Source organism: Chryseobacterium sp. Marseille-Q8038 (assembly GCF_965111995.1).
Map to the genome: position 1 here is coordinate 113,003 of NZ_CBCOPN010000002.1, position 57,671 is coordinate 170,673.

General features: G+C 36.2%; 48 protein-coding genes (1 of these 48 cut by a window edge). 31 read left to right on the top strand and 17 right to left on the bottom strand.

Going from position 1 to position 57,671, the window contains the following annotated elements; all coding sequences use genetic code 11:
- Positions 1-71: 71 nt before the first annotated feature.
- Positions 72-1,700, bottom strand: a complete 1,629-nt coding sequence (locus ACWPWS_RS14445; protein WP_454046978.1) for a tetratricopeptide repeat protein — start codon at positions 1,698-1,700, stop codon at positions 72-74.
- A 300-nt stretch (positions 1,701-2,000) separates the two neighbouring features.
- Here ACWPWS_RS14445 and ACWPWS_RS14450 point away from each other — a divergent pair, with 300 nt between their 5' ends.
- Complete coding sequence (locus ACWPWS_RS14450; protein ID WP_454046979.1) at positions 2,001-3,161, top strand: thioredoxin family protein; 1,161 nt, start codon at positions 2,001-2,003, stop codon at positions 3,159-3,161.
- A 71-nt stretch (positions 3,162-3,232) separates the two neighbouring features.
- On the opposite strand, the gene ACWPWS_RS14455 is transcribed toward ACWPWS_RS14450, so the two are convergent.
- A complete protein-coding gene (locus tag ACWPWS_RS14455; RefSeq protein WP_454046980.1) occupies positions 3,233-3,928 on the bottom strand; it encodes a hypothetical protein in 696 nt (231 codons plus the stop codon).
- Between the two features lie 316 nt (positions 3,929-4,244).
- Positions 4,245-5,267 (bottom strand): 3-oxoacyl-ACP synthase III family protein, encoded by a 1,023-nt coding sequence (locus ACWPWS_RS14460; RefSeq protein ID WP_454046981.1) that lies wholly within the window; start codon positions 5,265-5,267, stop codon positions 4,245-4,247.
- 73 nt (positions 5,268-5,340) lie between these two features.
- Between ACWPWS_RS14460 and ACWPWS_RS14465 the strand changes: the two genes are divergently transcribed.
- The 4 genes from ACWPWS_RS14465 (at position 5,341) to ACWPWS_RS14480 (ending at position 8,988) form a co-directional block, all read left to right on the top strand.
- Positions 5,341-6,240: a magnesium transporter CorA family protein gene (locus tag ACWPWS_RS14465; protein WP_209788574.1), complete on the top strand. Its 900-nt coding sequence runs from the start codon at positions 5,341-5,343 to the stop codon at positions 6,238-6,240.
- A 106-nt stretch (positions 6,241-6,346) separates the two neighbouring features.
- The gene (locus ACWPWS_RS14470) at positions 6,347-7,933 is read left to right on the top strand and encodes a patatin-like phospholipase family protein (protein ID WP_454046982.1); all 1,587 of its coding nucleotides are present in this window, start codon (positions 6,347-6,349) and stop codon (positions 7,931-7,933) included.
- A gap of 37 nt (positions 7,934-7,970) precedes the next feature.
- The gene (locus tag ACWPWS_RS14475; protein WP_454046983.1) at positions 7,971-8,450 is read left to right on the top strand and encodes a hypothetical protein; all 480 of its coding nucleotides are present in this window, start codon (positions 7,971-7,973) and stop codon (positions 8,448-8,450) included.
- Between the two features lie 100 nt (positions 8,451-8,550).
- A complete protein-coding gene (locus tag ACWPWS_RS14480; protein ID WP_454046984.1) occupies positions 8,551-8,988 on the top strand; it encodes a hypothetical protein in 438 nt (145 codons plus the stop codon).
- A 9-nt stretch (positions 8,989-8,997) separates the two neighbouring features.
- Here the strand turns inward: ACWPWS_RS14480 and ACWPWS_RS14485 are convergent, their stop codons facing one another.
- A complete protein-coding gene (locus tag ACWPWS_RS14485; RefSeq protein ID WP_454046985.1) occupies positions 8,998-9,528 on the bottom strand; it encodes an NAD(P)H-dependent oxidoreductase in 531 nt (176 codons plus the stop codon).
- A 91-nt stretch (positions 9,529-9,619) separates the two neighbouring features.
- On the opposite strand from ACWPWS_RS14485, the gene ACWPWS_RS14490 reads away from it, so the two are divergent.
- Entirely contained in the window at positions 9,620-9,997 is a 378-nt protein-coding gene (locus ACWPWS_RS14490; RefSeq protein WP_454046986.1) for a winged helix-turn-helix transcriptional regulator, read from the top strand.
- Between the two features lie 75 nt (positions 9,998-10,072).
- On the opposite strand, the gene ACWPWS_RS14495 is transcribed toward ACWPWS_RS14490, so the two are convergent.
- Positions 10,073-10,633, bottom strand: coding sequence for a DNA-3-methyladenine glycosylase I (locus ACWPWS_RS14495; protein ID WP_454046987.1), 561 nt, complete (start codon positions 10,631-10,633; stop codon positions 10,073-10,075).
- 161 nt (positions 10,634-10,794) lie between these two features.
- Between ACWPWS_RS14495 and ACWPWS_RS14500 the strand changes: the two genes are divergently transcribed.
- The 3 genes from ACWPWS_RS14500 to ACWPWS_RS14510 are packed head-to-tail and all read left to right on the top strand — an operon-like array spanning position 10,795 to position 13,170.
- Entirely contained in the window at positions 10,795-11,709 is a 915-nt protein-coding gene (locus ACWPWS_RS14500; protein WP_454046988.1) for an alpha/beta hydrolase, read from the top strand.
- 38 nt (positions 11,710-11,747) lie between these two features.
- Positions 11,748-12,104 carry a hypothetical protein gene (locus ACWPWS_RS14505; protein ID WP_454046989.1) on the top strand — a complete coding sequence of 119 codons (357 nt, stop codon included), beginning with the start codon at positions 11,748-11,750 and terminating at the stop codon, positions 12,102-12,104.
- A gap of 52 nt (positions 12,105-12,156) precedes the next feature.
- Positions 12,157-13,170, top strand: a complete 1,014-nt coding sequence (locus ACWPWS_RS14510; protein ID WP_454046990.1) for a TQO small subunit DoxD — start codon at positions 12,157-12,159, stop codon at positions 13,168-13,170.
- Positions 13,171-13,495: 325 nt separating this feature from the next.
- Here ACWPWS_RS14510 and ACWPWS_RS14515 read toward each other — a convergent pair whose 3' ends face one another.
- The 6 genes from ACWPWS_RS14515 to ACWPWS_RS14540 form a co-directional block, all read right to left on the bottom strand.
- On the bottom strand, positions 13,496-14,092 hold the full coding sequence (locus ACWPWS_RS14515; protein WP_454046991.1) for a hypothetical protein: 597 nt from the start codon (positions 14,090-14,092) through the stop codon (positions 13,496-13,498).
- A 381-nt stretch (positions 14,093-14,473) separates the two neighbouring features.
- Positions 14,474-16,051, bottom strand: a complete 1,578-nt coding sequence (locus ACWPWS_RS14520; protein ID WP_209788530.1) for a DHA2 family efflux MFS transporter permease subunit — start codon at positions 16,049-16,051, stop codon at positions 14,474-14,476.
- A 142-nt stretch (positions 16,052-16,193) separates the two neighbouring features.
- Positions 16,194-17,297, bottom strand: a complete 1,104-nt coding sequence (locus ACWPWS_RS14525) for an HlyD family secretion protein (RefSeq protein ID WP_454046992.1) — start codon at positions 17,295-17,297, stop codon at positions 16,194-16,196.
- 16 nt (positions 17,298-17,313) lie between these two features.
- Positions 17,314-18,627, bottom strand: a complete 1,314-nt coding sequence (locus ACWPWS_RS14530) for a TolC family protein (protein ID WP_454046993.1) — start codon at positions 18,625-18,627, stop codon at positions 17,314-17,316.
- Positions 18,611-19,249, bottom strand: coding sequence for a TetR/AcrR family transcriptional regulator (locus ACWPWS_RS14535; RefSeq protein ID WP_454046994.1), 639 nt, complete (start codon positions 19,247-19,249; stop codon positions 18,611-18,613). Before ACWPWS_RS14535 ends, ACWPWS_RS14530 begins: the two co-directional genes overlap by 17 nt.
- A 286-nt stretch (positions 19,250-19,535) precedes the next feature.
- Entirely contained in the window at positions 19,536-20,654 is a 1,119-nt protein-coding gene (locus ACWPWS_RS14540) for a DNA polymerase III subunit (protein WP_454046995.1), read from the bottom strand.
- Between the two features lie 391 nt (positions 20,655-21,045).
- Between ACWPWS_RS14540 and mdlD the strand changes: the two genes are divergently transcribed.
- The 11 genes from mdlD to ACWPWS_RS14595 all read left to right on the top strand — a co-directional run bounded on the left by mdlD (position 21,046) and on the right by ACWPWS_RS14595 (position 35,740).
- The gene (mdlD, locus tag ACWPWS_RS14545; protein ID WP_454046996.1) at positions 21,046-22,365 is read left to right on the top strand and encodes an NAD(P)-dependent benzaldehyde dehydrogenase MdlD; all 1,320 of its coding nucleotides are present in this window, start codon (positions 21,046-21,048) and stop codon (positions 22,363-22,365) included.
- A 198-nt stretch (positions 22,366-22,563) separates the two neighbouring features.
- Entirely contained in the window at positions 22,564-23,877 is a 1,314-nt protein-coding gene (locus ACWPWS_RS14550; protein ID WP_209788516.1) for a hypothetical protein, read from the top strand.
- 1 nt (position 23,878) lies between these two features.
- Positions 23,879-24,469: an LPS export ABC transporter periplasmic protein LptC gene (gene lptC / locus ACWPWS_RS14555; protein ID WP_047421210.1), complete on the top strand. Its 591-nt coding sequence runs from the start codon at positions 23,879-23,881 to the stop codon at positions 24,467-24,469.
- A gap of 12 nt (positions 24,470-24,481) precedes the next feature.
- A complete protein-coding gene (locus tag ACWPWS_RS14560; protein WP_454046997.1) occupies positions 24,482-25,525 on the top strand; it encodes an anhydro-N-acetylmuramic acid kinase in 1,044 nt (347 codons plus the stop codon).
- Between the two features lie 442 nt (positions 25,526-25,967).
- Positions 25,968-27,602, top strand: a complete 1,635-nt coding sequence (locus tag ACWPWS_RS14565; RefSeq protein WP_454046998.1) for a T9SS type A sorting domain-containing protein — start codon at positions 25,968-25,970, stop codon at positions 27,600-27,602.
- 2 nt (positions 27,603-27,604) lie between these two features.
- Complete coding sequence (locus tag ACWPWS_RS14570; RefSeq protein ID WP_454046999.1) at positions 27,605-29,977, top strand: hypothetical protein; 2,373 nt, start codon at positions 27,605-27,607, stop codon at positions 29,975-29,977.
- 5 nt (positions 29,978-29,982) lie between these two features.
- Positions 29,983-33,408, top strand: a complete 3,426-nt coding sequence (locus ACWPWS_RS14575; protein WP_454047000.1) for an RHS repeat domain-containing protein — start codon at positions 29,983-29,985, stop codon at positions 33,406-33,408.
- An 18-nt stretch (positions 33,409-33,426) separates the two neighbouring features.
- Positions 33,427-33,831, top strand: coding sequence for a hypothetical protein (locus ACWPWS_RS14580; RefSeq protein WP_454047001.1), 405 nt, complete (start codon positions 33,427-33,429; stop codon positions 33,829-33,831).
- A 403-nt stretch (positions 33,832-34,234) separates the two neighbouring features.
- On the top strand, positions 34,235-34,507 hold the full coding sequence (locus ACWPWS_RS14585; protein WP_454047002.1) for a hypothetical protein: 273 nt from the start codon (positions 34,235-34,237) through the stop codon (positions 34,505-34,507).
- A gap of 119 nt (positions 34,508-34,626) precedes the next feature.
- Positions 34,627-34,989, top strand: coding sequence for a hypothetical protein (locus ACWPWS_RS14590; RefSeq protein WP_454047003.1), 363 nt, complete (start codon positions 34,627-34,629; stop codon positions 34,987-34,989).
- Positions 34,990-35,251: 262 nt separating this feature from the next.
- Positions 35,252-35,740, top strand: coding sequence for a hypothetical protein (locus ACWPWS_RS14595; RefSeq protein WP_454047004.1), 489 nt, complete (start codon positions 35,252-35,254; stop codon positions 35,738-35,740).
- Between the two features lie 103 nt (positions 35,741-35,843).
- Here ACWPWS_RS14595 and ACWPWS_RS14600 read toward each other — a convergent pair whose 3' ends face one another.
- Complete coding sequence (locus tag ACWPWS_RS14600; RefSeq protein WP_047387661.1) at positions 35,844-36,233, bottom strand: hypothetical protein; 390 nt, start codon at positions 36,231-36,233, stop codon at positions 35,844-35,846.
- Positions 36,234-36,269: 36 nt separating this feature from the next.
- On the opposite strand from ACWPWS_RS14600, the gene ACWPWS_RS14605 reads away from it, so the two are divergent.
- Positions 36,270-36,881, top strand: coding sequence for an NUDIX hydrolase (locus ACWPWS_RS14605; protein ID WP_454047005.1), 612 nt, complete (start codon positions 36,270-36,272; stop codon positions 36,879-36,881).
- 162 nt (positions 36,882-37,043) lie between these two features.
- Here the strand turns inward: ACWPWS_RS14605 and ACWPWS_RS14610 are convergent, their stop codons facing one another.
- Both ACWPWS_RS14610 and gldJ read right to left on the bottom strand, forming a co-directional pair.
- Positions 37,044-38,315 carry a UDP-N-acetylmuramoyl-tripeptide--D-alanyl-D-alanine ligase gene (locus ACWPWS_RS14610; protein WP_454047006.1) on the bottom strand — a complete coding sequence of 424 codons (1,272 nt, stop codon included), beginning with the start codon at positions 38,313-38,315 and terminating at the stop codon, positions 37,044-37,046.
- 153 nt (positions 38,316-38,468) lie between these two features.
- Complete coding sequence (gene gldJ, locus ACWPWS_RS14615) at positions 38,469-40,070, bottom strand: gliding motility lipoprotein GldJ (protein WP_105680983.1); 1,602 nt, start codon at positions 40,068-40,070, stop codon at positions 38,469-38,471.
- 164 nt (positions 40,071-40,234) lie between these two features.
- On the opposite strand from gldJ, the gene porU reads away from it, so the two are divergent.
- Together porU and porV are read left to right on the top strand one after the other, a co-directional pair.
- Positions 40,235-44,137, top strand: a complete 3,903-nt coding sequence (porU, locus tag ACWPWS_RS14620) for a type IX secretion system sortase PorU (RefSeq protein WP_454047007.1) — start codon at positions 40,235-40,237, stop codon at positions 44,135-44,137.
- A 59-nt stretch (positions 44,138-44,196) separates the two neighbouring features.
- A complete protein-coding gene (gene porV, locus ACWPWS_RS14625) occupies positions 44,197-45,360 on the top strand; it encodes a type IX secretion system outer membrane channel protein PorV (RefSeq protein WP_105680985.1) in 1,164 nt (387 codons plus the stop codon).
- 562 nt (positions 45,361-45,922) lie between these two features.
- On the opposite strand, the gene blaCHM is transcribed toward porV, so the two are convergent.
- Positions 45,923-46,681, bottom strand: coding sequence for a CHM family subclass B1 metallo-beta-lactamase (blaCHM, locus tag ACWPWS_RS14630; RefSeq protein ID WP_454047008.1), 759 nt, complete (start codon positions 46,679-46,681; stop codon positions 45,923-45,925).
- A 227-nt stretch (positions 46,682-46,908) separates the two neighbouring features.
- On the opposite strand from blaCHM, the gene ACWPWS_RS14635 reads away from it, so the two are divergent.
- Positions 46,909-49,173 carry an FUSC family membrane protein gene (locus ACWPWS_RS14635; RefSeq protein WP_454047009.1) on the top strand — a complete coding sequence of 755 codons (2,265 nt, stop codon included), beginning with the start codon at positions 46,909-46,911 and terminating at the stop codon, positions 49,171-49,173.
- Here ACWPWS_RS14635 and ACWPWS_RS14640 read toward each other — a convergent pair.
- Entirely contained in the window at positions 49,154-49,768 is a 615-nt protein-coding gene (locus tag ACWPWS_RS14640) for a 4'-phosphopantetheinyl transferase family protein (RefSeq protein WP_213280211.1), read from the bottom strand. The two genes, ACWPWS_RS14635 and ACWPWS_RS14640, sit on opposite strands and share 20 nt — an antisense overlap.
- Before the next feature lie 527 nt (positions 49,769-50,295).
- Here ACWPWS_RS14640 and ACWPWS_RS14645 point away from each other — a divergent pair.
- On the top strand, positions 50,296-50,478 hold the full coding sequence (locus tag ACWPWS_RS14645) for a hypothetical protein (RefSeq protein WP_454047010.1): 183 nt from the start codon (positions 50,296-50,298) through the stop codon (positions 50,476-50,478).
- On the opposite strand, the gene ACWPWS_RS14650 is transcribed toward ACWPWS_RS14645, so the two are convergent.
- Positions 50,479-50,997, bottom strand: coding sequence for a pyridoxamine 5'-phosphate oxidase family protein (locus ACWPWS_RS14650; RefSeq protein ID WP_454047011.1), 519 nt, complete (start codon positions 50,995-50,997; stop codon positions 50,479-50,481).
- A gap of 167 nt (positions 50,998-51,164) precedes the next feature.
- Here ACWPWS_RS14650 and ahcY point away from each other — a divergent pair, with 167 nt between their 5' ends.
- The 6 genes from ahcY to ACWPWS_RS14680 all read left to right on the top strand — a co-directional run.
- Positions 51,165-52,478: an adenosylhomocysteinase gene (gene ahcY, locus ACWPWS_RS14655; protein ID WP_047421190.1), complete on the top strand. Its 1,314-nt coding sequence runs from the start codon at positions 51,165-51,167 to the stop codon at positions 52,476-52,478.
- A 103-nt stretch (positions 52,479-52,581) separates the two neighbouring features.
- A complete protein-coding gene (locus tag ACWPWS_RS14660) occupies positions 52,582-53,385 on the top strand; it encodes a hypothetical protein (protein WP_454047012.1) in 804 nt (267 codons plus the stop codon).
- Positions 53,386-53,702: 317 nt separating this feature from the next.
- A complete protein-coding gene (gene yiaA / locus ACWPWS_RS14665; RefSeq protein ID WP_034699887.1) occupies positions 53,703-54,095 on the top strand; it encodes an inner membrane protein YiaA in 393 nt (130 codons plus the stop codon).
- Between the two features lie 139 nt (positions 54,096-54,234).
- Positions 54,235-56,049 carry a BspA family leucine-rich repeat surface protein gene (locus ACWPWS_RS14670; RefSeq protein WP_454047013.1) on the top strand — a complete coding sequence of 605 codons (1,815 nt, stop codon included), beginning with the start codon at positions 54,235-54,237 and terminating at the stop codon, positions 56,047-56,049.
- Positions 56,050-56,119: 70 nt separating this feature from the next.
- Entirely contained in the window at positions 56,120-57,403 is a 1,284-nt protein-coding gene (locus ACWPWS_RS14675) for a BspA family leucine-rich repeat surface protein (RefSeq protein WP_454047014.1), read from the top strand.
- A 25-nt stretch (positions 57,404-57,428) separates the two neighbouring features.
- Positions 57,429-57,671, top strand: the beginning of a protein-coding gene (locus ACWPWS_RS14680; protein ID WP_454047015.1) for a BspA family leucine-rich repeat surface protein. 1,311 nt of this gene lie beyond the right edge of the window; 243 of the gene's 1,554 nt are visible here — the first part of the coding sequence; the start codon lies at positions 57,429-57,431; the stop codon falls past the right edge of the window.

Sequence of the window (57,671 nt, forward strand, 5' to 3'; positions counted from 1 at the left end):
CTTTTCTTTAAAATAATAGGTTGTTCATTTTCATGAAAATGGTAAGGTAGAATTAAAAAAACAAGCTGTTTTTAATCATTTTCCGGAAAATGGATATTTTTGTCTGATTGCTTTTCAGTATCCAGATATTTGATATATGCTGATGGAGAATAGTCTGTAACCGCTTTAAAGACAGCAGCAAATTTACTGTGTGAAGAGAATCCGCATTCATCGGCAAGGATACTTATTTTATACTGCCGGTACTTTTCATCATTGATTAATTTGTCTACAATATAATTGATTCGTAGACGATTGACATACGTTTTAAAGTCTGCACTTTTATGCTGATTGATAACATAAGACAGATATTTTGTATTGGTATTCAATTCACCGGCAAGAAAAGAAAGGGACATTCCTTTGTTGTTATAAAGATCACCTTTTTCAAAATCTTCAAGAAGTTCAAGCAATTTTGATTCTGTTTCGGAAGTCATGAGGGAATCATTCCTTCTGCGGTCTGCTTCAGAGTCTTTTTCATCAATTTCTTCCACAGATATATTGGAAAATTCGGCACCATCGGGTTGTTGTAAAGAATACTGAGTTCTTTTACTGATCATATTTAACTGAGCTCTTATAATATTTCTGAACTTTGAACGCTGTTTTTTCTGCTTTGCCCTGAATAAAACAAGTAAAACAACCAGCGAAGTAAACAGAATGATAATGGCTGCATTTTTTACCAGATTCATCTGTGCTCCTTTTTTACTGTTCTTTCCTTTCAGAATTTCTCCACCCTTCGCAGCAAAACTTTGATTACGGGCTGCAATGCTGTCATAAGCACGTACATATTTCACAGCATATAATGAAGCTTTAAAATTGTCTCCAATTCCTTCATAATAATCGTTAATATTGGAATAAACGGCTTTTTTAAGTTTAAGACTTCGGGATGTGTCTGCAATTTTTTCTGCTTTTTTAAGATACACTTCAGCGTCCTTCCAGTTTTTCTGCTTCAGGCGTATACCTCCAAGCCCGTTATAAACCAGCCCCATTGTACAGCTTCCATTTTTAAGCAGTCCTTCCGCTTTTCGATAGTAATCTTCGGAAACAGAATAATCATTAAGTTTGAAATAGACCTCTCCCAACAGCTGATATGAAGCTGCTGCCGTTCTGCTTTCGTTATAGCTGTTTATTTTTTCAAAATATTTCAGAGAGGATTCAATATGCCGTATCGCATTGGGATAATTCCCAAGCTCCATCTCATAGAAGGCCATTTCCTGATTCAGGAGCCCTGCGGCTTCATTACTTTTTTGAAAATCGGTAATCCGTCCGGAAGCCTCCAGCCCTTTTACAATGTATTTTTTGGATCTTTCGTATAACCCTACCTGTCTATATTGCCTCGCAAGTAATCTGGTCACCACGGCCATCCATTCCGGATCATTCATCTGATTGATTACCGAATGGGCATTTTCACTGAAACAGATTGCTTTTTTAAGTTCTCCTGCATGATGATATAGCTCCGAAGAAAGAACAAGACATTTGATCTTCTCTGAAGATGTTTGTGCCCTCATATACAGAGAATCTGCGGTTTTGATGGCTTTGGGTAAATCCTTATAGGCTGTAACAGAAGAAGTCTTCTCACAGATAAGGTCAAAGTTATTTTTTTTCTGAGCGAATATGGGAACTGCTGTTGCCAGCAAAAACAAAAATTTCAGAAGACTTTTAGGCATAAGAAAACAAATTATTATTTTTATTCTATAATAATTCATCATTATTTTCACGGAGTGTCTTTTTGTTTTTTACAAAACTAGTGATATTTTATTTTTTATTAAAACATTCTATTGAAATTTAATCATTTACCTTAAAACAGTCATTTGCGTTAATTTTAATAATAAGACTAAAACAATAAATGATTATCTTTCATACGCCTTGATAGCTGTTTTAAAACTAAAGTTCCTTTATAATTATTTTCAATATGAACGACTCATATGTCATCATATTTATTACATTTGCAGGGAATAAAAGTTTTTATGAAAAAAATAGCCATACTTTCCTCAATCTTTATAGGAGCTCTTGCATGGGCGCAGGGAATTAAATTTGAAGACAGCAATTTTGCTTCTATCCTTGCCAAAGCAAAAAAAGAAAATAAACTGGTCTTTATTGATGCATATGCCTCATGGTGTGGACCTTGTAAACTGATGGTAAAAAATATTTTCCCGCTTCAGTCTGTAGGTGATTATTACAATTCTCACTTTATCAATGCTAAAATTGACATGGAAAAAGGAGAAGGAATTGAGCTTGCCAAAAAATATAACGTAAAAGCATTCCCTACCTATCTGTTTATTGACGGAAACGGTGAAGCAGTACACAGAACGTTAGGATATGTAGAAGAAAAAGACTTTATCCAGTTTGCCAAAGATGCTGAAGACCCGAATAAAAGACTTACTTCTCTGAAACAGCAATTTGAAAAGGGAGAGAAAAACCCTGAGTTTTTAAAGAATCTTGCCGGACTTACTATGTATAACGATGCTGAGTTTGCCGGAAAAGTACTTAACCGTTATTTCCAGCAGAAACCCAATTTAGATCAGGAAGATATCCAGATGCTTCTTTCAGGAGTTCAGACAACAGATAGTCCTTTGTACAAAATTTTCCAGGATAAAAAAGCAGAGATCATTAAATTCTTCCCTGAAGATAAATACGAAAAGTTTGATAAAAACATCAAGCTGAACACTGTTTCTAAAAAAGCTTATAACCCGGATACAAAAAAATGGGATGACAACTATTTCATGGCTGAAACCCAGAAATTCCTGAGCAAAGAAGAGGCCGACAAGATTTTAAAAAGAATGAAAGCCAACAGAGCTTTAAAGAACAAAGATATTCCTGAGTATGAAAAATTAATCCTTGACCTTTACAAAGATTATTCTGCAGCAGGTTCTGAAGAACTGAATTCTCTTGCATGGAACTTCTTTGAAAATGTAAGCAATAAGACATCTCTGGAAAAAGCCATTACATGGGCACAAGAATCTGTAAAGAAAGACCAGAACTTTGCCAATACAGATACGCTAGCCAATCTTTACAATAAGGTAGGAGATAAGAAAAATGCAAAAATGTGGGCTGAAAAATCTATTGAACTGGCAAAAAGTACCGGACAGGATTCTTCTGACACAGAAAAATTATTAAAAAGCCTTTAATAGAGTATACTATATAAATAAGAAACCGCAGAACTTTTGTTCCGCGGTTTTTTGTTTTTTGATTAAAATGTTCAGTTATTATATACCAAAACCTGCATCTTAGTAAGCATTGCTTCTGTATCACCATTATATCCTGCATAAGCAGAAGGAACAAAATTAACTGTAGCACTCCCAGACCACGAAGCATATTGAATTTTAAAAGTATAAGTTCCCGCTGCAAGGGTTACCGATTTCAAAAATGTCACCGGAATCGGCATATTTAGCAAAGTGATTCCCCCAGGAAAACTTCCTGCTTTAGTAGCGAAAGCTGAAGAAATTTTCACTCCATTCTGTAAAAGGGCAAAAACCCCTTGGCTCGAATTACCATCTAATAATGTAGCATATCCTAAAATAGTAAATAAAAAGGTCTGATTTCTTCCTGCAGGAACTGTTAAAGTAATAGTTACTCCCGGGACATCAATTGTTGCTCCAGGAGCAGCTGTAGCAGCTGTAGTTCCTTGTACATAATAAGCGTTGTTAATCGTTCCGCTTATTGTATTCACTGTTTGCCATGAGGGTGCAGCCGCAACACCGTTAGAAGTCAGAACCTGACCGGAAGTTCCTGCTGATCCAGCTGTTGTACTATCTCCACCTACATTTAATTCATTTACTACCTGTAATGAACCGTTGACATGTAAGGTCTTCTGAGGAGTTGAAGTCAGTATCCCGACCTGCCCCAAAAAAAACATGGGAACTAAAAAAGCTCCCAGTAATAAATAATTTTTCATGTTTTTTGTTTCTAGAAATTTCGCTTAATAAACTTAATAAAGTTACTATTATATATATTTTTCTTAAAAAAACTTTAATGAATATTTTCAATTAAAAAACAACAACTATACTATAAGTTCTATAACACAAAAAATTCACTTTAAAAACCAAAAAAACATATATAATATACTAATAAACAATAATTTAAATTAAATTATTAAAACAAATAAACAAAAAAATTAAAACCTCTATTAAAAACAAAAAAAACCGCAGAACGAGAGTTTTGCGGTTTTTTTTTAGCTATTTTGCAATGAAGCCTTTTCGCCTTTTTGTTTATTAATATTCAAACAAAACACTTCCCCAGGTAAATCCGCTTCCGAAAGCTGAAAGAAGAACCAAATCTCCTCTCTTGATTTTTCCTTGCTCAATCGCTTCACTTAAAGCGATGGGAATAGAAGCAGCCGTTGTATTTCCGTATTTCTGAATATTATTAAAAATCTTATCATCTGGCAGTCCAAATTTTTGCTGAACAAACTGAGCAATTCTCAGGTTAGCTTGGTGTGGAATGAACATATCAAGATCTTCGATGTTTTTTTCTGCTTTGTTCAGTGCTTCCATCATGGTTTCCGGAAATCTTGTTACGGCATGTTTGAATACAAAGTTTCCGTTCATAATAGGATAAACTTCTTTATTGGTAACATTCTCCGGTTCTTTTCTCATTCTGTCACTCCATCCGAATTTAGATCCCGGAAATTGTGTACATAATTCATCAGCATATTTTCCTTCAGAATGCATATTCATCGCTAAGATATCTCCTGCATTTTCATCTTCTGATGCAGAAAGAACAACAGCTCCTGCTCCATCTCCAAAGATTACAGAAACCCCTCTTCCTTCGTCAGAAAAATCCAATCCGAAAGAATGAACTTCTGCTCCTACAACAAGAATATTTTTATAAGTTCCTGATTTAATAAATGCATTCGCAACACTCATAGAATAGACAAATCCTGAACACTGATTTCTTACATCCAATGCTCCAATGGTATCACATCCCAACATATCCTGCAGCAATACTCCACATCCGGGAAAATAATAATCCGGAGAAAGTGTTGCAAAAACAATATAATCAATATCCTTAGCAGTAAGACCCGCTTTTTCAAGGGCCTTTTCAGAAGCTTTAAATCCTAGATAAGCGGCTGTTTCCTGAGAATCATTTCTATTTTTACGATGTCTTCTTTCCTTGATCCCCGTTCTTTCCGTAATCCACTCATCATTGGTCGTCATGAGTTTTGCTAAATCATCATTTGTAACAACGTTATCTGGAACATAAAATCCCACACCTTTTATTGTACTTTTAATCATATAGTTTTTTAATTTTGGCAAAGATAAAACTTATTTAACACATAGTTTTTCAAAATATTAGTATTTTTACTTTATGCCAATTGATACGATATACAGAACCTCCCAGTGCGAATGGGTAGATGTAGAGGCTCCTACTGTAGAAGACCTGAAATTTCTTCATGAAAGATATGAAATCAATAATCTTCTGCTGGAAGATACAATGGATCCTAATCACCTTCCGAAATATGAAGAAGACGGGAATATAAAATTCTTCTTACTCCGTGAAAGTACAGAGCTGGAAAGAAAGAATTTGAATACCATCAGCGATATCAGCACCAAGATTGGAATTTTTTTGGTTGAAAATACCATTATCACCATCCACAGGATGAAAACCAGAAGCATCACTGAAGTCAAGAAGAAAGTTTCTTTGATTCAGGAAGATCTTAATCCTCAGCAGATCACGCTGATGATTGCTATATTGATCATGAAAAGTTTTGATGATGAATCTTTAAGTCTGTTTGAAACGATGGACAATATAGAGAATGAGATTTTTCTTAAAAATACCAATCATACCAGCCAGATCCGCCGTCTATACAAACTGAAACGAAAATCAGGATTAAATTCCAGGGTACTGGTGATTTCCACGGATGCTATTGATAAATTTAAATTACTGAATTTACAGGACTCTGAAATTGTCGATTTAAAGGATAAGCATAAAGATGTAGTGGCAGATTTTGACCACTTGAATATTCAGATCACCAACCTTATTTCCATGTTCCTGGCACTTTCGGATCAAAAGGCCAATCAGGTGATGAAGGTTCTGGCTATTTATTCAGTTTACTTCTTACCAATTACTTTTATTGCCGGAGTTTACGGAATGAACTTCGATAATATGCCTGAGCTTCACCATAAATACGGATATTTTATAACGCTGGGAGCCATGGCAACGGTTGTGATCAGTACGTTTATTTATGTGAGACGAAGACAGTGGTGATTAATTTTATATCAACACAAAAGCGCAAAGATTTTATCTTCAGTAAAATAGACATCGGTTGATTGCATTTTTGCCTTTAACCAACACACCATCAAAACAAAATACCATGACCACTGAAAACCTCAACAAAATTCTGGGAGATTCTTCTCTTTCACAGGCATCTAAAGATAAACTGCTTGCCTTACACGAGAATATATCTGCCAAAGAATTCTCTGATCTTCTGGATCAGAATGGTAATCAGTATGTAGAATTTGTGCAGGAAGGTGGCGGTGTCTGGGGAAGCGCATTGGTAGGGTATCTTTACGGACTGGAAATATTCGGCATCCGTTTTCTGAAAGTAGCAGGAACAAGTGCCGGAGCAATAAACACTATGCTCATTGCTGCCTGTAAAACCAAAGAAGAATCTAAAAGCGCATTGATCAAAGATATTCTTTTCAGTTGGGATTTTTCAGATTTCATGGATGGGAAGACCTATGTAAAAACAACGCTCCATGCCATGCTGAACAACAAAGATTTTTTTAAGATCAATGCTGTTATTGCCGCTATCCTTTTTATTATTCTGATCAGTATTCCTTTTTTGGCTCCTTCAACAACAATTCTGAATGCCAAACTGATGTTTCTGATTCCTCTGATTCCGGCTGTCATTCTCTTTTTCTGTATTCAAAAGCTCTACAATAATTTCAGGAAAGAAAACAGCGGACTGAATCCCGGAAATGCTTTTCAGAATACCATGCAAAATGCACTGGAGCAATTTGGAATAAAAACGGTTGCCCATCTCAATGAAAAATTCATTCAGAAAGAACAGGATCTCAACCTCAATTACCGTTATGGAAACGGGCAGGAATATTATCTGATGGCGCTGCAAAGCATCGAAAAAATTAAAGTTAAAAACCAGGTACACATTGACCAAACCCGATACAGAATTTTCTATGAAAGCGCTGTCAACAATGATTACTATAAAAACAACCCGTTTTATCTTCTGAAGTCTGAATATGTAATCATTACCACCGATATCAATGCTAAAATTAAAGTGGAACTTCCTACGATGGCCAATCTCTACTGGTCTGAAGAGGAACTGAAACACATCAGTCCGGCTGAATTCGTAAGAGCCTCTATGGCGGTTCCCCTTTTCTTTGAACCTTTTCAGAAACAAATCAATAAAGACAACGATTCTGTAAAATATGCATGGAGATACTGGATGAATACCAAACCGGAAGATATAAACCCTGCCGGGGTTTTCATTGATGGTGGCAGTATTTCCAACTTTCCTATTGATCTTTTTCACGCTGATGAAGTTTTTTATCCGAGAATGCCCCTTTTCGGAGTACAGCTGACGAGCGATTCTGCTATTCTTTCTGAAAGAGGGAAAACCAGTGAGGAAATTCTCAAAACGCCCTTCAGTTATGCCGGAAATATCATCAGTACTCTAAAAGGATTTAACGACAAAACATTCCTTACCAAACATACTTTTTATCGTTTATACAGCATACAAAGCGTCAACTGCGGTACCAGCAGCTGGCTGAACTTCTTCATGAAAAAAGAAGAAAAGGAAGAACTTTTCAACAGAGGTTTTCAGGCTGCCCTTGATTTTCTTAACACCTTTGATTGGGAAAAGTACAAATATGAAAGAATGATGCTTACCATGAAGGAGAAAAAAATACTGAAAGAAGAAGATACACCTACGGTGGGATAAGGATTTTTAAGTATTTTAATTTTTAAATAGAGAATAAATGAACTGGATTATCAGAAGTACAAAAAAAGTAAAACTCCATACGAATCTTCATGAAGTTTTAAAGCCTATATGGGATGATCTGAGTATTTATCACTGGATCTTAACTGATCTGGATTTTATATCTGATCAGCCACTTCCCATTAATTTTGATGAAGATTTTTTTGTTTTAGATAATCCGGAATTTGAAAAACTCTATCACAGCAATACTCAAATAATTTGGGGAATAATATCGGCTATACCCTATAATATTGAACCAGATGCTTCATTAATCTCCAAATTATCTGCTGAAGATTCCATTGTTTGGGAGCCTAATCATTTTTTAATACAGGAAAGTATTATAGAAATTATTGCCTTTGATAGTGGGTATACTCTTATAAAATTTAAAGATAAAAATCTTTCAGATAAGTTTAAAGATTATTTTCATGAACAAGCAATAGATCTGCAAAAGTTCAATGAGAAATATATAAATAGAATATAAAAAAATTTATCTAATAAAAATTGTACTCAATACCATTTTATTGATAAATACAACCATGATCCTCTCATTTTTCACAACTAATTTGTTAAAGATTTGTAAAATGAACACGTTAGAATATTTAAAAGGAATACTGAACACTTTTGCCCGCCTAAATACACCAAATACTGAACTCATGTATCAATATAATATTATAGAATTTGAGACATCAACAGATGTTATTGAGGTCTTGAGAAAGAAGTGCGGCCTTCACAAGACTACAATTTCTTATATCAATACAATAGATGAACAAGGTCTAAAAAGATTTTTAGATGAATGGCTCTTCAAGAAAGGAGAATTAGTCAATATCCCATTAAATGACAGAAGAAAGAGTGACGAAGTATTTTTATTTTATAATACCTTAAAATCAGTATCACAATTACAATCGGCACATTTTATCGCTCTTAGCGATGATTATGGTTATATAGGGATTATGTATGACTTTTTTCTTATTAAAGGCAGTGAAAAAAATTATCTCTTATATTTTCTTTATTCTGATTAATATAACTCATTATAATTGATCCAGAAACTCCAGATACATCGGAACACTTCTGTTGATCCATTCATCGGAAGAATCTCTTTCAATTCCGTAATAAACGAAAGGTTCTTTGTAGTCTGCTTTTATATAATCAAAAGTCAGTTCATAAGGTCGGAAAAGCTCGTTCATAGTATATTTATATTCTCCGGATGCACTGTACCCTTCTTCATCTATTCCTGCGGTAACAGCCAGTGACATTTTCTTTCCGGCAAGCTTGAAACCGCTGTTGCTTCCATATGCCCAACCATACAAAACCACCTCATCCAGCCATTGTTTTAAAAGCGGCGGACTGCTGAACCAGTAAAACGGAAACTGAAATACAATCTTATCATAAGATTCCATCAGCTTTTGCTCCTCTGCTACATTGATTTTTCCGTCAGGATAAGCTTCGTATAATTGATGAACCGTATATTTTTCAGGGTATTTTTTTAATTCGTCAATCCATTTTTTATTGATCACAGATTTTTCAATATCGGGATGGGTAACAATTACTAAGGTCTTCATTATGTTTAAATTTCTATGACAAAATTACGACACGTAACTTACATTTCGTACATTAGCTACCCATTGTATGGTACTATAAAAAATGTAAGTAATGACTAAAATAAAGGAAAATTCAACCAATTTTGCCAATAAAAAAGCGCTTGCCGATGAATGTCCGGAAATCTATGCATCCAATATTATCGGGGGACAATGGGCATTGGCCATCTGCTGTTATCTGATTAATGGAAAAATGCGTTTTGGAGAATTGAGAAAAAAGCTTCAGAACATTACAGAACGTATGCCTACCCTTCAGCTCCGAAGACTGGAAGAAGATAAAATCATCACCAGAACAGTATATGCTGAAGTTCCGCCAAGGGTAGAATATGAACTTACAGAAATAGGCTACAAACTGAAACCCATCATCCTGGAGTTTGAAAAATGGGGCAATGAGCATAAAGAACTGATGAAGCAATCATCAAGGAATAATTGAGATTCCTACGGAATGACCAATAGAAGTATTTAGTCTTAAACACGCACCTTGTCATTCCGTAGGAATCCAGGCATATTATTTAGCCGTTTTCCCCCTCCACAAAGGCTTCTGAGCCAATACTTTCGAATGTATCGGACAGCTTTCGTGATGAGCTCCTTTGAGATATCCCGTACTCATGAGAAATTCATTGACAATCTCTCCGCCTGTAAATTTGAAGGTTTTCTTGAATAGCTTCATCCATTCCTGCAATGTCATTGGATGATAATGTTCCAGCCATTTCTCGAACGAACCAAATTCCTTCTGTAATTCTATAATCGTTTTTGCATTTTCAATGGCAGCATTCACCTTCAGTTTATTCCTGATAATCCCCGGATCGCTTAACAGTCTTTCACGGTCTTCCTCCGTATAAGCAGCTATTTGCTGAATATTAAAATTGTCATACGCTTTTCTGAAGCTGTCTTCTTTTTTCAGAACGGTTTCCCAGCTTAATCCCGCCTGATTGATTTCAAGAATCAGTCTTCCAAACAACTCATTATCATCATGAATAGGAAATCCATAATAGTTATCATGATAATTTTTGTGCAGTTCTTTTCGGCTTTCGGGCTGCATTCCTTCTATGGCTAAACAATAACTCATTGAAATATTCTGTTTAAATTCTAAATAATGTGGTAAAGATAAGACAGGTTTGTGACAACTGTACGTCAGTAGTATTTTAATATTAATAATAATTCCATGTGTTTGAGGGCTTTCAGCTCAGAGAATATTTAGTAGTTTAGAAGACTCAAAAAAAGATCCACATGAAATTTCTGTTTTCCATTCTTCTTATGATATGTTCAATATCCTTTCAAGCACAGAATTTATACTCAAAGGCTTATGGAAATCCGAAAAATACTCCTGTCATTTTTATTCATGGCGGCCCCAGCGGAAATGCAACTTTATTTGAAGGAACTACAGCCCAAAACCTTGCCGATAAAGGATTTTATGTCATTGTCTACGACAGACGTGGTGAAGGACGCTCAAAGGATGAAAATGCAACCATGACATTCAAAGAAAGCTTTGAAGATTTAAAAAGTATTTATTCCACTTACCATATCAAAAAAGCCAATATTCTTGCCCACAGTTTTGGGGGAATTATCGGGACTTTATTTACAGAACAATTTCCGGAAAAAGTAAAATCCCTTACGCTTGCCGGAGCTTTATTTACCCAACAGGAAACCTACAATCATATTATAAAAAAGGCTAAAGGACATTTTAAAAATGATCCTGCCCGGCTTAAAGAGATTTCGGAAATAGAAAGCCTGGACAAAAATTCTGCTGCTTATAGAAAAAGATGTTATGATGTGGCTGGGAAACTTGGATTCTTTGATATGCCCCATCCTACTCCCGAAAGTGAAATGCTGAGAACGGAATACAAAGCAAGTGAATTCAACAAAAACAATATAAGAAATCCTGATTCTCCTCTTAAATTCTACCAAAATGAGTCTCAGAATAATCTTGACAATACTGCCATTTTAAAAAGTATCAGCAAAAAAGGAATTCCCATTTTTGCAGTGTATGGTAAGAATGACGGAATATTTTCAGAAAAACAGCTGAATGATCTTAAAAATATTGTCGGGAAGAACCATTTCAGGCTTATTGATAACTGTTCCCACTACTTATTTGTGGATCAACAGAACGATTTCCTGGAATTTATAAAGCTCACATTAAAATAAAGTGTAGTTTTGTAATCATGCCCCATTCAGGAATCCATATGAAAACCTATAAAGCCATCATTACGATGCTTATATTGGTGTTTTCATTATCACCATGTTCTGTGAAAAGAAATGTTCTTGATATTTTTGACATTCAATACATCAGCGGGCTGAATAAAGTAAAAACAACTTCATCTCTTTCCTTTAGCTGTGATCTCGCTTCTGTTTCTTCAGGAATTTCAGTTTCAAAAACTAAAGTTCAAAGCCGATACAGTAAATTCTTATTGGGTGTTAATCAAGCTACAGGTAACTTTGTTGAAGAAAAGATTTCCCTCAATACCTATTCCGGGCATTCTACAGGAAACAGCCCTCCAAAATATATTCTATTTAAAAGACTGAAGCTTAATCTGGTTTAAAAAAAATTAAATCTAATGACAATCAGTTTTTTACAATACAATATAAATTTCAATGAAACATACCATAAACAGCCAGTCTTCGGACCTGGCCGGATTATATACTTTATCCCTCCGCATGGTGATCGGATGGACTTACTTTTCAGCGTTCTGGCGCCGACTTATCCTTGAAAACAAGCTTATTCCTGACGAAAAAGGATACATAGGAGAAAAATTCAATCATTTTTTACCTAATGCCCTCGGCATAAAACCTATTATTGAATATCTTGTTACCCACCCGGATGCCTTGGAGCGCTCCATGATCATCTTTACCATTATTGAAGCCGTTGTAGGATTATTCATTATTCTCGGATTATTTACACGGTTAATGAGTATCGGAATTTTCAGTCTTGCCCTTGGAATATTACTGGGTTCCGGCTGGCTGGGAACAACCTGTCTTGATGAATGGCAAATCGGAGTTTTAGGAGTTGCCGGCGGATTTGTTCTGTTTCTTACCGGAAGCGGCCCTTATTCACTGGATTATTATTTCATGAAGAATAACAAAAGCTTCACTCAAAAAAGATGGTTTCAGTGGCTTGGCTCAGGAAATTTTCCTGTCTCTCAACCCAAAGTTCTTGTACTGGCAGGTTCGTTTATCATATTGGGTTTAACTCTTTTTACCAATCAGTATTTCCATGGAGGTGTATGGGGAACCCTGCATAATAAATCGGTAAAACCGAAGCTGGAAATTTCAAATATTTCTCATACTAATTCGGATTTAAAATTTGAAGTGTACAGAACGGAAGGAGCCGATGTGTATGGCTCTTTTCTCATAGGCATTCATATTCTGGACAAAAATGGAAATATTTTAAAAGCGCTGGATCACAAAGAACTTGCCGGATTCTCTAAAGAAAATATAAAAAACCATTACGTTGCCAAAGTGAAACCGGGAAAGCACAGTCTGGTAATTCCATTGGGAGCAAAGGCTGATGTAACCGTGAGTATTGATGATATAATTGAAAAAAGTGAAATTCAGGCTCTAAAGCTGATTGATATCAGTGGAATTGAATGGATTAAGAATATTAAATAAAATATTTTGTTGGTAGACGCAAAGGCACAAAGGATTTTCATGCTTTAGGCTATAAGACGCAAAGATTTTATCTCCGATAAAATTGAATGCTGCAGACGATATTTATCTGTTTTGTTAAATGGGTAACACCCATTCCTATTGATTTTTCTTTATGATATCATTTCGTGAAAATAAAATCTTCGGAATCAACTAAATCGTAAGTTTGCTTATCAGTTTTGTCTCAAACCATTGGATATTTATCCATAATAAAAGCGGATTAAAATCCGCTTTTATTACTATTTTGAAATAAAAATTCTGTAAAATCAACGAGATATTTGTAAGAATTCTATTTTTCTGAGATAACTACATGATAACTGCATGAGCTGTCCGGATCTAGTTTGAGTACTTTTATATCCAATAAAACATCCAGTCCCATTGTATCGCAAACTCCCTGTATGAAAGGTTTTATGACCGGCCATTTCAGCAAACCCGCAATCTGCAGGCTCTGGGTGATTTTATGATAGCGGTCTACTCCTTTAATCAGTAATTCACATTTGTAGTCATTTAATTCTTTAAATTCAAAGTTATATTCGGGACTGGATGTAAAAATTGCTCCTATCAGTATTTTTGCTACAGCGGGAATGCCAGGCTGCAGATTAGGTTTTGTTTCAAGATTTCTCAGCGCCATTCTTGATCCGAGATCATACATAAAAGTACTGGAAAGCTGTTCTATAGCTTCTGCTCCATAAAGTTTTCCGATTTGTTTGAGCATCCCTCCATAAAAAGCACCTGTAATATCTGACAAGCGCTGGGTAAGTTCAGTAAAGGTTTTGGGAAAGAAATCTGAAATAATCTGAGGCTGATCCATTTCAGGAAGATAAACATCATTTTCTCTGAAGTCGGATAACGCGGCATAAGTTTCCGGCAATTGAATTTGATTCATATTTAATACGGTTTAATTAGGTAACGCAACGAAACACACCACTTCATACAGCTTCGGAAATGGGAAAATTGTCTTTATGGAATATAAAAACAAAATAAAAAGTAGCTGTTTCAACTGTTTTTAATACATGAAGTTCAGATAAAAATCTGATACTGTATTGCGATAAATCCTTTTTGATTGGACTCTTGAATGGTGAGGGAATGTATTCATACTTTTTTCATTTGGTATGGTAAAGCTAGACAAAATAAATAAATTCTCCAATATGTGATATTATTTTTTCTTTAACAAAATTACAATCCAAAGATATTGACTGATACTATTTTACAACAGAAACAACATAAAAAAACCTTCGAAAAGTTCGAAGGTTTTTTTTATTATAATTTAGTGCATGGCTTCACTCAAATCTATTTTTTCTTTGCTTTTTCTTTCTTTTACAAGTAAGATAAACGGAATACATATCAGGAATACGATTCCGAGGTAAAGAAATACATCCATATAGGATAATACCGTTGCCTGTTTCGTTACGGATAAGTCGAGCATTTTATACGCGGCATTCATTGCTGCATCAGGAGTCATTCCTTTCGCTATAAAATTTGCTTTAAGGGCGGCAAGCCTTTGCTGAACTTCAAAACTGTTTTCGTCAAGGTGGGAAATCAGGTTATTCCTGTACTTCTGACCAGCATTGGCAATGAAGGTAGTAATTGCTGCAATCCCGAAAGATCCTCCCAGCTGTCTCATCATCCCTGTAAAAGCGGCTCCCTGGCCAATCTCCTGCCCTTTCAGTGTACTTAAGGACAAAGAGGTAATCGGAATAAACAATAATCCCAAACCTGCTCCTCTCACAATCAACATCCAGAAAAAGGCATCTTTACTGGTATCCGGTGTCAGAATTTTGTATCCCCAGAAGCTATAGACAAAGAAGATGAATAATCCTAAAGAAACCAGAATCTGTTGTTTTGCTCCTTTTGCCAGTAATCTACCAATGATAGGCATCATAAAGGCCGTCGTTAAAGCTGCCGGAATCATCAGTGCTCCTGACTGAAGTGCCGTCCACCCTAAAATACTCTGGGTATACAGTGGAACGATGAACGTGGAACCATACAGCCCGAATCCAAGCACAAATGACATCATGGTTCCGATTCTTAGGTTACTGTTTTTAAGTACCCTCAGCTCAACGATTGGATATTTAAAGGTAAGTTCTCTCCAAAGGAATAATATAAATCCTAAAATTGCTGCTACTGTGAAGGCTACAATCATTCCGCTTTCAAACCAGTCTTCTTCATGTCCTCTTTCCAGAATGAACTGTAATGAACCTACTGTTACTGCCAGCAATCCAATCCCAATCCAGTCAACATCCGAGACTTTACGTTTTTCTGCATATTTCGGACTTCTTACAAACTGCAGCGTCATCAAGGTTGCTGCAATTCCAATCGGAATATTAATATAGAAAATATAGGGCCAGCTGAAGTTATCAACGATATATCCTCCAAGAGGCGGACCTAAGGTAGGACCGATAATTACTCCCAGACCATAAATAGCCTGAGCCATACTCCTTTTTTCAATCGGATAAGATTCCGTAATAATCGTCTGTGAAGTTACCAATAAGGCTCCCCCACCGATTCCCTGCATCAATCTGAAGAACACGAGTTCCCAGATATTGGTCGCATTTCCACATAAAAATGAAAATATGGTAAATATAATGATGGATGCCGCAAAGTAATTTCTACGCCCAAACTGCTGGGAAAGCCAGCTCGTCATTGGTACTATAATTACGTTACCAATGGCATAAGCCGTAATTACCCATCCCACTTCAGAAAGTGTAGATCCAAGATTCCCCTTCATTTCATTCAAGGCAACATTGACAATCGTGGAGTCTACAATTTCAAGAAGGGCACAAAGGATAGCCGTAATCGTAATGATTACTCTACGCGCTCCATATTCTACTAATGAATCTTGCATAAGTTTTTTACGATGTAAAAAATCAATGGTAAATTTTGCTTCTCAAGTGAATAGTGAATTTTAAAACAGTTTATTTTAAATTGACAGCAAAGCTGATTCCCTATTAACAACGAAATTCATTGACTTTTAACAGTTTTAAAGGTTATTTCAAAGCAACTTCTGCCTTCACGTTCATTCCTGTTCTTAATCTTTTTGCAATGTTTTTATCAAGATTTACAAAATCGATTTTTATAGGAAGTCTCTGAACTACTTTTACGAAGTTACCACTCGCATTATCCGGAGGAAGAATAGAGAAAGTAGCTCCTGTAGCCGGAGAGAATGAACTTACCACTCCTTCAAACTCCTGATCAGGGAAAGCATCAATCTTAATTTTCACTTTTTGCCCTTCTACCATTTTATCTACCTGTGTTTCCTTAAAGTTGGCCACAACCCATTTCTGATCGTTTTTAACCAAAGCAAACAACTGTGATCCTGCCTGCAGATACTGACCTGCCTGTGTAGATACTTTCCCTACATGACCGTCTTCAGGTGCAAGAATTACGGTATATGATAAATTTAATTTTGCATTTTCCACATCTACTTCTCTTTGTTTAGCAACAGATCCGGCAACACTGATTTGTTGTGAACTTGCAGCCGTTTGAGAAGAAGCAATATGGGTTTGCTGAGCAATTTGATTTCTCTGATCTACTAAAACCTGTAACTGTCTGTCTGCAGATTGTTTTGCTGCTAAAGCCTGCTCATACTGCTGTTCTGTAATAGAATGGTCTTTTACAAGATTAGCATATCTCTTCAAATCCTGAGAAGTTTTCCAAACATTTACTTTTGCGGCTTCTATCTGAGCATTGGCAGTGACTACCGCTGCTTCTGAAGAACCGATATTTTTTGAAGTAGCCGTTGTAGTAGCTTCTGCATTGGAGATATTACTTCTCGCTGTAGATAATGCTGCCTGAGCCTGTTCAAGAGCCATTTTCTGATCTCTGTTATCCAAAATCACCAACGTATCTCCTTTCTTTACAAACTGGTTGTCTTTTACTTTTACCTGAGCTACATATCCCGAGATTTTAGAAATTACCGGTGACATATTGGAAGCGATTTGGGCATCGTCAGTCTCTTCATGGTACTGTCCGTAAGTAAACGCTCTGTAACCGTAGATTCCTCCTCCGATTACTACTGCAGCTAAAATGATAGGAAAAACTAAACTTTTTTTCTTTTTAGGTTCAACTGCCTGTGTATTATTATTTTCCATTTTGGTTTCGATCTGATTATTTAATTGTTAAAGTTCCTGTTGTCTGTAATAGTTTTCTGTATGCCAGTGCAGCATCTGCCTTAGCATTGATTACGCCAACGTTGGCCGCAATCTGCGCCGCATCTGCATCCAATAATTCTGTCATGGTTGCAAGACCGTTATCGTATTTATTTTTGGTAATTCTGTAGTTTTCATTAGCCTGCTCAGCAGATTTTTCAAAAACAGTAATTCTCTTCTTTGAATAATCTGTGTTCTGATACTCTCTGTTTACATCAAGCTTAATGTTATCATTCAATAATTCATCGGTAGCAGCAAGTTGTTTTTCTCTTGCCTGGGACTGTCTCAATGAAGAATTTTCTTTCCACAGGTTGGATAAGTTATAGGAAACTCCAATCCCTACGTTAATCGCATTGTAAACAGTAAGAAACTTAGGAATATCAGCTGCTACATAACCTCCTGTAAAGGCAATAGAAGGAAGATTTTCTGCTTTTGCTGCTTTTGATCCCAGTTCTGCCGCTTTTCTCTGTTGAGCCAAAGCCTGTAAGTCTTTACGATTTTCTCTGGCTTCGGTAACATAAAAATCAACAGGTTTTACGTCCGATCCTTCCTCAATGTAATTTTCATCTACTGCCAGTTCTGTCGTTTCAGGAAGTCCAAGCAATAAATCCATATTGATGTTGGCAATATTGTAGTTATTTTTAGCTTCCAACAGTTGAAGTTCAATATTTGAAGTCTGAAGATTGGCCTTTAATCTGTCATTTCTTGCGATCAAACCATTGTTTTCCATTTTAAGGAAGGTTTCATCTCTTTTTTGGGATGCAGCAAGATTTTCTTCAAAGACCTTGATGGACTGGTTGGCTTTAAACAGGTTGTTATAAGCCTGGGCAACATTATAAGCAATGGCAATTTTATCATTCTCAGTACTTAGTTTAGAAGCTTCTACCAAATATTTAGCTGACTGAATACCATATTTGATTCTTCCCCCGCTGTAAATTGGAACACTAAGATTAGCTGAACCGTAAGCCACCTGATGTACTTCAGGACCTCCTGCTCCTGAAACACCCGGAAGTTTGATATCTACATTCGGTTTTATCGGAAGGTACATATAGCTACCTGACACTTTTAATTCCGGTAACTGTCTGTTTTTAGCCTCCAAAAGATCAGCTGTAGCCTCTTCGATCTTGGCTGCATCGATCTTGAGATTCTTGCTGTTCTGGATTCCCAGCTGCACGGCTTCGTCAAGAGAAAGTGTTTTTTTCTCCTGAGCATTTACATTTGCTATTCCTACGAATAGTGATAATGCAATCACTGAGTTATTTATTCTCTTCATAACCTAAAAGGTCTTTTAGTAAATATTTTATATGTTTATTAAGTTCTGTATAGTATTTTTCATCAAAAGCTTCTTCATCTTCTATTTCATTCAGGAACTCTTTATACATTTCTTTAGCATTGAATGCATAAAATAAGGTTCCGCTTACCGTGGAATGAAGCAGATAAATAGGTGGGTTTTTGGTGAAAATTCCATTTTTAAGACCACTTTCCAATATTTGGGAATACATAGAAAGGAATCCCATTTTGGTTTGTTTCAAAAATTCTACAATCTGAGGATTCTTTGTATGCAGTTGCTCTCTCTGCATAATTCTGTAGAAGCATTTTTGAGTTCTGATCTTGTGAGAAAACTGATCAATAACTTTTTCAATTTTCTGCCACTCGTTGATATCTGTTCTTCCCAAAAGATCTTTTGAAAAAAACTGACCTTCATTCATTCTGTATTCCACTAATTTCTCATAAAGTTTTTCCTTAGAGCCAAAATAATACGAGATCATAGAGATGTTTACATTAGCATCCTTTGCAATTTCGCGGGTGGAAGTCCCTTCGAATCCCTTTTCTGCAAAAAGCTTCTCGGCTGCGAATAATATATTTTCTTCTTTTGAAATCATGTTAGTGTTCATTTTTCAGGGCGCAAATGTACACAAGTTTTAACACAAATCAAACGATTGATTGATTTTTTAATATAGATTTAATTTATTGTAACAGAAAGACGGTTTCTATAATGAGTGCTGGAACTTCTGGAAAGCCTGTTTTGGAAGAAAAACAGCTGGATAAAGTTTAATAATAATGGAAAATTTGGGAGAAATTCTCTACAAAACATCAATCTTTAACACAATTTTACTGGAAAATACCCCTAAAAAAAAAGGAAAATATAAACAAAAACTCCGGTGAGACCCGGAGTTTTATTTATGTGCTTTTGTGAATATATCTTGATAATTTTATGCCGAGATCGGTCCAGACAATTTTAGGATTTCCGTTTCGGGTAAGGTGCAGATCTGCAGTATTGATTTCTTCCAGAATACTTTCAATATTAGCGCCACTGATAAATTTTGAAAACCCGGCCCAATTGAAGCCGTTCGCATTAATCTTTTTATACACCAGATTTTCGGACTGATAATTTTGAAGTAATGCCAGTCTGAAAATTTCAGAACAATAGTTGAGGAAGTTTTTCTGTTTTTCCCTGTTCCATCCTGCAATTTCCCTTGCCCAGAAAATAATGCTTTTTAAATATTCAGGTTTCTTTTTAACCATAAATGCATCTCTCACCCACTGTACAAAGAGCTTTTCGAATTCATTGCTTTTATCTCCAGAATTCAGCAGTTTTATGGCATCATTGAGATCTCCCTGTGCTTCATGAACAATCTCTCTCACTTTTTCTTCGGAAACAGAAAAATTCTTTCTGAGATGATTTTCAATATCTTCATCATTAATTCTGGGAATCTCTACAATCTGTGCTCTGGAAAGAATGGTTGGAAGAATATCGTTGGTACTTTCCGCTGTAAGAAGAATAACAGTCTTTGCTGGTGGCTCCTCCAAAAATTTCAAAAACTTATTAGAAGCGGCAATATTCATTTTATCGGTTCTCCAGACGATAAGAATTTTGGTTCCCCCTTCATAACTTTTCAAAGAAAACTTCTGGTTCTGGTCATCAATCTCATCAGCAGAAATAAATAACTGTTTATTCTCCGATTCTAAAAAAGCAGTCCAGTCATCATAACTTGCATAAGGAGAAGCCAGGATCATTTCTCTGAACTCATCAAATTTATTTTTACTTAATGAATTTTTATTATCGGTAAAAACCGGAAAACTGAAATGCAGATCCAGGTGATTAAGGTGCTCTACCTTCACCGCAGCATGTTCATTTTCACGCATGAAAATTTCCCGTGCATAGGCCAATACCATAGGCAGTGTTCCGTATCCCTCCTTTCCTACAAAAAGTTGGGCATGGCTCACCCTGTTTTCGGCAATGCTTTCTCTAAGAAGTTTTTTCAGATTTGTCTGTCCGGCGATGTTCTCCCAATTCATGTTTCAAAGATAAAAAATCTTCTCTCATTTCATAAAATTAAGTCTGCTTAAAATCCATAAAAATATAGATCATACATTTTGAGTTTCTTTAAATCTATAAAAAATACAGGATATAATAAAACCATGAAGAAAGGTTGAAGAAATAAAGTATAGTTAAGATGAATCATTCTGATTTTAAGATTAAAGCGAAGCTTATCTTACTACTCTTAACACCTTCATACCATCTTAATGGTTCAAAAGAAATTACCTCCTATTATAGGTAATATCAATAATAGGATTAGAATAAAATATAAATTAAATTTTACACAATGTAATTTTATACAGTACATTTGCAACGTGAAATTATTCGTAAATTCATTACCATTTCACACCTATTTAAAATATTAAACCAATGGATACAAACCTGGAACAAAAAATTAAAGGGATATTTCAACAGCAGAAAGCCTTTTACAAAACGAATCAGACAAAAGATATTGAATTCAGAAAAGCACAATTAAAAAAATTCCGTGAAGTTTTTTTACAGCATACTGATGCACTTTGTGAGGCTTTGGATACAGATTTGGGGAAAAGCAGAAAAGAAGCAGAGTACGTGGAGATTCAAATTGTTATCAGTGAACTTGATTACTTGCTGGAAAATGTTGATGAATGGGCAAAGCCAACTCCTGTACCTTCAAAATCACATCCTTCAGGTGCTGAAATTGTAAGTAAAGTGACCTATCAGCCTTATGGAGTTACGTATATTATCGGGCCTTTCAACTATCCTGTTCAATTAACATTCAGTCCGCTGATTGGGGCTTTGATTGCAGGAAATACAGCCATTATAAAACCTTCTGAAAATACGCCTCATGTAGCTCAGGTTCTTGAAGATATTGTCAGAAAATCTTTTGATGAATCTTATGTAGCGGTTATTCAGGGTGCTATTGAAGAAAATACATTGTTATTAAGTTTACCTTTTGATTATATTTTCTTTACAGGAAGCCCTAATGTTGGGAAGATTGTTATGAAAGCAGCTGCAGAGCAGTTAATTCCGGTGACACTTGAACTGGGTGGAAAATCTCCAACGATTGTTCATAAAGATGCAGATCTGGATAAAGCCGTGGCAAGAATATCTTATGGAAAATGGATTAACTGCGGACAAACCTGTGTTGCTCCGGATTATATCTATATCCATGAGTCTGTAAAGGATGCCTTCATTGAAAAATTCAAAGCTAATCTGGATACAACTTATGAAGGAGAGTCACTTGGGAAAATAGGAAAAATAGTTAGTCAGAACCAGATTAAACACCTGGCGGGTTATCTGGAAGCAGCTCCGGAAAAAGTGATTTACGGTGGAAAATATGACCTTGAAACCCGTCATTTTGGGGCTACTCTAATGGATAATATTACCTGGGATGATCAGGTGATGCAGCAGGAGATTTTCGGGCCTATTCTTCCTATTATGACGTATAGCGATATTGAAGAGGCTTTGGAAGAAATCAATAACCGTCCTAAACCTTTAGCATTGTATATTTTCACAGAAAATCAGGAACTGGCTGATTATGTTTTACATCATACGACAAGCGGAGATGCTGAAATCAACAGTGCCATTATCCACGTGGGTTCTCACTATTTACCTTTTGGAGGAGTAGGAACTTCAGGAATGGGAAAATACCATGGAAAGTTCAGTTTTGAATGTTTCAGCCACAGCCGATCTGTCCTTCAGGTAAAATAAATAATCAGGAATAACGAATATAAATAAAGACTGTCTGCTCAAGAACAGTCTTTTTTTATGTACAACAGAATTGCTATTTTTAAGGCTGAAAATTTGCATTTTTCTTTGAAAGAAAAGCCCTTAACAAACTTTAACCACATATAATTTTTACAATTCATTAATATTTAAGATATTTGCGCATTGTTTTAAAAATAAAGAATGAAAAAAATCTTTGTAGTATCATTCATATCAGTTGGATATTTTCTTAATGCACAGAGTCTAAGCAACTCTCCTTATGCAACGTATGGAATTGGAGATGTGAAATATGATAATACGATCGAAACTACTTCTATGGGAGGTATATCTACTGCTTTTATAAGTGATTTTACCAGTAGTTTCAATTTTGCCAACCCGGCAAACAACGCCAATTTTGAACTTACGAGTATCAGACTGGAAGCTACCAACGAAAACAATTATTTCAAATCGAACTATAACGATATGAAATCTACAAAGCATTCTACGTATCTTTCCAATATTTCGCTTGCATTTCCATTATCTTCTAAAGTAAAAATGGGAATCTCTTATCAGCCATATAGTTCTAAAAGCTACGATATCGTAACGGAACAGCTTGGTGAAGATAAAACTCCTCTTTATAGAAATAATTTTAAAGGAAGCGGAACCTTGAACACTGCTCAGATTGCTCTTTCTTATAAGATCAGTCAGGAATTGTCTGTAGGGGCAAAAGCTAACCTTTACTTTGGAGATCTTAATGACCTTAATGAGTTCCGTGCTTACAACAGTAATCTTGGTACCTATGTAGGTGAATATGTTAATGGTTATGAGACTAAAAACAGAATCAGAAACTTTAATTTCACATTAGGTACAAGCTACCAGACTTTAAATACGCGTACTGATAAGAAGTTTACCGTAGGAGCTACTGCTACTTTTGGTAATACAAGTAATATGACTACTCAGTACACCAACAGTACATACAGATATTCTGATGCTCAGGAGACTACTAAAGTTACCGGATCAGAAACAATCATAGAGCAAAAAGAAACAAAATCTAAAAACCTTCTTCCACTACAGGCTTCATTAGGGGTTGGATATGGAAGTGAAAACCACTGGTTTGTATCAGGGCAGGTAGATTATAAAAAAGGAGAAGATATCTCTTATTTTGGTAAAGATTTTAATTTCCAAGATACTTACAGAATTTCTGCAGGGGGATGGTATCTTCCTAACTATAATAACTTTAGAAACTATTTCTCAAGAGTAATCTATAGATATGGTGCTTTCTACGAGAGAGGAAACCTTAATCTGGAAGGAAACAGTATCAACAAGTTCGGTATTTCTGCAGGGGTTATGCTTCCATTCAAAAACAGTAGTATCACAAGAATGAGTGGTCTTGAAATAGGATTAGAAGTAGGTAAGAGAGGTACTCTTCAAAACAATCTGATCAACCAGAATTTCGTTAACCTGAGAATCGGCTTTAATTTTGCTGACAAATGGTTCAGAAAGACTCTTTATAACTAAAATGAACTTTTCAAAAAAAATATCATATAAAAATATAGCATGCCTTTTTAGTTGTGCTATATTTTTTATATTGACATCCTGTGAAGAGGATCTTACCAAAAGAAATGGCAGCCAAAGCAAAAATTTCCCTTCACAAATCATCAACAACGCCAATATTATACAGCGTGATTCCGGTTTTGTTACTTTAAAGGCCAAAGCACCGATCATTGAAAAATATGAGCTGATCGACAGCCCGTATGTGGTAGCCAGAAAAGGAATCGACATTGAGTTTTTTGATAAAAAGAAACCTAAGGTTCCAGGAAGAATTACGGCTAAATACGCCCGTATTTTTGAATACAAAAAGTTCTACGAAGCCAAAGGTGATGTAAGAATAAAAACCAATGAAGGACAGAGATTTGCCATGCAGAGTATTTATTGGGATCAGCGAAAAAACAGAATCTATACCAAAGATACGGTATACGTTACCATGGAAGACGGCTCTACGCTGGTAGGTGCCAATGGAATGACTGCCAAAGATGATTTTTCCGAATATACATTCTATAACAACTCAGGAGATTTCAGTTCAAAAAGAATTTCTGAGAATAAAAAATAATTCCAAAAAACTATGAAAGCTCTGGCTATTGGACTGATGTCCGGGACAAGTCTGGACGGTTTGGATATCTGCCTTGCCAAATTTGAAAAACAGGACAGATGGACCTTTCAAATCCTGAAGGCCGAGACACTCTCCTATTCTGAGGATTGGGAATCTCAACTTAGAAACTCGGTTCACCTTTCTGCTGAAGATTTACTGGAACTGCATTCAGAGTATGGTTTTTATCTGGGACAGCGGGTTAAAGAATTTATTCATAAACACCAGCTTGAAAATATCGACCTGATAGCTTCTCATGGGCATACCGTTTTTCATCAGCCAAAGAGAAAATTCACCCTTCAGATTGGTGATGGCAGAGCAATCAAACTGGAAACCGGATTACCCGTCATTTATGATTTCAGAAGTCAGGATGTCCTAATGAATGGAAATGGAGCACCTCTGGTTCCCATAGGTGATGCATTGCTTTTTTCAGAGTACAGCGCTTGTTTAAACCTTGGCGGTTTTTCCAATATTTCATTACAATCAGGCGAAAAAAGAATCGCTTTTGATATTGCCCCGGTGAATATTGTTTTGAATTATTTGGCCCAAAAGCTTCATAAAAACTTTGATGAAAACGGAGCATTGGCTGAAAAAGGAAAAATCAATGAAACCTTACTGAATCAGCTTAACGCATTGGATTTCTACCATATCTCACCTCCAAAATCTTTGGGAATTGAATGGTGTAACCAGCATATATTTCCAGCGCTTGAAAATATAGAAACCCTGGATGCGCTGGCAACTTTTACAGAGCATGCCGCCCAGCAGATTTCCCTTGTGATCAATAAAAATAATATAAAAGATATTCTGGTTACAGGCGGAGGTGCCTACAACACGTTTTTAATTGAAAAAATAAGAGCAAAAACAAAAGCCGAAGTGATCATCCCTGAAAAAGAGATCATCAATTATAAGGAAGCTTTGATTTTTGCCTTTATGGGCGTTCTAAAAATGAATAATGAGATCAATGTGTTGTCTTCTGCCACAGGAAGTACAGCGGATCATTGTTCGGGAGTTATTGCTTAGATATTTTCATACTTTTATTTCACCGATCAGCTCAGCCAGGGAAATATCATTTATTGCATAAGTTACAGAATAGTGACAATACTAAAAGTAACCTTTCCTTTTTCTACTTTATAGAGATACTGTCTATCTTCCCTATCATCATAGCAAGTTTCGTTTGTGAAAGTCTTTTCTTTTCACAGAATATTGTTGTTCGATTACATAATTTGACATGTATTCTTCCCTTAACTCTAAGATTTTATATTCTTCAATACATTTAACTTATACAAAAGGAATTATTGGTTTCAATTAAAACTAATACAGTTATCATCGTAGTCAGAAGAGTAAACAATTTATGTTATCAAAAGCAACATGTATTAAGAAAAATTAATAGAATATTGGCTTTTACGCAATATAAAAGTAGGTTATAGATAATACTTTTAACCATCAAATACAACGCGAGCTAATGAAAAAAATTTATCTCAGTGCATTAACCTTATGTACAATACTGGAAATATCTGCCCAGGATATTCTCTGGCAAAAGGATTTCAGGTCCGGTACGCAGAACTTTCTAAGCCAGATTACAACAACTATTGATCAACAATATCTGATCACAGGAAGTTCTATACAGTCAGGAAGCGAGGAGCGGAAGTCTGGAAGTAAGCAAAACAACGGCTATGATTTCCACCTGATAAAACTCAACCAGCAGGGGCAGGAAGTTTGGGAGAAATATTTCTCAGGACAAAACCATGATTACCTGTCAGCCACTGTTACCACACAGGATGGAGGATTTCTTCTGGCCGGAACTTCTTATTCAGGAAAAGGATTGGATAAAAAAGAGGATTCCAAAGGAGGATCAGATATCTGGCTGATCAGAATCAATGAATTTGGAGGCCAAATCTGGCAAAAAACTATAGGCTCGCCTGCCGATGAAGAAGCCAGAGCGGTAATTCAAACTACCGATTTAGGATTTTTTGTGGCCGGTAATGTTCAAAACTCATCAAAAGGTTACGGTTCCAAAGATGTTCTGATCACAAAACTCGACAAAGACGGAAAAGAATTTTCACAATTGATTTTAGGCGGAAAAGGATTAGATGAAGTAGAAGAGATGATTCCAACGAAAGACGGAGGAGCGTTACTGGGGATTTATTCGAGGAGTTCCGAGGTTCGGGTTTCGGGTTCTGAAAAGGATTCCGGGATGCGAGGTGCGGGTTCTGCATCAAATGTTCAAAACTCAAATCCCGTATCCCGAAACTCGAAACAAACTGAAAATTTTGGTGAAGGAGATTACTGGATTGTCAAGTTGGACAAGAATGGAAAAGTAGAATGGGAAAAGAACTTCGGAGGGAAAGGTGATGATCATATCAGAACGCTGGCATTGGCTTCAAATGGCTTTATCATCGGTGGAGAATCCAGATCAGAAAGATCAGGAAACAAAACTGTAGGAATTGAAGAAGGAACAGACCTTTGGCTGATTGCCCTAAACGAAAGAGGCGATGAGCAGTGGCAGAAATCTTACAATTTGGGGAACAGGGATATTTTGATGGGAATGAGTGTGATTCATTCAGCAGATGATAAATCTTCCAAAGGAATCTTATTAGGCGGCTATACTCAGGTAGAAGGAAGAATACAAACGGATGATGAAACCTTCTGGATGCTGTATTTGGATCAGAATGGTACCGAGCAGTGGAGAAAACATGTAAAAGGAGAATCCAGAAAGAAAGAAGAAAGACTTTCAGACTTAAAGCTGAACAGAGATGGTTCTATTGTATTGGCAGGAACCAGTGCAGAAGAATTAGGTAAAGAGAACTGGAAGATTATCAAACTGGGAGACAAACAGGTTGATCAGTTAATAGAAAAATACGACATTAAAATTTATCCGAACCCTGTTTCAGATTATGCTTATGTGGAAATAGGATTCAATGATTTCAAAGAAGCAGATATACTTTTATATGATATAAGCGGAAGACAGATTCAAAGTATAAAAACTAAGAACAGAGTAACAAAAATTAATACCCAGGCTTTGGTTCAGGGCGCTTATCTGGTGACTGTAAAAACAGATACAGATAAAACAGCATCTGCAAAACTCATTAAAAAATAAATATGATGAAGAAAATATATCCAGATTTTTTTGTCCCGTTAGTCTTTCTGATATTAGGAATACAGCTGGGATATGCACAGAATGGAGTGGCATTAGAAAAGTCTATTGCATCAATATCCAATTATATTGATATGCCTGTAAATGAGGCTTCAGGAATTCCTAATATAAATATTCCCCTACTCAGTATACCTATGGCTGATAATAACATCAATTATCCTATCAGTTTACGGTATAATGTCAGAAATTATAATAACATCCGGGGAGTCAGTGATATTGGCCAGGGATGGTCATTATTTGGAACAAGTATTATTTATAGAGATATACAAAGTGTTGAAGTCGAGTGTGATAGAATTAATAATCAGTCTGATCCGTACGAAAGCACTTATTATTACAATGTACTTGATTTATCCGGGAAGTTTACTGTTAAAAAGGATACTAATGGTTATAAGGTTGTCAATTTAAATCCCAATAATAATATCACAATAGAAATTAATAATTCTATTATGGCAACTGGGTTAGAATTCGCCATAATAACTAATAATGGTTATAGATACAGTTTTAATAATATTGATAATTACCAATTTAAATGCAATAATTATCCAAAACCCAGTGGAGTGGCATCTACTTATTATCTGGCAAAAATTTTCACCCCCACAGGAGTTGAAGTGGCAACTTTTGATTATCAGTTGCAAAATAAAAACGTTCCGAGCCAGATGGCTCAGCAATACTGTAAACTAAAGTCAATAAAAACGGTCAAAGGAGAAGTTAACTTTACATTTATTTATGATGAGAGTTTAGAAAACACCGTTAATGATCCTTACTGGCTAAAAGAAATTACACTCAAAAATCCTTCAGGTGAAGTGCAGTATTCTTATGTAATGAACAGTTATATATCTGCTTTTCCCTCGTCTGATGTATGGGGAAGAAAACGCATTTTAAATTTCATAAGAAAAAACGATAAAAATAATCTCAAAATAGAGCAGACTATTTTTGGCTATGAAAATAGTGCGCAGTCAGGAAATCAGGAAGGAATACTGGAAAAAATAACGACACCCGCAGGAGGGATTGCGGAATATAAGTATGAAGATCACGTTTATACCAATTCTGCTTCCGCAGCTGGAAATATAGCAAAGAGAGTTAAAGTCATCAACTATTATAAAAATAGCATTGATATTGCTCCGGAAAGAACCATCAACTATGATTATAATCTTTTTGGAACAACAACATCATCAGGATATAAATATTATGGAGAAATAGATGAGTATAATGAGCAAAAACAGGTTTCTTATATCCTCTATAAAAATGTGAAAGTATGGGAAACCGGTAAAGGGTATACCCAAAAAACATTTATTACTCCTAATGATTATCCAAAATATTTGACCAACCAAATATATGTTAATTATTATTTCTGGCCTTATTATGATATCACAAGGTGGGGTTTACCATCGAAGGAAAAAGTGTATGATGATCAGAACCGATTGCTTTCTCAAAAAGAAACTAATTATTTCTTTGATCAATATTGGGAAAGTCAGTATGATTTTAAAATTCACCCGGAATCTTCAGCATTTATTTCAGAGCACATTTCCAGTAAACGCTCTTATATTTTAAAAACACTTCAAACAGAGAAGGAATTTTATGCTAATAATCAAAGTATAACTAAGGAAACAGAGGTTAGCATCAACGCTATAAATCTTAAACCCGGTTACATAAAATCAGTTGTTAACGGGAAAGTAAAAGAAAAATCCATTACTTATCCTACTAATTTACCCGGATATTCTCATCTGGAAAGCGCCCATATGATTGGTGTACCGGTGTCCGTTGAAGAAAAAGAAGACGGGAAGCTTCTTGCCAGATCAAAAGTGTTATTTAATAACGGCTCTTTATTGCCTACCTCTGTTCTTGCTACCAATATTGAAGATGAGAATACGAAGGAAATTCAAAAGATGGATTCGTATGATTACAAAGGAAACCTTATCCAGCTTTCAAACGCAGCAGGCGTAAAAACTGCCATGATTTACGGATATAATAAATCACTCATCATTGCTAAAGTGCAAGGGGCAGCATATGATCAAATCTGGAATCTAGCGCAAGACTTCATTGATGCGTCAGACGTAGACAACAATGCAGGAACTCAGGCTTCCGAGGAAGCATTACTTTCAGCAATGAATACTTTTAGAAAAAAAACTGGCCTATCCAATTTTCAGATCACTACTTATACCTATGATCCTTTAGTTGGGATCAGAAGTATGACTCCCCCATCAGGAGTTACGGAATATTATATTTATGACAATACGGGAAGGTTACACTCTGTAAAGGACAAAGACGGAAATATTATCAAGGATTACCAATACCGATATAAAAACTATAAAGACTAACAACAATGAAAAAATTACACGCAGCTATACTGTTATTGGTAAGTATTATGCATTACAGCCAGGCGGTTCTTAATTCAACTTCTAGTCTCTTTAATGGCCAGAATTCTGATCTCTCTAGCGTAAATGAGAATTATGTTTATACCCGCACTTATCTGGAGCCAAAGACTTTTAGTGATGCTCAAGCTAAGCAGATTCAGGGTATCCTTTTTTTCGATGGATTAGGAAAACCAAGACAGCATGTAGCCATTCATACCTCTCCAACAGGTAATGATATGGTTACCCATATTCCTTATGATAGTTTTGGAAGACAAGTGGAAAGCTGGCTTCCTGTACCCATGAGCAGTTTAAATGGTGATATCCAGACCCCGCCCTCCACTTCAGGATATTATAAAACCACTTCAGGTAGTGCGGATGCATTGATATATGGAAAAAACTCCCTGGAAAACTCTCCTTTAGACCGTTTACAATCTTATGCGGGTGCGGGAAGTGACTGGCTGGGTAAGAAGGTGAGCTATGATTATCAGACTAACAGTAATTCAGAAGTCTACAAATTTACTACAACAACAAGTTGGAAATACGGGGCAACTTCCTCTGCTTTAAACCCAAACCCCATAAGTTATCCCGAAGGAACCTTATACAAAACCATAGTTACGGATGAAGATGGACACTCGGTTACAGAGTTCAAAAATGAACGCGGGCAAACAATATTGACGCGTAAAAAGGAAAGTTTTGACATCCTTAATACTTATTATATTTATAACGAATACAATCAGCTGGCTTTTGTTATCCCTCCCTTAGCATCCCAGAAGATTTTAGCTAATAACGGTGTTATTACTCCTGATATTCTGGACAGGCTGCTCTATACGTACTCCTATGATGGCTGGAACCGGCTGGTAGAAAAAAAACTTCCTGGAAAAGCCTTGGAATACATGGTGTATGATCAGCTGGGCAGATTAGTGATGTCACAGGATGGCAATCTCCGTTCTCAGGGCAAATGGCTTTTTACAAAATATGATGCCTTCAATCGGATTGCTTACACAGGACTCCAAAGCAGCCCGAAAGGAAGATTTACCCAGCAGGCTGCAATTAATACTAATCCCGGTGAAGAAAGGAGTAATACAGGCTTTACGGATTTAGCAGGCTCCACAATTTATTACACTTCCGGCAATACCTATCCGCAAAACAATATTACGGTTTTAACTGTTAATTATTATGACACGTATCCTCCCGGAAGCCCGTCAAACAGTTCAGGAGTGGTTACACAATCCAAACTTCTTGCTTCCTTCATTAAAAATATAGAAGATAATAACTGGACCAAAAACTATACTTACTACGATGATAAAGAAAGAGTAACAGGAGGGCAAACGATTAACCATTTAGGGGGGTATACCAAAATAGAATCCACACTTGCCTTTTCCGGAGTTCCATTGAATACGACAACCCGTCATAAAAAAGACAGCAACAGCCCGGAAGTAAAGATCAATGAAATCTTTACGTATGATCATCAGGAAAGATTATTAAAACATACTCACCGGATCAATGACGGGGCCGAAGAAACCCTGGCTGAATATGTTTACAATGAGCTGGGACAACTTCAGAATAAAAACGTGGGTAATGGTATACAGTCTGTTGCTTACCGATATAACACACTTGGAGCCTTAACTCATATTAATGATCCTAACAACCTAAACAATAAGCTTTTTGGATTACAACTCAAATATACTAATCCACAAAGTACTGCAGCATCCTATAGCGGGAATATTGCCGAGGTTGATTGGACTACCCAAAGTGACGGAATATTGAGAAGGTACAATTATAGTTATGATGGGGTCAACAGACTTTTGGGTGCACAATATAAGGAACCTAAAACCACAAACCCGGAACCTTATTACTTTAATGAAAGTGTGAGTTATGATGTGAACGGAAATATTACTTACCTATCCAGGTTTAGAAAATCACCAAACAGTATTTTTGCTGAGTATGTTGATGGGCTAAGCTATACTTATGATAATAACAGCAACAGGCTGATAAAGGTAAAGGATGGTACAAATAACGCAGCAGGTTATCCCGTTGGAGGAAACACCATCACTTACGATACCAATGGTAATATGACCTCCCATATGGATAAGGGGATCAGTAATATGGCTTACAACTTTCTGAATTTACCTAGCCAGATCACTCTAAATGCAGGTAATATTTTATATTCTTATCGTGCAGATGGGATAAAACTAAGGAAAACCTATGGGAATATAACTACTGATTATCTTGATGGTTTTCAGTATACCAACGGGCAGCTACAGTTTGTACCAACCTCGGAGGGATACTATGATTTTGTAAAAAGTAAGTATATTTACAGCTATACAGACCACCTTGGAAATATAAGGGTAAGCTACCTTAAAGGAGCCGGTGGCGGCATAGAGATCATTGAAGAAAACAACTATTATCCTTTCGGATTAAAGCATGAGGGATATAACAGCATCGGACTAGGTAATGATAATTATAAATACGGCTACCTGCAGAATGAATTGCAGGAAACGGGAATGTATGATATGAATGCCCGTTTCTATATGCCGGATCTGGGAAGATTTATGCAGCATGACCCTTTGAGCGCTCTTTCATTAGATCCTTATGGCTATGCTTTTAATAACCCTGTTAATTTTGTAGATCCAACGGGAATGTACGGAGAAGATCCTCCGGGTTCTTCATCCAGTAATCCTATTGATATTGGAGAAATTATCCTTACCCCACCGGGTGGCAGCAGTAATTATCATACATGGTGGCAGATAGAAAATTATTATAATGTCAATAATAACTCTGTATTTCCGTCAAACTGTACCATGTGCTATGCAAGCGGAGGCTATCAGGTGAATCTTCCGCCGCCGCAAATACAGTCATTACCTCCATATTGTGGGCACTGCTCTGATGGGCCTGTAAAGTTTATAGGAGGGGCTGGTGACTTCTTCGGCATCTTTGACATTGGTGGAGAAATAATGAGCAACTGGAAACCTGAAAACAGGTTTCTTGCGATGGGTGCCGGGATTATTGGTGCAGTAGCATTAAGGAAGCCAGGACTGGCAACCGCCGAAATAAAGGCAGAAAAAAATCTTGCATTAGGATTAGGTGATGATTTATTCAATTTTGCAGAAAAAAACTCATTTCATACTTATAGAGATTTTTCCACAGGATTTAATAAAAGTAAAATATTAGATGCTATGAAAAGTTACGATAAAATACATTTTAATACAACAGGATTTGGGAAGATTAAATTTTCTAAATTCGACCCTAATGCACCTCTTACATTCAGAAATTATACCAACTGGGAAATGCATACTATTATGAATGATGCTTCATTATTACAGAAAACAATATTTTATAATAAAGCGGCAGATGGTACATATAAAATATTAGATAGTTATTCACCCTTATATTAACTATAATAATCTAAAGTTATGGTATATAATTCAAATAGAAAGTTTAAAATGTGGGCTTATATTGTAAGCCATTCATCATTATTATTACGTAGTGAGATGAAATTTCCTGATCAGGATAATTATACTGAAGATCAATCTTATAATATTGATTTCGAGTTCTGGGCAGTAAATTATATTAATATTCCAACGATTCTTAGTAATATTATAATTAAAGAAATTACAGAAAAAGAAGTTCCAATGGAAATCGATAAAAACTTATTGAAATATAATATGAAGATTTTCGAACTGGAATCGGAGGAAAAGAAATATTATATAATTGCTGGAGGACTTTTAATAGGTAAAAACCAATGGGTAAATCAAGACAGAATTCTTAACTCTAATTTAAATTTGGAACATGATGAAGTTATCCTAATTACGAATTAAAAAATTAACGGAATATTCCAAATGTATTGATATTAAATTAGAGTATTGGTTTTCAATACTCTAATTTTAAAATAAGAATGAAAATCTCAATTTAAATGATATTGCGGATAGCCATAACAGGAGAAAAGAGAAAATAGTCTATTTAAAATATTAAAGATCATATCAGGTGTTTCAGATGTGTTGGTAAAAAGACCAGCTTGGAAATGTAAGGATTTCTTACGGTAGAAACAGCGCAGGCGTTCTTGAGATCACAGATGCCAATGATTACTATCCTTTTGGGATGAATCATTTTAAAACCGGGAATGCATTCTTTGGACGAGGAAAGCCATAAGGATAATAAATACAACGGGAAAGAACTTCAGGAAACGGGATTATACAGCTACGGCTGGAGAGAATAAATGATATGGCATGGAGGATGTCTGGTGTAAGAGCCGATGGACCTATCCAATATATTGGAAGTGCTGATGACCCAGCAGGAGTCTTTGACATTGGAGGACAGATAATAAGTACTGGGAAGCCTGAAAACAGGTATCTTGCGATAGTTGCCGGGATTATTGGCGCAGTAGCATTAAGGAAACCAGGACTGGCAGCAAAGGAAATGCAAGCGGAGGGAAAAATAATAGGTTTAGGAATTGATGCTGATTTAGCTTTACACAGGGGTACCAGAGCAACCTAAAATGACAAATTTTGAATTTGACCACATATTAAGTAATCCTGGGCTTCTTCAAAAGACTACATTTATAAAAAATGGTAATCAAGTTATTTGGGATGGAACACAATTTATATCAAAATAATATGGAAGTACTAACAAATTTAGATAAGATCAATATTGTATTAAGTAAATATGAGGGCGATATGGTTAAAATATGGTTATTTGATATGACCCATACCAAGATAGCCTTAAAAATAACTTCACAAAAAGATGATGAAATCATTTATTTAGTAATGGGAAATTGTCAATATATAAAAGGAAAGTTTTCTTGGAAAAATCCTCAATTATCTGTTAGCATTTCTTTTGATACTGAACATTCTGAAAATGAATATATCATAAAGGATAATAAAGCTAATTTTGAATTGACTTGTAATAGCGGAATAGCATTAGCTAAGGGAATAGAATCAGAATTTGGAAATTCTTTTGATAATTTTTTGACAAAATAAATGCATTGGTAACATTCCGAATGTGTTGACTATAAATTAAAGTATTGAAAACCAATGCTCTAATTCAAAAGATTGAATACAGATCGGCTATGGAAGTGGTAATAGAGCTTATGACAACTGTGCCTGCAACAGTATACATGACAACCCTTATAATAGCGATAATAACAGTAGTTTTGGCAGTACTAATAGCAATCCTCTTTCCTGGATGAGATATGTTTTCATGGGGGTGAAAAAACGTTAATTAGACCTTAAATATATAATTATGGCTATATTATTTATAAATCAAACGACATGTGGACTGTGTAATGAAAAAATTACTGATTTGGAGAGTATCTTTTCATTTCCACCTTTCATTCAAAATATTAAAGATCCTTTATATCAATTCAATGATTCTGTATTTCACATTAATTGTTTAAATAAACATTCTTTTGGAAAAAAAGCCATTGAATTAGCTAAACAATATCTTTATAGCGTTAAACCTGAAAATAGAAAATGTATTGTAGATGAAGAAATTATAGAAGATGTTCATGATTACATATTTATGGGAGTATTAACATCTAATGATGATGAAGACCTATATAAATTTAACCTTATTACATTGAATAAACGTAATCTGCATAAATGGAAAGATAGAGCTGATTTTATCATTATTGCTGAAAAGTTTATAAAAGATGGAAAATGGGAAGATTTAACTTCTTATAAATATTTAAATAAATTAATTGATTTATTTAAACAAGATATTTTAATATAATAATTTCTTAAAATCCATAATAATGACTATTTTTTTTATGAATAGTCAACCTTTTTCAGGACAAGACAAAATGATAAAAAACCTCCAACGTTGGAGGTTTTTATTATTTATAGGCTTCGATTTTATCAGTAAGCGTATTGATAAAGTTCTGTAGTGGTTTTTCTACCATCATTTTGATGAATGGATTGAATTTCCCTTCGAATAACATCTGAACTTCAGTTTGGTTATCACTGATGGGGTTTAAAGTTGCTGTTAATGTGAAATCCAAGCTTGAACTTGCAGATTTTAAAACAGCTTTCTGATCATCTACTTCGTCTATTTTTAACGCAATTTCCGGCATTCCCTGTAATCCAAATTTAAATCCGTTATCTCTCGTTTCAAATTTCTGAAGACCATCCGGCATAAAATCTTTATAATTTTCAGGTGATTTCAGCAACTCGGTAAGTTCTTTAGATGATTTATTGACAATAATCTTTCGTCCTTCTAAATTCATTTTTTATTTTTGTATTTAAATTCTTAACTATTACAAATGTATAAAGTTTTTGTCAACGAAAAAAAATTATTGATATCTAAGCATCCTGAAGAACTTGAAAAAAAGCTTGCGTATGAAAATTACACAACTTTAGAGATTGCTTTGGATCTTTTAGAGAACACTTCTGTACAGGAACTTAATGTATATGGAGAGAATTTGGATGAAATCTGGCAGGAGTTCCAAAAGCTTTTCAGAATTATAGAAGCTGCAGGAGGTCTCGTGAATAACCCTGAAGGTAAGATTCTTTTCATCAAAAGACTTGGCAAATGGGATCTTCCTAAAGGTAAGATGGAAAAAGGAGAATCCAGAGAAGAGTCTGCTGTACGGGAAATAGAGGAAGAAACCGGCCTTAGTGATGTAGAGCTTGTAAAATTCATCAATACCACTTACCACATCTATGTAGAAAGAAATGGGGAGAAAATTTTAAAATGTACCCATTGGTTTGAAATGAACTTTGACGGAGAAGATACTTCCACGCCACAAATAGAAGAAGGTATTACTGAAGTTGCCTGGAAAACCACGTCAGAAATTGAGAATGAAGTTTTCCCAAGTACGTTTAAAAATATTAAACTAATTGTAAAAGAATTCTGGGATTTGAAGAAATCTTAAAAGCCGGAAGCTGGAAGAATGAAGCCGGAAGTTACTATCCGGCCAATTACTTCTTTAAGTGTATATTGACCAATGAAATTTTATAAAGTTGAATAAAAAAGAGGAAGCTCTTCAATTGCGTTCATGAACTTCCCTCTCCCAGCCTCCAGCTTCCTTACTGCATTAAATAAAGTCAATCAACTTCTCCAGAGCAATTCCTCTAGACCCTTTCAACAAGATGTTTTCGGACTGAATTCTATTTTGTTTCAAATATTCTATCAGCTCTGCTGTATTTTCAAAAGCAAGATCTGAAGGATTAACTGCTTTAAAATGTTTTCCCACAGTAATAATCTCGTTGAAATGAAGATCCTGAGCCAGTTTTAAGATGTTCTGATGCTCTTTCTCGCTTTCATCACCCAATTCCAGCATATCTCCAATGATAATGGTTGTAGTACCTTCAAAACTGATAAAGTTATTCAATGAAGCGGTCATAGAGCTTGGGTTCGCATTATACGTATCCAGAACCAAAGTCCTTCCTTCTTTTTTCACCACCTGAGATCTCATATTGGTAGGGGTATACCATTCCAGTGCGTGTTGTATTTTGTCAAAACCAATTCCAAAATGAAGACCCAGGCTTGCAGCTGCACAAAGGTTAGTAAAATTATACTCTCCGGTCAGCTTTGAAACGGCTTTTATTCCCTGATAAGTCAACCCTACAAAATGTTCTTCTGAAAAAGATCCAAAATTATAATTGGATGTATCTTTTCCAAAAGTAATTTTAGGTGAATAGTTTTCAGTTTTTTCTATCTGAATAGGATCATTTTCGTTAACAACAATAGTTCGGTTATTATTTTTAAGATAATCATACAGTTCAGATTTTCCTTTTATGACGCCCTCAAAACCTCCGAACCCTTCTAAATGGGCTTTTCCAAAATTGGTAATATAGCCAAAATCAGGTTGAGCAAGGGTACACAGAAATTCTATTTCTTTCTGATGGTTGGCTCCCATTTCAATCACAGCCATTTCATGCTCCGGTTTAATGGAAAGAATGGTTAACGGAACTCCGATGTGATTGTTCAGGTTTCCAAATGTATACTGAACATTAAATTTTTCAGAAAGAACCGCATGAATAAGTTCTTTTGTGGTAGTCTTACCATTACTTCCCGTAAGTCCTATAAAAGGAATGCTAAGCCTGCTTCTGTGATAAATAGCCAGCTGTTGCAAAAACTCAAGGGTAGACGGAACATAGAAAATGTTTTTATCCTTGTTTTCAAATTCCGGAAGTTCAACAATCACGGCCAAAGCTCCATCATCAATTGCTTTTTCTGCTAAAGTAGCTGCATTGAAATTTTCACCGGAAAAAGCAAAGAAAATATCATTCTGTGCTATTTTTCTGCTGTCAATGGTCACTTTTGCGGCCTGCAGAAATAAAGGATAAAACTGTTCTATATTCATTTGGAAATATATATTTTTTTTAAAGTGGTCACATGCAATCGCCAAATCTACATGAGTGTTTTAGACTTTTTAACCGAAGCGATTTCATGGTTCAAAAATAAAAAAACCTTCCGAAAGTTCGGAAGGTTTTTTATAAGTATTTTTTGATAAATATTATCTTCTAGTTCTACTCTTATCGTTAGTTCTAGCATCCTGTGCAACACGGAATCCTACCCAACCATAAGCTCTGTTTTGATTTTTATATCTTCTTTGTCCCGGATCCAGCCAATACGCTGTATCCTGCCAAGAACCTCCTTTCACAACTCTAACCTCGTTAGAAATTCCTGAAGTTCTCTCTTTGGTGTCTTTCTGTAATTTCACTCTACCTGTCCCATCTACAACAAAGCTTTTCTTAGGAGCGTTGTACATATCGAATCCGGCAGCAGAATCAGAAGCTCTGTAATATTCTAAAGAAGATTGTCTGTCACCATCTCTGTAATTTCTGTAGTCAGCGATAGTCTGTCTTTCAAATTGTCCAGGAAGTCCTTTGTAAACTAATCTTCCGTCAGCCAAAGTATCATATTTGATAGTACCTTCGTCGATCATTTTATAAGTACCGTCTCCGTTTCTTACAATTGCCTGAGGCATGTTACCTCTATAATAGTTGAAATCGTTGTAATCTTCATCAATGATTGGTCTGTAAACATCAGCCGTCCATTCAGCAACGTTTCCGTACATACCATACACTCCTAAATCATTAGAAGGATATTGTCTTACGTCAGAAGTTTGAGCAGAACCGTCATTCTTCCATCCAGCGATACCTGAGTAGTCACCTTTACCCATTTTGAAGTTTTCAAGGAACATTCCTCTGTCTCTTCCTTTAGTACCTCTTAATCTTTCGATTTCAGGTTTTTTACCTAGATATTGGTTATATTCTCTGGTTTTAGCCATACCAAGAGCTGCATATTCCCACTCTACTTCGGTAGGAAGTCTGAACTTCTGTACCATTGCAGAATTAGGAGCTCTGTTAGCAGCAAGCAATCTCTGGTTGGTAGTTTTCATACCTGTTTTTTGCTGCATTCTTTTCTCGTTGATATACCCTTGCATTTCAGGATCATTCGATTTGAATTTATCCATGTTGAAAGCAGTACCTCCCTGGTTGTTAGATTCGTTGATATACAAATCTTTAGCAATAATACCAGCCTGCATCAAAGCTTTTTCGTTCGCTCTGTCTGACAGCCATTCACAGTATCTGTTTGCCTGAGTCCAGGAAACTCCTACTACCGGATAGTAATCAAACTCCGGAGAACGCAGATAAGTTTCATTATAATCGTTTCTTGCTAATTTGTTGTCCCATAATAAGGTATCCGGCAAAGCACCGTTATAGATTTCCTTAAAACTCGGGTCACTTGGTGGGAATACATACTTCAACCATGTAAGGTATTCGCGGTATTCGTAGTTAGTAATTTCAGTTTCACCGATAAAGAATGAACTTACCTGCATCCTGCGAGGTGTGTTATTCCAATCGTGCATAACATCATCTTTCACTAATCCCATTGTAAAAGTTCCACCTTCTACATATACCATTCCAGGCCACCCCTTCTGCTTTTGTTGCTTTCCTGCAAAAAACCAACCTTGTTTTTCGTTTGGTTTCCAACCTGTTTTACTGACAAATTTTTTGGTACCGCCACCTTTGCTGGTTCCTGATCCGCCACAACTGGTTAATGCAAGTGTAGAACTTAATGCTATTAATGAAAACAACTTTAGTTTTTTCATAGTCGATATAAATATTTTCAAAGTACAAAGAAAAAATAAATTATTCAATAAATCAAGTAAACATTTGATTTTTTTGAAAAACGTTAACAAATTAATTTTATTGTATCGCAATTTAATTCTAAAATTTTGATTTATTTTGTAATTTAGCAATTTCAATAGTAAACATGAGACGAAAAATAACTCTTTTATCTTTAATCGCTTTTGCATCAACACTTTACGCCCAGAGAAACACCATAGAATGGAATGGTTCTAAAATCCAGGATTTTGGTGACACAAAATTAAATCTTCCCAATTTTAAAAATGAAGGTTTTTCTTTCAGCCAAAATAATGTTTTTATAGTAACCCAACAAAAAATTGGAGAAAAGCAGCTGAAAATTTCAGACCTTGTTTGGGAAGGTGTTTCCAATCAGGATTTGTTTGAGCTGGATAAAGGCAGACTTCCTGATTATGATGTAGCCGATGTTTCATATTATACTTTAAACGGTGAAAGCTATGCCAGCATTAGTATTGCTTTATTTAAAAATATAAAGGGCCGTGTTCAGAGATTGTCTTCATTTAATGTTTCTGAAGCTTCTTCTTTTATCAATACTACAGGAACGGTTAATAAAATAGGAACTACTGCTAATCCTTTATCCAGTGGAAACTTCTACAAAATAAAGGTAGACAAGTCCGGAGTATTCAAAATCACTTCACAGTTTTTAAGAGATAATGGAATCAATCCGAGTTCTGTAAATCCTAAAAACTTCCGAATTTACGGAAACGGAGGGGTAATGCTTCCTGAATACAATCAGGATCCAAGATATGGTGCTTTACAGGAAAATGCCATTCAGGTAGTAGGAGAAGATGATGGGGTATGGAATGATAATGACTATGCTCTTTTCTATGCGCAAGGCCCGGATGGATACAACCTTTATGATACTGCCAATGGAAATGGTTTTAAAAGACACGATACCCGATTCAGTGAGCGAAGTAATAATGTGAAAAACATCTATGAAGATTTCTCTTATTATTATATCAATTTTGATAAAGGTACGGGAAAAAGAGTTCCGACTGTTGACGGAAACCTTCCTGCCCAGATGATTACAAGGTATGACAATTACCAGGTGATCAATAAAGATCAGAAAAACCTGTTAAAGGTTGGGAGAACATGGGTAGAAGATACGCCTTTCACTAATGAAAAAACAGTAACGCTTACTACCAATTCACCTATACAGGCGAATGATGTGATACGATACAGAACTCAGGTTGTAGCCTATAATTCCCAACAAAATACTGTTGATTTTAAGATCAACAATTTAAATCCGCATCCGATACAGGTTATCCCTACGGATACATCAAGTTATCAGTATACCTTTTATCCTGTAACGTATTCCGGAACACTCACCAATCTTACCGGAAACCAGTTTACACTGGTTTATAACCCTGATATTTCCAAAAATCCAAATGGAACCTTCTATTTTGATTATGTAGAGGTTCAGTATAAAGAAAATCTTGCGTTCAATGGTTCACAGATGAATTTCAGGGATTATTCGATTGTAAGTGGAAGTAATACAGACTATGGTTTCAGTATCAGTAATGCTGCTAATATTGAACAGGTATGGGACGTTACGGATATTACCAATGCAAACCGAAGAGTGAATAAAGCAGGAGCCGGTTCTTTCAACTTTGCCTATACCGCAGCTGATCAGAATTTCAACAATGAGTTTGTTGCTTTCCGTGCTGATGCAGCTTTCAGTCCTCAGTTTGTAGGAAGAATTTCCAACCAGAATCTTTCTGCCATACAAAATGTAGATTATCTCATCCTTACCGTACCTGAAATGATGGGACAGGCACAGCGACTTGCCAGCTATCATCAGACTCACCATAACTATAAGGTAGAAATTGTTGACATTAACAAAATCTATGAGGAATATGGCAGCGGAAGTAAAGATCTTACTGCAATAAGAGACTTTGTCAGCAAACTGAACACTCCGCTGGGCAGACTTCAGTATGTATTTATCCTGGGGGATGCTTCATATGATTATAAAAACAGAGTTCCGAATAATTCAAACGTTGTTGCCAGCTATCAGAGTGAGCAGTCTTCAGACTACGTTTCATCATTCGTGACGGATGATTATATCGTCATGACCAAACCGCAGACCACGCTATTAATTGAAAATAACTTACCGGATCTGCCCGTTGGTAGAATTCCTGCAGCCAATGTAAGTGAAGCCGGAGATATGATCAATAAAACACTGGCTTATTACAATTCTCTTCAGGGACAGTCAAGTCCTTTCGGAGACTGGCGTATGAGGCTTGACTTTGTTGTAGATGATAATGATGAAGGTGGAGGTCCGTTTCATAACGTAATGAACAATTCCCTGGTGAGTATATTTGAGCAGCCAGGCCAGACGGATCTTAAAGAATATAATGTCAAAAAATTATATATGGATGCCTTTACTGCTCAGAGTACCTCTGGAGGACGAAGATATCCACAGGTAAATCAGGCGATTTCCAATGCTATCGGAAACAGTTTATATCTGTTCTATTTCGGACATGGAGGAATCAATGGCTGGGCACAGGAAAGAGTTCTGACGAGTAGTGAGGTTCAGAATGCCAACAATTTCTCTAATGTATACAGCAGATTTCCATTCGTTTCTACCATCACTTGTGAATTTACATTATGGGATGAACCATCCACCAACTCTGTAGGGGAACAGTTTATTAAGATGAAGCAGGGAGGTGTTTCCACAATGATTACTTCCAGCCGTGCTATTGGGGTAGATTATGGACGTGATTTTACCAATACATTTACTCAGAATATTTTTAAATTAACCAACGATGATTTTAATTCGTTAGGAAATGCTCACTTAATTGCTAAAAAACAAAAAGGACCAAACAGCAATCACTTAAAAGTAAACTTATTGGGTGATCCTGCTATGAAATTAAGCAGACCACAAAGACTTTTAGTCATTGATAATATTGAAACTCCGGTTCCAGGACTGATAAGAGGGTTGGATTTTGTAAAGATAAAAGGACACATCAATAATCCAAACGGAACATTGAATAATACCTTCAACGGAAAAGTCAGCATCAATATTTTTGATAAGAGATTAAACAAGAAAACATTAAATAACAGTGGCGTGTTAACTCCGGTTTTAGATTATACTGAAGAAGGAAGTGCCATCGTAAAATCTGCCGGAACTGCGGTAAACGGAGTATTCACTGCTGAGTTTTATGTTCCTAAAGATATTAACTATGCTGTAGGCCAGGGAAGAATACTAGCCTATGCAGACAACAAATCAACAGATGTTTTCAATAACCAGACTGTACAGGTGGGGGATATTAATCCTAACGGAATTAATGATAATCAACCTCCAAAAGTAAAGCTGTATATGAATAACACCAACTTTGCAGATGGTGGTATTACCAACCAGAACCCTATGCTTCTTGCCTGCCTTACGGATGATACAGGAATCAACTCAACAGGATCAGGAGTAGGCCACGATATTACAGTATATCTTGACGGGCAGATTATCAATACTGTTGTTTTGAATGATTTCTATGCGGCAGGAGAAGGAAACGGATGTTTAAATCCTAGTCTTGCAGAGTATCAAAAAGGGAATGTAACCTATCCTTTCAGAAATCTTGCCATAGGGCAACATCAATTAACATTTAAAGTTTGGGATATAAACAATAATTCCACAACTGCTACGTTAAATTTTGAAGTTAAAGATGAATCTGACCAACACCTGACCATCAACCGTCCGCTGAACTGGCCAAATCCATTTACCAATAAAACATATATTCAGTTTGAACACAATTGTGATGACATTCTGGATGTGAACGTACAAATTTATACTATAACCGGAAGACTCGTAAGAACTTTATCGCAACCAGTAGTCGCAGAACCGTTCCTACAGGGCTTTAGAACCCCTCGTCAGGCAATAGAATGGGACGGAAGAGATGATTTTGGGTCTACGGTAGCAAAAGGTACGTATATTTTTAAGATATTTGCAAAAAGTCAAAATCAAGAAAAATGCAAAGGAAGTGCTACAGCTGTAGAAAAAATGGTACTTTTGAAATAATAAAATAGAACATAGACAATAATATTAATAAAAAACTGATAATATATAAAAGACAACATATGAATTTAACTACTAAACTGCTTTTAGGATTTGGTTTGAGTGCTGGTTTTTTAGGCTATTCGCAAGATTTAGGTAAAGTAAACCCAGTTCTTACCGGAGCTCCTTTCCTAAGAATTGCACCTGATGCAAGATCGGGAGGTATGGGAGATCAAGGTGTGGTAACCTCTCCGGATGCCTTTTCACAATTCTGGAATGCGGCTAAATATCCCTTCAGCAGGACAAGTTCTTCCGTAGGTCTTAACTATACGCCTTACATGGGAAAACTTACCAATGATGTATTCTTATTATATGCTTCGTTTCATAAGTTTTTGGGGCAGGAAGAAAGATCTACCATCTCTGCAAGTATCTATTATTTCAATATGGGACAGGTAGACCTGACTCAGCTGGTAGGTACAGAAATTGCTTCAATGGGTACATCAAAACCAAACGAATTCTCTATTGACGTTGCCTATGCTTTGAAACTTTCTGATTCATTCTCCGGTGCTGTTACCGGTAGATTCATCCGTTCAGACTTAGCCGGAGGATTCAATACTGATACTACGCTTAAAGCAGCAAACTCTTTTGCGGTAGACGTTTCAGGATACTATACCTCTCCACGATTCTCAAGTATCGGTGGATATGATGGTAAAGTGAATGCCGGTATCGCTATTCAGAACTTAGGTCCGAAACTGGATTATACAGGAAATGAAGAATCAAGATCTTATCTTCCTACAATGGCAAGATTAGGGGTTGGATACGATATGTACCTGGATGATATGAACAGAGTTGGAATTTCTGTAGAAGGTTCAAAACTTTTGGTTCCAGGATCTGAGTATGCAGGAATAGATCCGAATACAAGACAGCCTATTTATCAAATCCCGAATGTAGGACCAATGGCTGGTATTGGAAAATCTTTCAAAAATAAAAACAGTATCATGTACAGTGGTGCTTTAGAATATTCTTATGACAATGCTTTTTCTGTAAGAGGAGGTTACTTCCACGAAAGTGAAGAGCAGGGAGCAAGACAGTTTGCAACAGCGGGTGTCGGCTTAAGATACCGTTCTTTCGGACTGGATCTTTCTTATTTGATCAATATGTCTAAAATCAACAGTGCATTGGATAACACTCTTCGTTTCGGTCTTACCTGGAACATTGGAGAAGAAACATCCAACAACGATCGTTAAAAAAGAGCAACAGCTATATAAAAAAAGCCTCATACATTGTAATGAGGCTTTTTTTATGGGCAATTGTGAATGGTCAATCCGCTCTGCTTGTCAATTTCACATACTACAACCATTCACCATTCACTTTGCGAAGCAAAAATTCACTATTGAAAAATATGAAGAGCAATTGTCAATCGTCAATCCGCTCCGCTTGTCAATTTCACATACTACAACCATTCACCATTCACTTTGCGAAGCAAAAATTCACTATTGAAAATAGGAAAGAGTAACTGTCAATCGTCAATCCGCTCCGCTCGTCAATTTCACATACTACAACCATTCACCATTCACTTTGCGAAGCAAAAATTCACTATTGAAAATATGAAAGAACAATTGTCAATCGTCAATCCGCTCTGCTTGTCAATTTCACATACTACAACCATTCACCATTCACTTTGCGAAGCAAAAATTCACTATTGAAAATAGGAAAGAGTAACTGTCAATCGTCAATCGTCAATCCGCTCCGCTCGTCAATTTCACATACTACAACCATTCACCATTCACTTTGCGAAGCAAAAATTCACTATTGACCTTTAAACAGTGCAATGGTATAATCAAGGAGCTTTCCATCTCCAGACTCTCCATGTCCCGGAATTACAATTTTCACACGGGGATATTCTTTCTTAACTTTTTCAACAGTTTCAGACCATGCAGAAACATTTGCATCCCCCAGATATCCTTTGCCTGCCTCTAGCTCTTTCAACAAACATCCGCCAAAAAGAATATTTTCGCTTGGGAAATATCCAACAACATTATCTTTCGTATGCCCTTCCCCAAAAAATTTTGCCATAACATCTTTGTCCCCTACTTTCAAAACAACAGAATCATTGAAACCATTTTCAGGAATAACAAAATTATTCTCTCTCGCTAATTCAATTGTTTTCACATATGAATAAGAGGGAATACCATTTTTGTGAAACGCCATCAATCCTCCTAAGCTGTCATCATGAAAATGAGTGGGAATGACAGCTTTGATTTTTGCATGCAACTTCCCTTTAATCCATTGTATCAATTCTTCTGAACTTTTATCATCAGTAGGAGTATCAAAAACAATAGCTTCTTGATGATCTTTTACAATCAATCCATTGCAAGGTACATTCCCGAAGTCATTCGTCTGCTTAAAGGAAGTATGGATAAAAGAATTTTCTGAAATCTGGGTGATGATCAGATTACTGGACTCATATATTTTCTTTGCTTTAAAACTTTCCTTATTCTGTGAGCCGCAACTCAGAATGAAAAAAGAGAAGAATATAAAGAAGAGATTTTTAATAGTATTTTTCATGAAACTGTTACTTAAAAGTTGAGATAAGCTAAAGTAAGAATTCATGGAACAAGATTTGTTAGGTGTTGTGTTAAAATTGATATGTATGAATGATGAATCATCAATCTGCTTCGTATGTCAGTTTATTTTAAATACAATAACATCTCATTAAAAAAATATAACATTTAAGTTGAGAAAAGTCTCTTTTTTATGGCGATTTTCTTAAATTCAATAGCTATTTTTGTAGTATGAACTATTCGGCGGAACTAAAAAAATTTGTAACCAGTCAGTATGTATATTCTGCCATCAGAATTACACTAGCTACTGTTCTGCCTTGTTTAGTCCTCGCCCACTTTGGGATTTTGAAAGAATATTTCCTTTTTCCACTAGGAACCAGCTTTGTAGCCCTTACCGACCAGCCCGGACCTTTTATCCGAAGAAGAAATGCCCTTACTTTTGCCATCTGCTGTTTTGTATTTGTAGCGCTCATTGCAAGTCTTGTGATGAATATCAAAGTACTGGTATTGCTGGAAGTCATTGTTTTCGGGATGTTTTTTTCCCTCATTGGTGTTTATGGACAGAGACTGGCCGCTGTAGGGTCGCTATCACTTGTTGTACTCGCGATCTTTATTGATGGCCACCTTACAGGAAGTAATATCTTTAAAAGTCTGCTGATTTTTGCATGCGGCTGTATATGGTTTCTACTCATATTTCTTATTGTAACCACCATTCGTCCGTATAAACTGGCAAGCCAGATGATTGGAGAAAATTATCTTCAGCTGGCTGAGTTTTTAAAGATTAAAGCCAATTATTATCAGAAGAATCCGGATTTTAATAAACTGACCACTCAGGTTATTGCAAAGCAGATTGAAATAAAAAACCTGCAGGAAGATACCAGGGAAACAGTTTTCAAAACAAGAACGATCGTCAATGAATCTACAACCACCAGCCGTTTATTAATGCTGATGTTTCTGAATTCCATGGACCTTCATGAAAAGCTGATGACCTCTGAAAGTGACTATCAAAAGCTACAGCAGAGCTTTGAAGACAGCATGATCCTGGTGAATATCCATGATTATCTTAATCTCTTGGCGGAAGAGATCACCAATATCGGAATCGCATTGCAAAGCGGTACCAGAGCAAAACCTATGTCCAATCTGGAACTGGAATTAAAGAACTTAAACTACCATTATTTCGAACTCAGAAATAAACAGCTTTCTCCTGACAATCTGGAAAATTTCATGATTCTGCGCCAGATCCTGATGCGTATCTATGAAATTACGAAAGAAATTAACGAAATCTATAAAGTATTTTCACAGGATATCAAACTGGCGAAGAGTTTATCTACGGGATTAGACTTGAAAAAATTCATGCCTAATGAGCCTAAACTTAATGCCAAGGTTTTAAGAAATAATATTTCGTTATCATCCTCTCATTTCCGCCATGCCATCAGAATTACAACAGCTTTGCTGCTGGGATATGTTTTTTCCATGTTCGATTTTCTGGGATTGGGACATACCTATTGGATATTAATTACCATTACGGCCATTTTAAAGCCGGCTTATTCCATAACCAAACAGAGAAACCTTCTTCGTCTCTATGGAACAATTGTAGGGGCAAGTATTGCTTATGCCATTCTGCACTTCATACATATTAATGGGGTTTTATTTGCCATTCTGCTGATCAGCATGATCATGTGTTTCAGTTTTCTGAAAGGACGGTATTTCTGGGCGGTATTATTCATGACGATCTATGTTTTCCTGAGTTTTAATTTTTTAAATCCCGGGAAAGTCAATATTATTTTTAAAGACAGAATCTTCGATACCGCTATTGCCGGAATGATTGCTTTTGCTGTGTCTTATATTGTGCTTCCGGTCTGGGAACATACCCAAAACCTGGATCTGATGAAAAAATCGGCAGCAGACAATCTTATTTATTTTCAAAGCGTGATCTCTAAATTTTTACAGGGAAATTTTGACCTTGAAGATTATAAGGTAAAACGAAAAAATGCGATCATTTCTCTGGCCAACCTTTCCGATAATTTCCAGAGAATGATTTCCGATCCTAAAAATCAGCAGAAAAAACTGGAAGTTGTCCACCAGTTTGTAGCTACCTCACATCTGATTACGGCCTATACCGCTTCCCTGTCTCAATATTCCAAAAGCAATGAGCAATACCCTGAAATAGATGCTGAAAGCTGGAGCAGAAAGATTGAAGCCGAAATGCAGCAAACCTCTACCCTTCTCAACGGAAATGATATCAATGAAACCTTGAAAATGGAAAGCCGTCTTGAGCCGGAAGATTCTTCTATTGAAGATATGATTCTGAAAAGAAAAACTGAGATTGAGGAAAATGATATCGTTGACAGAAGAGATCCTGATAAAGTATCCCATTTAACAGAGCTTAAAAACATCCACGATATTCTGGAGCTGATCTATGATGTAGCAAAAGAACAGAGAAAAGTGATCGAAAAATACAAAAATGAAACAGATCCTACTCCTCCACAATCGTAAAACAGTAATCGTCGAAAAACTCTACTCTGGCTTTGAATTCATCTGAAAACTGATCGTCATATACTCGGCAGCTTATTTTATGAAGATGTTTCAGCTCGAAAGGCTTTACTTCATAATTCTTTTTTAAAGACCAATATTTTGAGTGATGAATTTTATACATGCTTTCTTTTACACTCCATATAATGGTATAAAAAGTATCCGCTTTATCCTCAGGAATAAATCCCCGCTCATTTTCATAGGTGAATTTATCAATTACCCTTAAAATCTTAGGATTGAATTTTTCTACATCAATTCCTATTTTATTTTTAGAAATGGCAATGGCAGCAAAGGGAAAAGAATGCGTAATAGAAATTTCTGCATCGTTGGGAGAAAGAAAAGGCTCTCTTTCTTTGTATAAAATCTTAGAATTGGGCTTTAATCCTTTCAGGAGCTTACGCACCATCAGGACTTCCAGTAGTTTTTTAGGGTGATAATCTTTTACTTTTTCAGCATTTTCCGGTTCCAGAAGTTGGTTGATATCAAGTTCTTCACTTTCATCATATTTCCAAACAAGGATGGTGGCATTATCATCTGAAAAATCTCTGTAGAGTGGCATTCTTTTTTATATGAGACAAAAATACTAAAAAAAGCTTGAAGCTGGGAGCGGGAAGATGGAAGTTACTATCTGTTATAAAAACAAGAGATAAATAAAGTCAGAAAAATCGTTTGATGAAAAAAGGAAGGAGGAAAGGAATGGAAGATGGGAGCTGGAAGATGGAAGTTACTATTCGTTATAAAAACAAGAGATAAATAAAGTCAGAAAAAATCGTTTGATGAAAAAAGGAAGGAGGAAAGGAATGGAAGATGGAAGCTGGAGGATGGAAGTTACTATCCGTTATAAAAACAAGAGATAAATAAAGTCAGAAAAATCGTTTGATGAAAAAAGGAAGGAGGAAAGGAATGGAAGATGGAAGCTGGAAGATGGAAGTTACTATTCGTTATAAAAACAAGAGATAAATAAAGTCAGAAAAAATCGTTTGATGAAAAAAGGAAGGAGGAAAGGAATGGAAGATGGAAGCTGGAGGATGGAAGTTACTATCCGTTATAAAAACAAGAGATAAATAAAGTCAGAAAAATCGTTTGATGAAAAAAGGAAGGAGGAAAGGAATGGAAGATGGAAGATGGAAGATGGGAGCGGGAGGATGGAAGTTACTATTCGTGGTAAAAAGAATTTTCAGACCGAAGAATCCGTTGAGAAAAAAACAAACTCTTTGCTTCCTTAATCTTTACAAACTTCCAGCATCCTTCTTCCAGCTCCCAGCTTAATTACTTAGACTGATGATTCACATCATTTCTATGCTCCACAATTTCAAGGTTGGCATCCACGAAGTAGGCACTTCCGAAACCGTTCACATAAGATCCTTTCACAGGCTGCAGAGCAATTAAAATAAAATCTCCCATTTCAGAAATTACCTCCACTACTTTACCGTGAGTCTCTTTAAGTTGGGCAACTACAGTGTTCCATACTTCAGAATCTCTTTCAATCTGAGAAGTTGCTGCTTCAATGGTAAGGCGCTCGCGGGCATAGATTTGCTTGGTAGCCGATTCATCTTCGATAAACATAATGGATGTTTTTCTTCCGTCAGCAAGATTTTTAGTATGTTTTGCCATGAAAGAAACCAGAATATAAAAAGTTTGATCTACTTGTACGAAAGGAGCATAACTTGAATTGGGATTTCCTTCAGCATCTACAGTAGCAAGGATGATACTTTTTGAAGCATTGATCAGTTCCTGTACTTTTGGAGCAACGGGTTTGATTTTCTTTTCTGTATGGGTATGGTTCATAATATATTTTTTTATCAGCTAAAATTAATTATTTATATTAAGACTAAATAATATTAATTCATGTTTAATCTCATAAAACTGAACTTGATCTGCCGTTTTTATATCTTAATTATTAATCGTAATTTTGCCTTTCGTTATCAATTGAATTTAAAAACTATTCATTACATATGAGTACTACAACACAATACGTTCCTTATAAAGTTAAGGATATCTCCCTTGCAGAATGGGGTAGAAAAGAAATTACTCTTGCAGAGGCAGAAATGCCAGGTTTGATGTCTATCCGTGAAGAGTACGGACCATCTCAGCCACTGAAAGGAGCAAGAATCGCAGGATGTCTTCACATGACAATCCAAACGGCTGTGCTTATCGAGACTTTGGTAGCTTTAGGAGCTGAAGTTACCTGGTCATCTTGTAATATTTTCTCTACACAGGACCACGCTGCTGCTGCTATTGCTGCTGCGGGAATTCCGGTGTATGCTTGGAAAGGGTTAAATGAGGAAGAATTTGACTGGTGTATTGAGCAGACTTTATTCTTTGGTGAAGACAGAAAACCATTAAACATGATTTTGGATGATGGTGGAGATTTAACAAACATGGTTTTTGATAAATACCCTGAATTTACAAAAGATATCAAAGGTCTTTCTGAAGAAACAACTACGGGAGTACACAGACTTTACGAAAGAATGAAAAACGGAACTCTGGTAATGCCGGCGATCAACGTAAACGATTCAGTAACTAAGTCTAAATTCGACAACAAATACGGATGTAAAGAATCTGCTGTAGATGCAGTAAGAAGAGCTACAGACGTAATGTTAGCTGGAAAAAGAGTGGTAGTTTGCGGATACGGAGATGTTGGTAAAGGTACTGCAGCTTCATTCAGAGGAGCAGGTTCTATCGTTACCGTTACAGAAATTGATCCAATCTGTGCACTTCAGGCTGCAATGGACGGATATGAAGTAAAAAGATTAGACACTGTGGTAGATAATGCTGATATCATCATCACTACAACAGGTAACTTCAATATCGTTAGAGGAGAACACTTCCTTAAAATGAAAGATAAAGCTATCGTTTGTAACATTGGTCACTTCGACAACGAAATCGATATGGCTTGGTTAAATAAAAACTACGGTCAGACTAAATCTGAAGTAAAACCTCAGGTAGACATCTATACTATTGAAGGAAAAGAAGTAATCATCCTTGCAGAAGGTAGATTGGTAAACTTAGGATGTGCTACAGGTCACCCAAGTTTTGTAATGTCTAACTCTTTCTCTAACCAGACTTTGGCTCAGATCGAATTATGGAACAATTCTGCTGCTTACAAAAACGAAGTATACATGCTTCCTAAGCACTTAGATGAGAAAGTAGCTGCTTTACACCTTAAGAAATTAAGCGTAGAGCTGGAAACTCTTTCTCCTGAGCAGGCTGAGTATATCGGAGTAGACGTAAAAGGGCCATTCAAGCCTGAGTACTACAGATACTAAGATCTAAATAAAATATGATATTATCCCACTATTTCTAAGATAGTGGGATTTTTTATGGAGTGCCGCAGAGCAATTCCTTATTTTTGTCAACTAAAAAAATAACATGAAAAACTACTTATTTCTGGGAATGATGAGCGCTGTTGTATTCCTTAACAGCTGCAGCAGCAATGATGATAATGAAGGAACCAATAATCCTTCCGAACCAAAAATGTTATTAAGTAAAATCACTACAGTTTACTATGATAATCCATCACAGCCTCAAACCAGCGTAGAAACCCTTGAATACAATAGTCAGGGACAGCTTATAAAAACTTCGTCTGCCTATGGAACTTCCACATTTGAATACAATAACGGGAAACCTGTAAAGATAAATCATTATAATACCAACCAGACACTGGAATACTATTCTGCTTTTAATTATAACGGAGATCAGCTGGCAAGCGTTAAAGCAATCTACGACACTCATCCGGATTACAACCGAACGATTACCTATAATTATAATCCCAACGGACAGGTGATCTCTACATCTCTTTGCCAGTCGCCAGACTGCTCCAATCCCATCGTTGATACCTATGCTTATAATGGAAACAATATTTCATCAGAGATTTCAGAGGGTGGAGGATCCAGTTACAGCACTAAAGTGGTGTATTCCTACGATGATAAACTGAACCCCTATACCAATCTCAACAAGTATATTAGAATTATGATGGGCAGAGCCATTGTGATGAGCCCCAATAATTATCTGATAGAAAAGATAAGCTACAAAAGTAACGGGACCTGGATACAAAACCAAACCAGAACCTCCACGATACAATACAACAGCGCCGGTTTACCTACTCAGGTAGTCTCAAAAGAAGCCAACGGAAACCTTTCAGCTCAGTATAATTACGAATATATCACTCAATAATAACAGACTCTCCAATTTTGGGGAGTTTTTTTATAAGCTGATCCCGCTATCCGCTCATACTCCTCACGCCAGCCTTTCCCACACCTCAACCTCCTACTCTCCCACGCATGTTCCGGGGTAACCGCTGCTATCGGGGCTAGGGAAGTAATTATAAATGATGAATGATAAATCTGTTGGTCGTTAAATAAAATTCACTGGCTTTAGCTAAAACTTAAAATATATTAACCATCATCCGTATTTTACCCATATTTCCCCTGTGCTTAGGCTCTATTTATAAAAAATGAATATCTTAGCCCCTTTAAACAAAACATTAAACTATGAAAAAACAAAGAGTATCGAATGCGTTCGTTGCCGCATCATGGGTAGCATTAGGCGCAGGAATGATTGGCTTTATTGTAGGTCTTGCAAGAGCGGAAATGCTGCTGAATGAAAAAGGATATTATTTCACCATACTTCTTTATGGTTTGTTTGCCGTTGTTTCATTACAGAAAGCAGTACGTGACAGGTTAGAAAACATTCAGGTGACAGATATTTATTATGGGATCTGCTGGTTTGCCACATTATCATCTATTGTATTATTGGCTATCGGACTTTGGAACGCCACCATTCTTCCCAGCGAAAAAGGTTTTTATGCCTTTGCCTTTTTGCTTGCGCTCTTCGGGGCCATCGCAGTCCAGAAAAATACACGTGACAATATGCTTCAGGAATAAAGTAAACTCTCCATTTTGGAGAGTTTTTTATTTAAATAAATTCATTAAAATTTATAAAATACTACAAATTTGATATTTACATTAAAAATATATTAAGTTTTTTGTTATTTTAGCTGTGCTTATTTCACAAACTAATGACATGTACAAAAAACTACTCTTTTCTCTTCTATTTATTCTATTATTTCAGCTTTCAAAAGCTCAGAATGAGTTTATTACTATTTGGCAGCCCGGCTTTATAAGCACCGTTCCCATATCCGTTACAGCTCCCTATCCCGCAGGGAACAATCAAATCTGGTTTCCTGCTATCGGCAATAATTTTACAATAACCTGGGAAGAAGTAGGTTATCCGTCACACCAGGGAACAATGAATAATGTTACTTCCACAAAGCAGGTGCTTATAGACTTCGGAACACCATTACATCCAAATTCAATGCAGGCCAGTTATCTGGTGAAGGTAAGTGGTGGAAATGGGACTTTCAGAATACTTTCTACTGAATATTTACCTACTACAGGAGTGAAATACAATGGAAGTATGGATAAACTGCTTGAGATTTACCAATGGGGGAATATCCAATGGAGTACAATGAACAATGCCTTTGCGAACTGTCCAAATATAACCCTCACGGCTTCCGATGCACCCGATCTGTCCCAAGTTACAGATCTGTCCGGAATGTTCAAATCTGCAAAGAATTTCACTTCGAATAATTCAATAAACAGCTGGGATACTTCATCTGTACAAGATATGTCTGAGCTGTTTTCACAAACAACATTCAATTCTCCGATTGATAACTGGAACACATCAAATGTTACCAATATGTCCCGTATGTTTTATTTTTCAAAACATTTCAATCAAACTTTAAAAACCTGGGATGTGTCTAAAGTTACCAATATGCAGTCTATGTTTATGAGTGCAGAAAAGTTTAACCAGCCTTTACAGGACTGGAATACAGAGTCTCTTACGAATATCATTGATATATTCAACGGAGCAAAGGAATTTAATCAACCAATCAATACCTGGAATATTTCAAATGTAACAAGTCTTAGTGGTATCTTTTCATTAGCCCCAAAATTCAACCAGCCACTCAATCACTGGAATACCTCAAAAGTAACCGATATGTCCAGAACATTTAACGGAGCTTTAAGTTTTAATCAAAATATTAACAGCTGGGATACCTCCAAAGTAGGTAATATGTCACTCATGTTTGCACTCGCTGTAAGCTACAACGAGCCTATGACTTCCTGGGACACGGGAAGCGTGACGGATATGTCTTTTATGTTTCATTTCAATCCGTATTTCAATCAGAATATAAGCAATTGGAATACAGCTAAAGTTGTCAACATGGAACACATGCTTCACGGCTGCTATGAATTCACCCATTCACTGGAAAACTGGAATGTCGGTACCGTTACCAATATGGATTTAATGCTAATGGAAACCACTTCATACAACCACACTTTAGAAAAATGGAATCTGAACTCCTTAACAACTGCCGCCTCAATGCTTACTTCTTCAGGATTAGACTGCAGAAATTACAGTAACACCCTTATTGGATGGTCTAATAACGGTAATACTCCCAATAGTATTCATCTTGGTATCGTTTCAGACTTAACTTATTCCGATACTGCAACTCCTTCAAGAAATCATCTTCTCAATGTAAAAGGATGGAGTTTTCTGGGAGATAATTTAGGCACTTGTGAACATCAACTGGGAACTTCAGATTACAGCCTTAATACTATCCCTCAGATGTACCCCAATCCTGTATCGGATATGATTTATCTGAAAAATATTCAGAATATGATAAGGTATACAATAACCGATATGAGCGGAAGAACAGTTGCTAAAGACAAGCTGGGACATAGCGAAATATCTGTCCGTCTTCTGTCTCCGGGAAATTATGTTCTGCAGATTTTTACCAAAGATACAGTACATTCATTCTCATTCATCAAAAAATAACCCAAGAAAACTAATTCCATAAACAATAAACATGATCTTAAAAAAAATTCCAATACTCATTTTTCTTTTGATGATACTCACGGCAAAGGCCCAAAATGAGTTCATCACTATCTGGAAAACTCAGAATGCACAACTCATTAAATTTCCAGGAAGAGGAACCAACTTTCATGTCTACTGGGAAGAAGTAGGATATCCTCAGCATAACGGAACAATGAGCAGTGTAACTTCAACCACTGAATTCATCATCAACTTAGGAACACCATTAAACCCATCTCCTGCCCAAGCCAGTTACAGAATCAAAATCAGCAATGGAAACGGAAGTTTTGATCAGGTGAGATTTTTTGATAATACATTAATTCCTGCTTATAATGCTGCAGACCGGTCAAAAATTACTCAAATTGCACAGTGGGGAGATATAAAATGGAAGAGTTTTGACAATGCTTTTGTGTTCTGCGACTATATGGATGTGACTGCTACGGATGCACCAGATCTCAGTATGGCCACCAGCATGCGCGAGATGTTTTATTTATGCACTTCATTAATAGGTAATCCTTCTTTTAATACATGGAATACTTCCACCATAACAGATATGTATTATATGTTTGGCGATGATTACCAGTTTAACCAACCACTGGGGAACTGGAATACTTCCAATGTTACAGATATGTCCTATATGTTTGACACTACAGGATTCAACCAACCGTTAAGTGAATGGAATACAGAAAAAGTGACCACTATGGAGCACATGTTCCATTATGCTGAAAATTTCAATCAGGATATTCAAAAATGGGATACAAGAAGTGTCACCAATATGAACGAAATGTTCCACGACACAGCTTTCAATCAAAATCTTGGAGGATGGAATCTTAGTTCCCTAACCACAGCAACCGGTATGTTTCTCAATTCTGCTATGAGCTGCCTGAATTATGACAAAACACTTTACGGATGGAGCCACAACCCATCAACCCCGAATAATATTATTCTATCCAGCGCAGCACCATTGGTTTATTCTCATGCCGATGCTGTAGCTGCAAGAAATTATTTAATCAATAATAAAGGATGGACTATTTCCGGTGATACTTACAATGGATTATGCAACCAGACACTTTCAACTTCTGAAACGGAAATTAAAAACAAAACCTCCATCTATCCCAATCCGGTAAAAGATCATATTTATCTGAAAAATATTCAAAATGCAGTAAGGTATACAATAACAGATATGAGCGGAAGAACAGTTGCTAAAGACCAACTGGAGCATAACGAAATATCGGTCAGACTTTTGTCTCCGGGCAGTTATATCCTGCAGATTTTCACGAAGAATACAATGCATTCTTTCCCATTCATCAAAAAATAAACCAAGAAAACGATAAACATTCATCATGACTTTAAAAAAAATACCAACACTCATCTTTCTTTTGCTGGCTTTCGTTGTAAAGGCTCAGGACGAATTTATTACGATCTGGAAACCTGCTTCTACTGCAATACCCACATTAAATGTAGATGCTCCCTACCAAGCCACGACTCAACAGATCTGGTTTCCTGGAATTGGTGATAATTATGATATTTACTGGGAGGAAGTAGGCTATCCGCAGCACAATGGTTCCCTTCTCGATGTAACTTCC

Bases quoted from the DNA above. Each gene is read 5' to 3' on its own strand.
- ACWPWS_RS14445 (WP_454046978.1), bottom strand. From the start codon at position 1,700: ATGCCTAAAAGTCTTCTGAAATTTTTGTTTTTGCTGGCAACAGCAGTT.
- ACWPWS_RS14450 (WP_454046979.1), top strand. From the start codon at position 2,001: ATGAAAAAAATAGCCATACTTTCCTCAATCTTTATAGGAGCTCTTGCA.
- ACWPWS_RS14455 (WP_454046980.1), bottom strand. From the start codon at position 3,928: ATGAAAAATTATTTATTACTGGGAGCTTTTTTAGTTCCCATGTTTTTT.
- ACWPWS_RS14460 (WP_454046981.1), bottom strand. From the start codon at position 5,267: ATGATTAAAAGTACAATAAAAGGTGTGGGATTTTATGTTCCAGATAAC.
- ACWPWS_RS14465 (WP_209788574.1), top strand. From the start codon at position 5,341: ATGCCAATTGATACGATATACAGAACCTCCCAGTGCGAATGGGTAGAT.
- ACWPWS_RS14470 (WP_454046982.1), top strand. From the start codon at position 6,347: ATGACCACTGAAAACCTCAACAAAATTCTGGGAGATTCTTCTCTTTCA.
- ACWPWS_RS14475 (WP_454046983.1), top strand. From the start codon at position 7,971: ATGAACTGGATTATCAGAAGTACAAAAAAAGTAAAACTCCATACGAAT.
- ACWPWS_RS14480 (WP_454046984.1), top strand. From the start codon at position 8,551: ATGAACACGTTAGAATATTTAAAAGGAATACTGAACACTTTTGCCCGC.
- ACWPWS_RS14485 (WP_454046985.1), bottom strand. From the start codon at position 9,528: ATGAAGACCTTAGTAATTGTTACCCATCCCGATATTGAAAAATCTGTG.
- ACWPWS_RS14490 (WP_454046986.1), top strand. From the start codon at position 9,620: ATGACTAAAATAAAGGAAAATTCAACCAATTTTGCCAATAAAAAAGCG.
- ACWPWS_RS14495 (WP_454046987.1), bottom strand. From the start codon at position 10,633: ATGAGTTATTGTTTAGCCATAGAAGGAATGCAGCCCGAAAGCCGAAAA.
- ACWPWS_RS14500 (WP_454046988.1), top strand. From the start codon at position 10,795: ATGAAATTTCTGTTTTCCATTCTTCTTATGATATGTTCAATATCCTTT.
- ACWPWS_RS14505 (WP_454046989.1), top strand. From the start codon at position 11,748: ATGAAAACCTATAAAGCCATCATTACGATGCTTATATTGGTGTTTTCA.
- ACWPWS_RS14510 (WP_454046990.1), top strand. From the start codon at position 12,157: ATGAAACATACCATAAACAGCCAGTCTTCGGACCTGGCCGGATTATAT.
- ACWPWS_RS14515 (WP_454046991.1), bottom strand. From the start codon at position 14,092: ATGAATCAAATTCAATTGCCGGAAACTTATGCCGCGTTATCCGACTTC.
- ACWPWS_RS14520 (WP_209788530.1), bottom strand. From the start codon at position 16,051: ATGCAAGATTCATTAGTAGAATATGGAGCGCGTAGAGTAATCATTACG.
- ACWPWS_RS14525 (WP_454046992.1), bottom strand. From the start codon at position 17,297: ATGGAAAATAATAATACACAGGCAGTTGAACCTAAAAAGAAAAAAAGT.
- ACWPWS_RS14530 (WP_454046993.1), bottom strand. From the start codon at position 18,627: ATGAAGAGAATAAATAACTCAGTGATTGCATTATCACTATTCGTAGGA.
- ACWPWS_RS14535 (WP_454046994.1), bottom strand. From the start codon at position 19,249: ATGAACACTAACATGATTTCAAAAGAAGAAAATATATTATTCGCAGCC.
- ACWPWS_RS14540 (WP_454046995.1), bottom strand. From the start codon at position 20,654: ATGAATTGGGAGAACATCGCCGGACAGACAAATCTGAAAAAACTTCTT.
- mdlD (WP_454046996.1), top strand. From the start codon at position 21,046: ATGGATACAAACCTGGAACAAAAAATTAAAGGGATATTTCAACAGCAG.
- ACWPWS_RS14550 (WP_209788516.1), top strand. From the start codon at position 22,564: ATGAAAAAAATCTTTGTAGTATCATTCATATCAGTTGGATATTTTCTT.
- lptC (WP_047421210.1), top strand. From the start codon at position 23,879: ATGAACTTTTCAAAAAAAATATCATATAAAAATATAGCATGCCTTTTT.
- ACWPWS_RS14560 (WP_454046997.1), top strand. From the start codon at position 24,482: ATGAAAGCTCTGGCTATTGGACTGATGTCCGGGACAAGTCTGGACGGT.
- ACWPWS_RS14565 (WP_454046998.1), top strand. From the start codon at position 25,968: ATGAAAAAAATTTATCTCAGTGCATTAACCTTATGTACAATACTGGAA.
- ACWPWS_RS14570 (WP_454046999.1), top strand. From the start codon at position 27,605: ATGATGAAGAAAATATATCCAGATTTTTTTGTCCCGTTAGTCTTTCTG.
- ACWPWS_RS14575 (WP_454047000.1), top strand. From the start codon at position 29,983: ATGAAAAAATTACACGCAGCTATACTGTTATTGGTAAGTATTATGCAT.
- ACWPWS_RS14580 (WP_454047001.1), top strand. From the start codon at position 33,427: ATGGTATATAATTCAAATAGAAAGTTTAAAATGTGGGCTTATATTGTA.
- ACWPWS_RS14585 (WP_454047002.1), top strand. From the start codon at position 34,235: ATGGCATGGAGGATGTCTGGTGTAAGAGCCGATGGACCTATCCAATAT.
- ACWPWS_RS14590 (WP_454047003.1), top strand. From the start codon at position 34,627: ATGGAAGTACTAACAAATTTAGATAAGATCAATATTGTATTAAGTAAA.
- ACWPWS_RS14595 (WP_454047004.1), top strand. From the start codon at position 35,252: ATGGCTATATTATTTATAAATCAAACGACATGTGGACTGTGTAATGAA.
- ACWPWS_RS14600 (WP_047387661.1), bottom strand. From the start codon at position 36,233: ATGAATTTAGAAGGACGAAAGATTATTGTCAATAAATCATCTAAAGAA.
- ACWPWS_RS14605 (WP_454047005.1), top strand. From the start codon at position 36,270: ATGTATAAAGTTTTTGTCAACGAAAAAAAATTATTGATATCTAAGCAT.
- ACWPWS_RS14610 (WP_454047006.1), bottom strand. From the start codon at position 38,315: ATGAATATAGAACAGTTTTATCCTTTATTTCTGCAGGCCGCAAAAGTG.
- gldJ (WP_105680983.1), bottom strand. From the start codon at position 40,070: ATGAAAAAACTAAAGTTGTTTTCATTAATAGCATTAAGTTCTACACTT.
- porU (WP_454047007.1), top strand. From the start codon at position 40,235: ATGAGACGAAAAATAACTCTTTTATCTTTAATCGCTTTTGCATCAACA.
- porV (WP_105680985.1), top strand. From the start codon at position 44,197: ATGAATTTAACTACTAAACTGCTTTTAGGATTTGGTTTGAGTGCTGGT.
- blaCHM (WP_454047008.1), bottom strand. From the start codon at position 46,681: ATGAAAAATACTATTAAAAATCTCTTCTTTATATTCTTCTCTTTTTTC.
- ACWPWS_RS14635 (WP_454047009.1), top strand. From the start codon at position 46,909: ATGAACTATTCGGCGGAACTAAAAAAATTTGTAACCAGTCAGTATGTA.
- ACWPWS_RS14640 (WP_213280211.1), bottom strand. From the start codon at position 49,768: ATGCCACTCTACAGAGATTTTTCAGATGATAATGCCACCATCCTTGTT.
- ACWPWS_RS14645 (WP_454047010.1), top strand. From the start codon at position 50,296: ATGAAAAAAGGAAGGAGGAAAGGAATGGAAGATGGAAGATGGAAGATG.
- ACWPWS_RS14650 (WP_454047011.1), bottom strand. From the start codon at position 50,997: ATGAACCATACCCATACAGAAAAGAAAATCAAACCCGTTGCTCCAAAA.
- ahcY (WP_047421190.1), top strand. From the start codon at position 51,165: ATGAGTACTACAACACAATACGTTCCTTATAAAGTTAAGGATATCTCC.
- ACWPWS_RS14660 (WP_454047012.1), top strand. From the start codon at position 52,582: ATGAAAAACTACTTATTTCTGGGAATGATGAGCGCTGTTGTATTCCTT.
- yiaA (WP_034699887.1), top strand. From the start codon at position 53,703: ATGAAAAAACAAAGAGTATCGAATGCGTTCGTTGCCGCATCATGGGTA.
- ACWPWS_RS14670 (WP_454047013.1), top strand. From the start codon at position 54,235: ATGTACAAAAAACTACTCTTTTCTCTTCTATTTATTCTATTATTTCAG.
- ACWPWS_RS14675 (WP_454047014.1), top strand. From the start codon at position 56,120: ATGATACTCACGGCAAAGGCCCAAAATGAGTTCATCACTATCTGGAAA.